Annotated in this window: 54 protein-coding genes, 2 tRNA genes and 1 pseudogene (1 of these 57 cut by a window edge); 45 read left to right on the top strand and 12 right to left on the bottom strand. The window is 71.9% G+C overall.

Annotation, left to right across the window (positions count from 1 at the left end; all coding sequences use genetic code 11):
• On the bottom strand, positions 1–175 hold the beginning of the coding sequence (locus tag GV126_RS05520) for a DsbA family protein (protein WP_185948202.1). 353 nt of this gene lie to the left of the window's left edge; 175 of the gene's 528 nt are visible here — the first part of the coding sequence; it begins with the start codon at positions 173–175; its stop codon lies beyond the left edge, outside the window.
• Between the two features lie 227 nt (positions 176–402).
• Between GV126_RS05520 and GV126_RS05515 the strand changes: the two genes are divergently transcribed.
• On the top strand, positions 403–867 hold the full coding sequence (locus tag GV126_RS05515) for a hypothetical protein (RefSeq protein WP_159663186.1): 465 nt from the start codon (positions 403–405) through the stop codon (positions 865–867).
• 426 nt (positions 868–1,293) lie between these two features.
• Positions 1,294–1,446 carry a hypothetical protein gene (locus GV126_RS35660; protein WP_185948203.1) on the top strand — a complete coding sequence of 51 codons (153 nt, stop codon included), beginning with the start codon at positions 1,294–1,296 and terminating at the stop codon, positions 1,444–1,446.
• 98 nt (positions 1,447–1,544) lie between these two features.
• On the opposite strand, the gene GV126_RS05510 is transcribed toward GV126_RS35660, so the two are convergent.
• Positions 1,545–2,105, bottom strand: a complete 561-nt coding sequence (locus tag GV126_RS05510; RefSeq protein ID WP_159663184.1) for a CGNR zinc finger domain-containing protein — start codon at positions 2,103–2,105, stop codon at positions 1,545–1,547.
• 217 nt (positions 2,106–2,322) lie between these two features.
• Complete coding sequence (locus tag GV126_RS05505; protein ID WP_004002642.1) at positions 2,323–2,736, bottom strand: SsgA family sporulation/cell division regulator; 414 nt, start codon at positions 2,734–2,736, stop codon at positions 2,323–2,325.
• A 191-nt stretch (positions 2,737–2,927) separates the two neighbouring features.
• Between GV126_RS05505 and GV126_RS05500 the strand changes: the two genes are divergently transcribed.
• From GV126_RS05500 to GV126_RS05485, 4 genes are all read left to right on the top strand, one after another.
• On the top strand, positions 2,928–3,410 hold the full coding sequence (locus GV126_RS05500; protein WP_159663182.1) for a TIGR02611 family protein: 483 nt from the start codon (positions 2,928–2,930) through the stop codon (positions 3,408–3,410).
• 72 nt (positions 3,411–3,482) lie between these two features.
• Positions 3,483–3,554 (top strand) — tRNA-Val (locus GV126_RS05495).
• Positions 3,555–3,913: 359 nt separating this feature from the next.
• Entirely contained in the window at positions 3,914–4,360 is a 447-nt protein-coding gene (locus GV126_RS05490) for an SRPBCC family protein (protein WP_159663180.1), read from the top strand.
• Positions 4,361–4,399: 39 nt separating this feature from the next.
• Positions 4,400–4,471, top strand: a tRNA-Val gene (locus GV126_RS05485).
• A 113-nt stretch (positions 4,472–4,584) separates the two neighbouring features.
• Here the strand turns inward: GV126_RS05485 and GV126_RS36265 are convergent.
• From GV126_RS36265 to GV126_RS05475, 3 genes and pseudogenes are all read right to left on the bottom strand, one after another.
• Positions 4,585–4,848: pseudogene (locus GV126_RS36265) on the bottom strand (cellulose binding domain-containing protein); the annotation flags it as partial.
• Entirely contained in the window at positions 4,832–5,512 is a 681-nt protein-coding gene (locus GV126_RS36260) for a fibronectin type III domain-containing protein (protein WP_236570231.1), read from the bottom strand. The gene GV126_RS36260 and the pseudogene GV126_RS36265, both read right to left, overlap by 17 nt.
• A 1,384-nt stretch (positions 5,513–6,896) precedes the next feature.
• The gene (locus tag GV126_RS05475) at positions 6,897–7,625 is read right to left on the bottom strand and encodes a 3'-5' exonuclease (RefSeq protein WP_159663178.1); all 729 of its coding nucleotides are present in this window, start codon (positions 7,623–7,625) and stop codon (positions 6,897–6,899) included.
• Positions 7,626–7,817: 192 nt separating this feature from the next.
• On the opposite strand from GV126_RS05475, the gene GV126_RS05470 reads away from it, so the two are divergent.
• The 4 genes from GV126_RS05470 to GV126_RS05455 all read left to right on the top strand — a co-directional run bounded on the left by GV126_RS05470 (position 7,818) and on the right by GV126_RS05455 (position 12,352).
• Positions 7,818–8,384 carry a DUF4365 domain-containing protein gene (locus tag GV126_RS05470; RefSeq protein WP_159663176.1) on the top strand — a complete coding sequence of 189 codons (567 nt, stop codon included), beginning with the start codon at positions 7,818–7,820 and terminating at the stop codon, positions 8,382–8,384.
• Positions 8,381–9,634 carry a hypothetical protein gene (locus GV126_RS05465; protein WP_159663174.1) on the top strand — a complete coding sequence of 418 codons (1,254 nt, stop codon included), beginning with the start codon at positions 8,381–8,383 and terminating at the stop codon, positions 9,632–9,634. The genes GV126_RS05470 and GV126_RS05465 overlap by 4 nt, the downstream gene beginning before the upstream one ends.
• Before the next feature lie 105 nt (positions 9,635–9,739).
• A complete protein-coding gene (gene thrS, locus GV126_RS05460) occupies positions 9,740–11,719 on the top strand; it encodes a threonine--tRNA ligase (protein WP_159663172.1) in 1,980 nt (659 codons plus the stop codon).
• 84 nt (positions 11,720–11,803) lie between these two features.
• Positions 11,804–12,352 carry an HIT family protein gene (locus tag GV126_RS05455; RefSeq protein WP_159663170.1) on the top strand — a complete coding sequence of 183 codons (549 nt, stop codon included), beginning with the start codon at positions 11,804–11,806 and terminating at the stop codon, positions 12,350–12,352.
• Between the two features lie 58 nt (positions 12,353–12,410).
• Here the strand turns inward: GV126_RS05455 and GV126_RS05450 are convergent, their stop codons facing one another.
• Entirely contained in the window at positions 12,411–14,066 is a 1,656-nt protein-coding gene (locus GV126_RS05450; RefSeq protein ID WP_159663168.1) for an AbeC-like domain-containing protein, read from the bottom strand.
• A gap of 227 nt (positions 14,067–14,293) precedes the next feature.
• Positions 14,294–16,492 (bottom strand): elongation factor G-like protein EF-G2, encoded by a 2,199-nt coding sequence (locus GV126_RS05445; RefSeq protein ID WP_159663166.1) that lies wholly within the window; start codon positions 16,490–16,492, stop codon positions 14,294–14,296.
• A 228-nt stretch (positions 16,493–16,720) separates the two neighbouring features.
• On the opposite strand from GV126_RS05445, the gene pgsA reads away from it, so the two are divergent.
• From pgsA to relA, 16 genes are all read left to right on the top strand, one after another.
• Entirely contained in the window at positions 16,721–17,452 is a 732-nt protein-coding gene (pgsA, locus tag GV126_RS05440; protein ID WP_037753585.1) for a phosphatidylinositol phosphate synthase, read from the top strand.
• Complete coding sequence (locus GV126_RS05435; protein ID WP_159663164.1) at positions 17,449–18,366, top strand: phosphatidylinositol mannoside acyltransferase; 918 nt, start codon at positions 17,449–17,451, stop codon at positions 18,364–18,366. Before pgsA ends, GV126_RS05435 begins: the two co-directional genes overlap by 4 nt.
• Complete coding sequence (locus tag GV126_RS05430) at positions 18,363–19,526, top strand: glycosyltransferase family 4 protein (protein WP_159663162.1); 1,164 nt, start codon at positions 18,363–18,365, stop codon at positions 19,524–19,526. The genes GV126_RS05435 and GV126_RS05430 overlap by 4 nt, the downstream gene beginning before the upstream one ends.
• Before the next feature lie 123 nt (positions 19,527–19,649).
• Entirely contained in the window at positions 19,650–20,189 is a 540-nt protein-coding gene (locus GV126_RS05425) for a LemA family protein (RefSeq protein ID WP_159663160.1), read from the top strand.
• A gap of 67 nt (positions 20,190–20,256) precedes the next feature.
• On the top strand, positions 20,257–20,544 hold the full coding sequence (locus GV126_RS05420; protein ID WP_159663158.1) for a hypothetical protein: 288 nt from the start codon (positions 20,257–20,259) through the stop codon (positions 20,542–20,544).
• 143 nt (positions 20,545–20,687) lie between these two features.
• A complete protein-coding gene (gene pdxS / locus GV126_RS05415; RefSeq protein WP_028423028.1) occupies positions 20,688–21,602 on the top strand; it encodes a pyridoxal 5'-phosphate synthase lyase subunit PdxS in 915 nt (304 codons plus the stop codon).
• Between the two features lie 7 nt (positions 21,603–21,609).
• Positions 21,610–22,221, top strand: a complete 612-nt coding sequence (gene pdxT, locus GV126_RS05410; RefSeq protein ID WP_159663156.1) for a pyridoxal 5'-phosphate synthase glutaminase subunit PdxT — start codon at positions 21,610–21,612, stop codon at positions 22,219–22,221.
• 49 nt (positions 22,222–22,270) lie between these two features.
• On the top strand, positions 22,271–23,023 hold the full coding sequence (locus tag GV126_RS05405; protein ID WP_028423030.1) for a YebC/PmpR family DNA-binding transcriptional regulator: 753 nt from the start codon (positions 22,271–22,273) through the stop codon (positions 23,021–23,023).
• Positions 23,024–23,137: 114 nt separating this feature from the next.
• Positions 23,138–23,677: a crossover junction endodeoxyribonuclease RuvC gene (gene ruvC, locus GV126_RS05400; protein WP_159663154.1), complete on the top strand. Its 540-nt coding sequence runs from the start codon at positions 23,138–23,140 to the stop codon at positions 23,675–23,677.
• Positions 23,674–24,279: a Holliday junction branch migration protein RuvA gene (ruvA, locus tag GV126_RS05395; RefSeq protein ID WP_159663152.1), complete on the top strand. Its 606-nt coding sequence runs from the start codon at positions 23,674–23,676 to the stop codon at positions 24,277–24,279. The genes ruvC and ruvA overlap by 4 nt, the downstream gene beginning before the upstream one ends.
• 25 nt (positions 24,280–24,304) lie before the next feature.
• Positions 24,305–25,375, top strand: coding sequence for a Holliday junction branch migration DNA helicase RuvB (gene ruvB, locus GV126_RS05390; protein WP_159663151.1), 1,071 nt, complete (start codon positions 24,305–24,307; stop codon positions 25,373–25,375).
• A gap of 166 nt (positions 25,376–25,541) precedes the next feature.
• Positions 25,542–26,033, top strand: coding sequence for a preprotein translocase subunit YajC (gene yajC, locus GV126_RS05385; protein WP_268977396.1), 492 nt, complete (start codon positions 25,542–25,544; stop codon positions 26,031–26,033).
• A gap of 131 nt (positions 26,034–26,164) precedes the next feature.
• A complete protein-coding gene (gene secD, locus GV126_RS05380; protein WP_159663150.1) occupies positions 26,165–27,967 on the top strand; it encodes a protein translocase subunit SecD in 1,803 nt (600 codons plus the stop codon).
• 1 nt (position 27,968) lies between these two features.
• Positions 27,969–29,087: a protein translocase subunit SecF gene (gene secF / locus GV126_RS05375; protein ID WP_159663149.1), complete on the top strand. Its 1,119-nt coding sequence runs from the start codon at positions 27,969–27,971 to the stop codon at positions 29,085–29,087.
• 26 nt (positions 29,088–29,113) lie between these two features.
• The gene (locus GV126_RS05370; protein ID WP_159673342.1) at positions 29,114–29,653 is read left to right on the top strand and encodes an adenine phosphoribosyltransferase; all 540 of its coding nucleotides are present in this window, start codon (positions 29,114–29,116) and stop codon (positions 29,651–29,653) included.
• A 194-nt stretch (positions 29,654–29,847) separates the two neighbouring features.
• Positions 29,848–32,361 (top strand): GTP pyrophosphokinase, encoded by a 2,514-nt coding sequence (gene relA / locus GV126_RS05365; RefSeq protein WP_028423038.1) that lies wholly within the window; start codon positions 29,848–29,850, stop codon positions 32,359–32,361.
• A 112-nt stretch (positions 32,362–32,473) separates the two neighbouring features.
• Here the strand turns inward: relA and GV126_RS05360 are convergent, their stop codons facing one another.
• Both GV126_RS05360 and GV126_RS05355 read right to left on the bottom strand, forming a co-directional pair.
• Positions 32,474–33,703, bottom strand: coding sequence for a DUF349 domain-containing protein (locus tag GV126_RS05360; protein WP_159663148.1), 1,230 nt, complete (start codon positions 33,701–33,703; stop codon positions 32,474–32,476).
• A gap of 138 nt (positions 33,704–33,841) precedes the next feature.
• Positions 33,842–34,666: a peptidylprolyl isomerase gene (locus GV126_RS05355; protein WP_159663147.1), complete on the bottom strand. Its 825-nt coding sequence runs from the start codon at positions 34,664–34,666 to the stop codon at positions 33,842–33,844.
• Between the two features lie 168 nt (positions 34,667–34,834).
• Between GV126_RS05355 and GV126_RS05350 the strand changes: the two genes are divergently transcribed.
• The 5 genes from GV126_RS05350 (at position 34,835) to rpsD (ending at position 40,166) form a co-directional block, all read left to right on the top strand.
• Positions 34,835–35,542: an MBL fold metallo-hydrolase gene (locus tag GV126_RS05350; RefSeq protein WP_159663146.1), complete on the top strand. Its 708-nt coding sequence runs from the start codon at positions 34,835–34,837 to the stop codon at positions 35,540–35,542.
• 11 nt (positions 35,543–35,553) lie between these two features.
• Positions 35,554–36,816: a histidine--tRNA ligase gene (gene hisS, locus GV126_RS05345; protein ID WP_159663145.1), complete on the top strand. Its 1,263-nt coding sequence runs from the start codon at positions 35,554–35,556 to the stop codon at positions 36,814–36,816.
• Positions 36,817–37,100: 284 nt separating this feature from the next.
• On the top strand, positions 37,101–37,757 hold the full coding sequence (locus tag GV126_RS05340) for a vitamin K epoxide reductase family protein (protein ID WP_159663144.1): 657 nt from the start codon (positions 37,101–37,103) through the stop codon (positions 37,755–37,757).
• Positions 37,758–37,850: 93 nt separating this feature from the next.
• Positions 37,851–39,206: a replication-associated recombination protein A gene (locus tag GV126_RS05335; RefSeq protein WP_159663143.1), complete on the top strand. Its 1,356-nt coding sequence runs from the start codon at positions 37,851–37,853 to the stop codon at positions 39,204–39,206.
• Positions 39,207–39,551: 345 nt separating this feature from the next.
• Positions 39,552–40,166: a 30S ribosomal protein S4 gene (gene rpsD, locus GV126_RS05330; protein ID WP_028423045.1), complete on the top strand. Its 615-nt coding sequence runs from the start codon at positions 39,552–39,554 to the stop codon at positions 40,164–40,166.
• Positions 40,167–40,214: 48 nt separating this feature from the next.
• Here the strand turns inward: rpsD and GV126_RS05325 are convergent, their stop codons facing one another.
• On the bottom strand, positions 40,215–42,467 hold the full coding sequence (locus GV126_RS05325) for an ATP-binding protein (RefSeq protein WP_236569889.1): 2,253 nt from the start codon (positions 42,465–42,467) through the stop codon (positions 40,215–40,217).
• A 208-nt stretch (positions 42,468–42,675) separates the two neighbouring features.
• Here GV126_RS05325 and GV126_RS05320 point away from each other — a divergent pair, with 208 nt between their 5' ends.
• The 14 genes from GV126_RS05320 (at position 42,676) to nusB (ending at position 55,626) form a co-directional block, all read left to right on the top strand.
• On the top strand, positions 42,676–43,116 hold the full coding sequence (locus GV126_RS05320; protein WP_028423047.1) for a DUF948 domain-containing protein: 441 nt from the start codon (positions 42,676–42,678) through the stop codon (positions 43,114–43,116).
• Between the two features lie 9 nt (positions 43,117–43,125).
• Positions 43,126–43,524, top strand: coding sequence for a hypothetical protein (locus tag GV126_RS05315; protein ID WP_159663142.1), 399 nt, complete (start codon positions 43,126–43,128; stop codon positions 43,522–43,524).
• A complete protein-coding gene (gene alaS, locus GV126_RS05310) occupies positions 43,524–46,196 on the top strand; it encodes an alanine--tRNA ligase (protein ID WP_159663140.1) in 2,673 nt (890 codons plus the stop codon). Before GV126_RS05315 ends, alaS begins: the two co-directional genes overlap by 1 nt.
• Before the next feature lie 46 nt (positions 46,197–46,242).
• Entirely contained in the window at positions 46,243–46,707 is a 465-nt protein-coding gene (ruvX, locus tag GV126_RS05305) for a Holliday junction resolvase RuvX (protein WP_159663138.1), read from the top strand.
• A gap of 121 nt (positions 46,708–46,828) precedes the next feature.
• Positions 46,829–48,607 (top strand): endolytic transglycosylase MltG, encoded by a 1,779-nt coding sequence (mltG, locus tag GV126_RS05300; protein ID WP_159663136.1) that lies wholly within the window; start codon positions 46,829–46,831, stop codon positions 48,605–48,607.
• Positions 48,588–49,427, top strand: coding sequence for a shikimate dehydrogenase (locus GV126_RS05295; RefSeq protein WP_159663134.1), 840 nt, complete (start codon positions 48,588–48,590; stop codon positions 49,425–49,427). The genes mltG and GV126_RS05295 overlap by 20 nt, the downstream gene beginning before the upstream one ends.
• 148 nt (positions 49,428–49,575) lie before the next feature.
• The gene (gene aroC, locus GV126_RS05290; protein ID WP_159663132.1) at positions 49,576–50,760 is read left to right on the top strand and encodes a chorismate synthase; all 1,185 of its coding nucleotides are present in this window, start codon (positions 49,576–49,578) and stop codon (positions 50,758–50,760) included.
• A complete protein-coding gene (locus GV126_RS05285) occupies positions 50,757–51,272 on the top strand; it encodes a shikimate kinase (RefSeq protein WP_159663130.1) in 516 nt (171 codons plus the stop codon). Before aroC ends, GV126_RS05285 begins: the two co-directional genes overlap by 4 nt.
• Positions 51,269–52,360 (top strand): 3-dehydroquinate synthase, encoded by a 1,092-nt coding sequence (gene aroB / locus GV126_RS05280; protein ID WP_159663128.1) that lies wholly within the window; start codon positions 51,269–51,271, stop codon positions 52,358–52,360. Before GV126_RS05285 ends, aroB begins: the two co-directional genes overlap by 4 nt.
• A gap of 54 nt (positions 52,361–52,414) precedes the next feature.
• Positions 52,415–52,801: a Pro-rich N-terminal domain-containing protein gene (locus GV126_RS37435; RefSeq protein ID WP_369123896.1), complete on the top strand. Its 387-nt coding sequence runs from the start codon at positions 52,415–52,417 to the stop codon at positions 52,799–52,801.
• The gene (locus GV126_RS05275) at positions 52,735–53,334 is read left to right on the top strand and encodes an AAA family ATPase (RefSeq protein WP_236569887.1); all 600 of its coding nucleotides are present in this window, start codon (positions 52,735–52,737) and stop codon (positions 53,332–53,334) included. Before GV126_RS37435 ends, GV126_RS05275 begins: the two co-directional genes overlap by 67 nt.
• 124 nt (positions 53,335–53,458) lie before the next feature.
• Positions 53,459–54,565 carry an aminopeptidase P family protein gene (locus GV126_RS05270; RefSeq protein WP_159663124.1) on the top strand — a complete coding sequence of 369 codons (1,107 nt, stop codon included), beginning with the start codon at positions 53,459–53,461 and terminating at the stop codon, positions 54,563–54,565.
• 48 nt (positions 54,566–54,613) lie between these two features.
• Entirely contained in the window at positions 54,614–55,180 is a 567-nt protein-coding gene (gene efp, locus GV126_RS05265) for an elongation factor P (protein ID WP_028423057.1), read from the top strand.
• A gap of 2 nt (positions 55,181–55,182) precedes the next feature.
• A complete protein-coding gene (gene nusB, locus GV126_RS05260) occupies positions 55,183–55,626 on the top strand; it encodes a transcription antitermination factor NusB (protein ID WP_159663122.1) in 444 nt (147 codons plus the stop codon).
• Positions 55,627–55,832: 206 nt separating this feature from the next.
• On the opposite strand, the gene bldD is transcribed toward nusB, so the two are convergent.
• Positions 55,833–56,336, bottom strand: a complete 504-nt coding sequence (bldD, locus tag GV126_RS05255; RefSeq protein WP_018570201.1) for a transcriptional regulator BldD — start codon at positions 56,334–56,336, stop codon at positions 55,833–55,835.
• Positions 56,337–56,565: the final 229 nt, after the last annotated feature.

The raw sequence follows: 56,565 nt of genomic DNA, 5'->3' as shown, positions 1-56,565 counted from the left end.
CGAAGGCGTGCTTGTGCTTCTCCAGCGGGAAGTGGCGCAGCCGCAGCTCCAGCCGGTCGCCGTAGCGGGCGCGCAGGGCGCGCAGGTCGTCCAGCGCGGTGCGGCAGTCCGGGCACTGCAGCTCGCACCAGACGTCGAGAACCGGGACGGCACGTGCGGGGGAGGAGTCGCTCATGGGGCCAGTCTTCCAGGCCCGCCGCGCAGGACCCAACCTGCACCGGCCCACGCCCGGTCCACCGCCCGGCCCCCGCGGATCCGCGCGGCGAGCGCCGCCGGCACCTGTGGAGGAGCCGACCCGGAGATGTCCCTGATCTGCTCCCGGATCGTGGCCCGCCGGCCGGGGGGCGGTGCAGGATGGAAGGGACGAACTGCCCGATCGGCGAGCCCTGCCTGGAGGACCGGATGATTGCCGAGACCGTCTGTTCCGCCGTCTCCGCGGCCGGCCTCGGCATCGCCGCGGTCACCGCGTACCGCAAGCGTTTCCTCGCGGCCGTCCGCATCGCCGCCTACTCCCTCGTCCCGGTCGCCCTGGTGATGACCGGGGCCGTCGGCTGGCTCGCCCGCACCGCGTTCAGCCCGACCGCCTGGGCGGGCTTCGGCCTGCTCGGCTGCGCCTGGGTGCTCTTCGTGACGACCCGAGCGGTCGAGCGCCGCCGCGGCGGCACGCGCAAGGAGCGCAGGGCGGCGGCCCGCGCCGCCGCGGACCAGGGCGCGGTCGCCCCGACGGCGTCGGCGCCCTCCCTGGGGTCCGGCCGCCGTGCACCGGGCGGCGGGGCCGAGCCCCCGGCCGCGCGCCCGGCGGCCGGCTCCCGCGGGGACGAGGACTTCAGCGAGATCGAGGCCATCCTGAAGAAGCACGGCATATGACGTGCGCCTCGCCTGACGCACGGGCCACCGGGCACGAGCGGCCCGTGCCGCGCCGCGCGGCAGCGACCCGCGCCACCGCGCGCCGGTGAGCCGCCCCGCGGGGCGTGAGTGATCCGTGCCGCCGGGTGCCGGTGAGCCCCCCCCCGCCGGGCGGTGGCGCTGTGCCTCCGGGCGCCGGTGGCCCTGCGCCGCCGGGCGGATGCGCCCCGCGACGACTGCCGTGCCGCGGGGGAGAGCCCTTGAGGAGAGAGCCGTCGCGAGGAGAGCCGTCACGCGGTGGCGCGGGTCGCGCCTGACAGTGATCGACATCCGAACGATCAAGTCCCGGGCCGAATCGAAGCGAAGATCGCGCAAACGGCGAACTCCCGAGCATTCCGCGCGTGCTGATCGCGTCGGCGGCCTGACCTGCGCCATCATCGCCGCGAGATGGTGGACACGACACAGAGCGAGGCCGCGCCGCCCGAGGACGAGCCGCGCGGGTGCCTCTTCGCCCTATCCCAGCCACCGCTGATGATCTTCCTTGCGGTGATCGGGTGTCTGCTGCTCATGGCTGCGTTGCACGACCTGCTGTTGCTGTGAGCCGTATCCGTGGGTCCTCGGCGTCACCCGCCGGGGACCACGAGAGCGCGCCATGGCCGGTGAGCGGTTCCGCGGGCCGGGGCTCCCGGGCCCGCGCGTCAGCCCGCCGCCTCCTTGCGCCGCGCCCGGTAGGCGGCCACGTGCAGGCGGTTGCCGCAGGGGCGGCTGTCGCAGTACCGCCGCGACCGGGTGCGGGAGAGATCCACGAAGGCGCGCCGGCAGGCGGGCGCCTCGCACCGCCGCAGCCGCTCCTGCTCCCCGGCCACCACGAAGAACGCGAGCGCCATCCCGCAGTCCGCCGCCAGGTGATCGGCGACCGAGGCACCCGGGGCGAAGTAGTGCACGTGCCAGTCGTAGCCGTCGTGGTCCGTCAGCCGGGGCGTGGTGCCCGCCGCGGCGACCAGCTCGTTGATCATTCCGGCGGCCGTGCGGGAGTCAGGGGCCGCGAAGATCCCCGCGAACCGGCCGCGGATCCTGCGCACCGCCGACAGGTCGAACTCCGACAGCACACCGATGTCGCTGATCTCGTGGCTTCGTACGAATTCCTCGAGTGCCGCGACGTCCGCCAGCCCGTCCGGCGCCGCATCGTCCTCCGGCGCGGTGTTCACCAGATCCACCACGGTGTCCAGCGCGCACCGGGTGTCGTGGGTGATCAGCACGTTTCGCTCCCTGCCCTGGGAATCGGGCACACGCCCGCCGATGCAGGCCGATGGTAGTGGCTCGGCCGCACCCGGAGCAGCGTCGTCACCGACGCACGCCGGCACCGGCCCTCGCGGGGGCCGGTGCCGGGTGTGTCCCGTATGCGATTGTCCTGGCCCCGGCCGTCTCCCCGAGTGGACGGCAAGGGCAGCTCGAAGGGCCTCGACGGGCCCACCGTCAACTTTCCGCGAGGATGTGCGACAGCTCCTGATCCAGATCGAAGTGCCGGTGTTCCGTGCCGGGGGGCACGGCCGCGTCCGTCCGCTTCAGGAAGGACTCCAGGGCCCGCGCCGGGGCCTCGAGCAGGGCCTCGCCCTCCGGGGAGCTGAGGGCGATGCACACGACGCCCTGACCATGACTGCGCGACGGCCAGACTCGGACGTCGCCGGTTCCAGTGGGACGGTGAAGCCCCTCGGCGAGGAGGTCGCGGGCGAACACCCACTCGACGGTCTCCTCGGCTCCGGTGTGGAAGGTGGCGTGCACGGCGTAGGGGTCGGCCGTGTCGTACCGCAGGCCTGCGGGGACAGGCAGGGAGGACTCGCTCGACACAACGAGGCGCAGGTGCAGCTCGCAGCTGACCGTGGTGTTCATAAGCGCCAGGGCCTTTCGCTCAGTGTGCGCTCGGGGATTCGCACGTCGGCGAAATCGACATGCCACCTACGGTGCCGTTGTAAACCCCTCTGAGTGTTTTGCTTTGCTTTACGTAACTCTTCCGGCCGAGAGCCGGTTCGCGTAGTGCGGCCATTCCGGTGACTTGTTTCTCTCCGGTAGGGTTCATGCATATGAATACGGGGAGTGACGAGTCGGGCCGGGTTTCCGGGCCACCGGACGCGGCGACCACGGAGGCGGAGGCGAACGCGGGACAGCGGGGGCCACAGGGACAGGAGCGCCGGGGGCTGGGCTCGCGCGCGCCCGAGTTCGTCCGCTCCCGGCGCGCGCTGCACCTGAGCTGGCAGGTCGGCGTCTTCGTCGTCGGCCTGGCGGTGGTGGCCGCCGGCGTCGTCATGCTCCCGCTGCCCGGACCGGGCTGGGTCGTGATCTTCGCCGGCATGGCGATCTGGGCGACCGAGTTCGTGTGGGCCCAGCTCGTGCTGCGCTGGACCAAGCGCAAGGTCACCGAGGCGGCCCAGCGGGCCCTGGACCCCAGGGTGCGGCGCCGCAACATCGTCCTCACGGTGACCGGCCTCGTGATCGTCGCGGCGCTCGCCGCGCTCTACATCTGGACGTTCGGCCTCGTCCTGCCCTGGAAGATCCGCGATCAGTGACCGCGGCCGCCGACCGAGGCGGGCCCCGGTCGGGAGCACCCCCTCACATGCGGTAATGTTCTTCCTGCGCCCGGGCGATTAGCTCAGCGGGAGAGCGCTTCGTTCACACCGAAGAGGTCACTGGTTCGATCCCAGTATCGCCCACCCCGGCACGGTGGCCCGTCCGCGATCACGCGGACGGGCCACCGGCATGTGCGCGCCGCCCGCACCGCCGCCGTCTGAGTACGCGTACTCATGCCGCACGGGGCGCCCCGGGCCACACTGGCCGGGAGCGCCGTCGCCCGTGCGGCGGCGCTCTTCCACGGAAGGCACCTCACCCGGCTCGGAATTGTCGCGCCCGCCCGCTGGGCGAGAGCCGGAAGAACACCCTTCTTGTCGTACTTCACAAGGAATGTGACGGCCTTTTGGAAAACGGTCCGGGGAATTCTCTGCGCAGAGCCGCACCCCGGAACTTCTGGGGAAAAGCCGGCTGAGCGGTCCGGCACCCGGCACACTGGACGGTCATGGACTGGACCCACTACCGCTTTCACAGCCGGTGGCACCTGGCCGCACCGCCCGCCGCCGTCCACCGGGCGCTGGAGCGGGTGGAGGACTACCCGAGGTGGTGGCGGCAGGTGCGCGAGGTGCGCCGCACCGGTGCGACCACCGGCGTGATCCGCGTCCGCTCCCTGCTGCCGTACGACCTGACCGTCACCGTGCGCGAGGTGCGGCGCGACCGTGCCGCCGGGGTCCTGGAGACCGCGCTGACCGGGGACCTGGACGGCTGGGCGCGCTGGACGCTCACCGCGCACGGGTCCGGCACACTCGCCCGGTACGACCAGGAGGTCCGTGTCCGCAGGCCGCTGCTCAGACGGCTGGCGGTGCCGGGCCGGCCCTTTTTCCGGCTGAACCACCGGCTGATGATGCGGGCCGGACGGCGAGGGCTGGGGGCCTGGCTGCGAGCGGTTTGAACGAAGCCCGCCGGGACCTGTATTGTTCAGTGCGTTCCCGGGCGATTAGCTCAGCGGGAGAGCGCTTCGTTCACACCGAAGAGGTCACTGGTTCGATCCCAGTATCGCCCACCGAGCAGGGGCCGGTCCGCATCGAGCGGACCGGCCCCTTGTGCGTCGCGGCGCGGCGCGGTGCGGGCCCCCCGGATCCGGCGCCACCGGCCGGGGAACCCGCACCGCCGGCCTCAGGTCGTGGTGCAGACCGTGCCGTTCAGCCTGAAGACCGCCGGCGGCGAGTACGCCCCGGACTTGGCCGCGGTGAAGCCGAACGACACCGCGTTGCCGCCGTGCGCGGCCAGCGTGGCGTTGTACGCCTCCGGGGTGGCGATCACGTTCCGGCCCGACTGGACCACCTTCGCGTTCCAGTACCCCGTCACCGTCACCCCGCTGTCCGGGAAGGCGTACGACAGCGTCCAGCCGTCGATGGGGGTGTCACCGGTGTTGGTGACGGTGACCTGCGCGTTGAAGCCGTTGCCCCAGCCGTCGGTGAGCCGGTAACGACACCTGGCAGGTCGAGGAGGCCGGGGACGTGGTGCGCACCGTGACCGGCGCCGAGGCGCGCGAGAGCCGTCCGTCGGCGTCCCGGGCCAGCACGTTGAGCGTGTACGTGGTCCCCGGGGTCAGGTTGCGCACGGTCGCGGTCGTGGCCGTGGTGCCCGTCAGCAGCTCGCTCGTGGCGCCGAACTGCCGGTAGACCTCGTACCGGGCCGGGCTGCCGCCGGTGGACGCGGACCAGGTGAGGGTCGCCGTGGTGTCGGTGACCGAGGTGACCTTCGGGCTGCCCGGGGCGGTCAGCGCGGAGGCGGTGCCGCCCTTGGGGTGGAGGGTGACGGTGGTGATCGAGTACGGCGGCAGGGTCACGCTGCGGCCGTCGCCGGTGGTGGTGTCGATGGACGAGGAACGGTCGCGGAAGACCGCCAGGTCGGCGGGCGAGCCGTCCGTCGTGTAGCCGCTCAGGTGCAGGTTCGCGGTGCGCGACGCCGACGGGTCCTTGTTGACCAGCAGCACGCTCAGGTCGCCGTCGGCCCGGAGCACGGCGTGCGCCGACACCAGGGCGTCGGCCGACTGCGCGGCCACCAGCTGGTCGCCCGGCCGCCCGGTCCGGCTCAGCATCTGCAGGGCGTAGTACGGCGGGAAGGGCGTGTTGACGGGCGGCTCGCAGACCGACCCGGTGCAGCCCCCGCTGGACAGCAGGCCCATGTCGCCGTAGTCGGTGGCCCCGTCGGGCGCGGTGGAGATCGCGCCGACACCGTTGTGGGTGTTCCACCAGTCCACCGTGAACACCCCGCTCTCGAGCGCCGTGAAGTACGTGTCGGCGGCGAACAGCGCGGTGGGCTGGGTGTCCATCAGCACGTTGGAGTTGGTCTCGGTCAGCGCGATCGGCGTGTCCGGCGCGCCCGCCGCGGCCAGTTCGGCCCGCAGCTGCCGCAGTTCGCCCGCGAGCTGGGACGGTGTGGTGAGCATCCCGGCCGCGTCCGAGCCGCCCGGGTACCAGTGCACGATGACGAAGTCGGCCTTGCCCGCGACGATCGGGATGACGGTGTGGTTCCAGTCGGCGCTGTCGCCGCTCCCCAGCACGCCGTCCGGCCAGTTGCCCGGCGTGGTGAGCACCGCGCCGACCTTGATGGTCGGGTCGACCGCCTTCATGGCGGAGATGTAGTCGAGGACCCCGTGGGCGTAGGCGGCCGGCGAGGAGTCGGCGTGCTCGTCGGTCTCCCAGTCGGCGCCGTAATGGCCGTTGCCGTACAGCTCGTTGCCGACCTCCCAGTACTTCGCGCCGTAGTCCTTGGTGACGTTGGCGTACCGCACCCAGCCGGCCGCCTCCTCGGGCGTGCCCGACCCGTAGTTCGCGATGAGCATCGGCTGGGCGCCCACCTTGCGGACGGTGGCCATGAAGGAGTCGAAGTCGGTGCCCGGCGCGACGTAACCGCCGGGCGCGGTGTGGGTCTGCCAGTGGTAGATGTCGCCGTAACTCCCGCCCGGGTAGCGCAGCATGCCGATGCCGGCGGCTTTGACCAGGTCCTGGGTGTCGGCGGTGTTCATGTGCGCGTCCCAGATCGCGCTGTTGAGCCCGTAGGCGGTGTCCGGGACGGTGCCCAGCCCGGCCCCGGCGTCGACGGTGACGTCCACGCCGGAGGGCGTGTCGGCCGCGGTGGCGGGGACCAGGCCGGTGCTCGCCAGCAGCGCGGCGGTCACCGCTCCGGCGGCGACGGCCCGGCGCGCGAGCGCGGGTCCGCGCCGCAGTCTTCGGGCCCGGCGGTCCAGCGGTCGGGGGGCGTGCGGTACGGCAGCGTGCACGGCGGTTCTCACCTTCGTCACGGAGGGTCGAGGCGGGATGTGGTGCGTGCAGGCGCTCCGTGTGCAAGGGCGCGGGGAAGCGAGGGGACGCCCGAGGTGTGGGAGCGCTCCCATATTGATAGGGGCGGCACGGAGAGCTGTCAATAAGCGTGCGGCGGTGGGGCGGGTGACGTGCGACGGGGACCGCGGGACGAGCCGACTATGCCGCCGCGGGCAGCTCCGGGCGCAGCGGCCAGGACGGGTCCACCGTCTCCTCGGTGCCGCTGCGCGCGAACCACGCCTGCAGGCCGCGGGCCTGCGCCGCGTGCCAGTCCACCTGCAGGGCGTGCAGTTCGGCCGGGGTGAGCCGGTCCAGGCGGGCCGCGAAGCGGCGGCCGAGCGCGCGGACCACCTCCAGCGCGGCCAGCGCGTCCGCCCCCGCGTCGTGCGCCTCGGTCAGCGTGACCTCGTAGTGCGCGCACAGGTCGGTGAGCGTGCGCCGGCCCTTGCGGTAGCGGTCCAGGTGCTTGTCCAGGACCAGCGGATCGAGCACCCGCAGCGGCGAGGTGGCGAACCACCGCTCCAGCGAGGAGGCCCGGTGCCGGCGCAACTCCCGGTCCAGCAGCGTCAGATCGAACGGCGCGTTCATCACCACCAGCGGGCGGCCCAGGGTGCTGTGCTCCGCCAGCTGCTCGGCTATCTCGTACATCACCGGCGCCGGCCAGCGTCCGTTGCGCTGCAGATGGTCCTCCGTCAGCCCGTGCACCGCCGTCGCCGCCCGCGGCACCGGCACGCCCGGGTTCACCAGCCAGCGGCTCACCCGGGGCCGGCAACCGGGGGCGTCCTGGACGACGACGGCGGCCGACACGATCCGGTCGGTCTCCACGTCGACGCCCGTGGTCTCCGTGTCGAAGGCGGCCAGCGGCCCCTCGTACCAGCAGCTCGTCATGTCGACCACAACTCCTCGCTCACCCACGGCAGGTGACGTGCCGTCTTCTGCCGGTTCGGTGATACCCGGGCCGTTTGCGCCGTACGCCGGAAGGAGACAACAGGAGTACGGGTCTTTGCAGTTCACGACGACCGCGAGCACAGCTCCCGGGACGCGACCCGGCAACCGATTCGGCGTGGAAGGCTGTTGCTCATGGTGATGGCGCAGCCCGAGCGGGGCGGGCTGCTGCCCGACCGCGCGGGCACCCCGCGCGGCACACTCGCCACCACCGCCTGCATGGAGACACTGCAGGTGGGATATCTGCACGCGGTCGCCGCGGCCGCCGGCTGCTCGCTGTCGCAGCCCTTCCCGGACAACGGCATCGACTGGCACGTCAGCCACAGCGCCCCGGGGCACACCGTCGACGACGAGGTGACCATCAAGGTGCAGCTGAAGTGCACCTACCAGATCCCGCCCCACCCGCCGGGCCCGTTCTTCTCCTTCACCCTCGACAACGACCACCTGGCCAAGCTCGCCCGCACCCCGGTCACGGTGCACAAGATCCTCGTGGTGATGATCGTGCCGCGTTCCCAGGACGAGTGGCTGCGCGCCGGGCACGACCGGCTCGACCTCAGGCACTGCTGCTACTGGGTCAACCTCGCCGGTCATCCCATCACCGGCCGGCACCGCACCACCGTGCGGATACCGACCTCGCGGATCTTCGACGACCGGGCCCTGTGCGAGATCATGACGCGGGTCGGGACGGGAGGCAGACCATGACGCACCGCCCCCTCGGCGAACCGGCGCACCGCCCCCTGGGCGAACCGCCGCGGCCGGTGCGGCCGCACCCCGTCGAGGCCGCCCTCGGCCGCCCGCCCCGGCCCGCCGACGTCGACCCGGCCGTCCTCGGCGCCCTGCTGCACCGGCACGGCTGGCAGCGCCGCGGCGGCGCCGCCGGACGCTACGGGCGCTGGACCCCGCCCGGGCCCGGCGGCGCCGGCACCAGCCTGCTGGTGCCCGTCAGCCGCGCCTTCCCCGACAGCGACGACCTGCTCGCCGAGGCCCTCGACGCCCTGACCCGCTGCGGCACCCCTGCCGCCCGCGAGGTGCTGCTCGCGCTCACCGTGCCCAGCGACGAGGTCCACTGGTGGCGGGACGCGCCCGACGGCCCGGCCGGCGCCGCCCCCGGGAACGCCGAGGAGCACCTGCGCGGCGCCGCCCGGCAGACCCTGCTGGCCGCCGCGCTGGCCACCCGCGCCCGGGCCGGCTACCACGGCGCCCGGCACCGGCGCGCGGCCGCGGCCTGCCTGGAGCACGTCCTGGTCGGCTCCGCCGCCGGCGGACGCAGCCTGCCCGCCCTGGTGCCGGTCGCCTCCGGCCGGGCGCTGACCGTACGCCTGCACCAGGCCCTGTACGCCGTCCGCGAGGCCGTCGACTACCGGCGGGCCACCGGCACCATGGACGCCTTCGACGGCGCCGTGCGGGCCGGCGCCAGCCGGGAGCTGACCGAGGCCCTGATCGCCCTGGTCCGCGGCACCGAGGGCGCCCGCATCGCCGTCGAATGGGCGCCCGCCGCCGGTGTCCCCGCGGACTGCGCCGCCGGAGCGGTGGAGTTCTCCCCGGGCGACCTGCCGGTGCTGCGCGAGGCCGGCGCCCGCTATCTGCGCGCCGAGCCGTCCGTCCCCGTGCGGATCACCGGCGCGGTGGTCCGGCTGCGCAGGGCGCAGCCGCACGGCGAGGGCACGGCCCGGCTGCGGGTGATCGCCGGCGCCGACGTGCCCTACGTCCGGGTGACCCTGCGGGAGGAGGACTACCGCGTCGCCGGGCACGCCCACCTGGTCGGCCTGCCGGTGCGGGTGCTCGGCAGGCTGGAGAGCCGGGGCGGCTTCCGCCGGCTCACGGGCGCCTGCGAGGTCGTACCGGTGCCGGTGGACGACGAGGAGCGCGACCGGCTGATGAAGGCGCTGCGGGAGGAGGGCGCGGAGGCGGATTTCTTCGCGCGGGAGCGAGCGGAGGACGACGGACGGTAACCGTTTCGCGGTCGGCACCCGCGTCTCGGTACCATCCCCTTCAACGCATCGCATTGCCCTGCCTTGCCGGGCACGGCGGAAACTTCCTTCAGTCAGGAGAGACCGGTGTCAGACGTCCGTGTGATCATCCAACGCGATTCCGAGCGGGAAGAGCGCGTGGTGACGACGGGCACTACGGCCGCCGACCTCTTCGCCGGCGAGCGCTCGATCGTCGCCGCGCGCGTGAACGGCGAGCTGAAGGACCTCGCCCACGAGCTCGGGGACGGCGAGACCGTCGAGGGCGTCGAGATCTCCTCCGAGGACGGCCTCAACATCCTGCGCCACTCCACCGCGCACGTCATGGCGCAGGCCGTGCAGGAGATCTTCCCCGAGGCCAAGCTCGGCATCGGCCCGCCCATCCGGGACGGCTTCTACTACGACTTCGACGTCGCCGAGCCGTTCACGCCCGAGGATCTCAAGCGCATCGAGAAGAAGATGCAGGAGATCGTCAAGCGCGGCCAGCGCTTCTCCCGCCGCGTCACCACCGACGACGACGCCCGCGAGGAGCTGGCCGGCGAGCCCTACAAGCTGGAGCTGATCGGCCTGAAGGGCAACGCCGCCCAGGCCGCCGAGGGCGCGGACGCCGAGGTCGGCGGCGGCGAGCTGACGATCTACGACAACCTCGACGCCAAGACCGGCGAGCTGTGCTGGAAGGACCTGTGCCGCGGTCCGCACCTGCCCACCACCCGGAACATCCCGGCGTTCAAGCTGATGCGCTCGGCCGCCGCCTACTGGCGCGGCAGCGAGAAGAACCCGCAGCTGCAGCGCATCTACGGCACCGCCTGGCCGTCCAAGGACGAGCTGAAGGCGTACCTGGACTTCCTCGCCGAGGCCGAGAAGCGCGACCACCGCAAGCTCGGCGCCGAGCTGGACCTGTTCTCCTTCCCGGACGAGCTGGGCCCCGGCCTCGCGGTGTTCCACCCCAAGGGCGGAGTGATCCGCAAGGAGATGGAGACCTACTCGCGCAAGCGGCACGAGGTCTCCGGCTACGAGTTCGTCAACACCCCGCACATCTCGAAGGAGCACCTCTTCGAGATCTCCGGGCACCTGCCGCACTACGCGGAGGGCATGTTCCCGCCCATCCAGTTCGACGAGCAGAACTACCGCCTGAAGGCGATGAACTGCCCGATGCACAACCTGATCTTCAAGTCGCGCGGCCGGTCCTACCGTGAACTGCCGCTGCGCCTCTTCGAGTTCGGGACCGTGTACCGGTACGAGAAGTCGGGCGTCGTGCACGGCCTGACCCGCTCGCGCGGCTTCACCCAGGACGACTCGCACATCTACTGCACCAAGGAGCAGATGCCGCAGGAGCTGGACACGCTCCTGACGTTCGTCCTGGACCTGCTGCGCGACTACGGCCTGACCGAGTTCGAGCTGGAGCTGTCCACCCGCGACGACTCCGACAAGTTCATCGGCACCGACGAGGACTGGGAGGAGGCCACCGAGGCGCTCCGCCAGGCGGCCGAGAAGCAGAACCTCCCGCTCGTGCCCGACCCGGGCGGCGCCGCCTACTACGGCCCGAAGATCTCCGTGCAGGCCAAGGACGCCATCGGCCGCTCCTGGCAGATGTCGACCATCCAGGTCGACTTCAACCAGCCCAAGCGCTTCAACCTGGAGTACACCGCGGCGGACGGCTCCCGCCAGCAGCCCGTCATGATCCACCGGGCGCTGTTCGGCTCCATCGAGCGGTTCTTCGGCGTGCTCCTGGAGCACTACGCGGGCGCCTTCCCGGCGTGGCTGGCCCCCGTGCAGGCGGTCGGCATCCCGGTGGGCGACGCGCACGTGGGCTACCTGGAGAAGTGGGCCGCGCAGGCCAGGGAGAAGGGTCTGCGGGTGGAGGTCGACTCCTCCTCGGACCGCATGCAGAAGAAGATCCGCAACGCCCAGAAGCAGAAGGTGCCGTTCATGGTCATCGTCGGCGACGACGACATGAACGCGGGGACGGTGTCGTTCCGCTACCGCGACGGCTCCCAGGAGAACGGCATCCCCTCCGACGAGGCCATCGCGAAGATCGTGAAGGTCGTCGAGGAGCGCGCGCAGGTCTGACGCGCGCCGGCGACCTGGGCGAGGCCCCCGGAGGATTCCGGGGGCCTTTCCCGGTGCCCCGGCCGGACGCCATATGCTGCACGCATGACGAGTGAGCCGGAGCAGCAGATCGGAGTGGGCACGCAGGACGCGTTCCAGCGGCTGTGGACGCCCCACCGGATGGCCTACATCCAGGGCGAGAACAAGCCGACCGGCCCAGGGGCCGGGGACGGCTGCCCTTTCTGTGCCATTCCGGCCAAGTCCGACGAGGACGGGCTCGTCGTCCAGCGGGGCGAGCAGGTCTACGCCGTGCTCAACCTGTACCCGTACAACGGCGGCCACCTCATGGTCGTGCCCTACCGCCACGTCGCCGACTACACCGACCTGACCGCGGCGGAGACCGCCGAGCTGGCGGAGCTGACCAAGCAGGCCATGCGGGCGCTGCGCACCGCCTCCGGCGCCCACGGGTTCAACATCGGCATGAACCAGGGCTCGGTCGCCGGCGCCGGGATCGCCGCGCACCTGCACCAGCACATCGTGCCCCGCTGGGGCGGCGACACGAACTTCATGCCGGTCGTGGGCCACACCAAGGTGCTGCCGCAGCTCCTCGCCGACACCCGCAAGATGCTGGCGGACGCCTGGCCGACGGCGTGAGCCGGCGTCCCTGAGCGGCCGTGGGGGGCCTGTCCGGCGGACAGGCCCCCCACACCGGTCACGCGTCGTACACGTCGGCCTTCTTCGGGCTCACGTCCTGCACCGCCCCGCTCAGGACGGAGGAGCGGGCGCCGAACTTCTCCACGTCCACGCCGTTCTCCTTCAGCGTCTTCAGCGCCGCCGCGTGCACCACGCGCAGCACCGGGGTGGCCGCGCGCAGCGCGTCGTCGGCCATGAAGCGGTGGCGCCAGGGCTGGTCGGCCCAGGCATGGCGCAGGCCGAACGGCTCGGGCAGGGTGATCTTGCCGCCCAGCCAGTTCAGCAGCGGCGGGTACCAGGTCAGGGGAGCCCGGGCGGCCAGGCGCACCACCTCGTCGGCGTCCACCAGCGGCAGCTTCACCTTGCGGGTCTCCCAGAACTTGACCGCCTTGGCCACCTCCTTCTCCTTGGCCGCGGGTTTCTCGTTGAACAGGGCGTTGACCGGGCCCAGGGCGTGGCCGGTGACCTCGATGCGCAGGGTGTGGTGCAGGACCGTGACGGTGATCATCATGGTGATCACCAGGTGGCCGTCCCACAGCGTCCACTGCACGCCCAGGTAGTGCCGGTCGCCGCCGCCGAACTGCTGCTTGTTGCAGATGTCCTGGACGGCGTGCGTCTTGACCGTGTACGCGTCCACGTCGGTGCCGCTGGGGCGGGAGACCTCCTTGGCGTTCTCCCCGATCGGGGTGACGATCCAGTGCGTGATGGTCGGCTTGGTGAAGCCGCCGGTGTTGATGGGCGTACGCTCCAGCAGGCCCAGGCCGCCCTGGATGGCGGTGATCACGTCCCAGCTGCGGAAGGGGTGGAACTCCTTGCCCGGCTCGGCCGAGACCAGCTCCTCGGCGAGCTGCCAGCTGCCCCAGCGGGTGCCCATGCCGAGGATGCCCTTGGGGCCGGCGTAGAAGACCGAGTTGGAGCGTTGTTCGGCGCTGAGCCGGGCCAGTTCCTTGCGGATCTGCTCGGCCGCGTCGCCGGGGTTGCCGGGGACCGCCTCGGGGATCTTGGCGCCGACGCCGCCGCCGGAGAGCAGGCCGTCCCAGCGCTCGCGCAGGTCGCGTGCCGTCCGCTCGCAGATCTGCTTGGCCCAGAACCAGCCGACCACCGGCAGGACGACCGCCGCCCGCGCGTACCAGGCCCAGAAGCCGTGGAACGGCATCTTGATCAGGAACAGCACGGCGAGGACGCCCATGGCGACCAGCAGCACCGTGGCGAGGACGCCGGCGCGCTTGTCCTCGCGCCGGCTGACGTTGCTGCGCAGGACGAAGACCATCAGCCACAGCAGGAAGCCGGGCAGGAACAGCACCCCGCACAGCACCGTCACCGCGGTGAGCCGGTTGTCGCGCTGGCGGCGGATGCGGTGGGCGGCCAGGCAGTGCTCCACGACGACCTGCGGTTCCAGGCCGAAGGACTGGATGAGCGGTTTGCGGCCGACGCCGAGCATGCGGTCGATCACCGCCCGGGAGAACGCCTCACCGAGCCTCGGGCGGAAGATCTTCGCCCAGGGGCGCGGTGGCGTGACCGTGGTCTGGTGCCACTCGTTGTCGGCTTCCTTGATCCTGGTGACCTCGTCGTCCCGGTACGCGGCGGCCGCCAGCGCAAAGGTCGCCGCCGTCTGTCCCGCCGCGCCCGACAGGGGCACCTGAGCCCCGGGACCGAAATCGAATCCGTCCGTCACTGCCGCCCCCACTGCCGCCACGTCCGCCTCGGGGCCTGTCCTGGGACAGGCTCTTGCGGCCTTCCCGACTTCCTTGCCCCGCACACCTGTTGATCAGGTCATCAGCGTATCCGTACCCACCGACGCGCGGAGGCGGACGGCCCAAGCCGCCCGCCTGACACGGGTGGTGCGGAGCGAAGCGTTCCGCTGCTGTGTGCCCGCGCCCTGTTGTGCGCGGGGCGCGTCGACTACGAGGCCGCGCGCTCCTGTTGGCGTACCCGCTCGGCCACCTGCGGCGGCATCGGCTCGTGCCCGGCGTAGCGGCGGTCGAAGCGGGCCGTGCCGTGCGACAGGGAGCGCAGGTCGACCGCGTACCGGCTGATCTCGATCTCCGGTACCTCGGCCCGCACCAGCGTGCGCCCGCCCGCGACCTGCTCGGTGCCCAGCACCCGGCCGCGCCGCCCGGACAGGTCGCTCATCACGGCGCCCACGTAGTCGTCGCCGACCAGGACGCTCACCTCGGCCACCGGCTCCAGCAGATGGATCTTCGCGTCCGCCGCGGCCTCCCGCAGCGCCAGCGCGGCCGCCGTCTGGAAGGCGGCGTCGGAGGAGTCCACCGAGTGCGCCTTGCCGTCCAGCAGCGTCACCCGCACGTCGACCAGCGGGTATCCGGCGGCCACGCCCTTGGCGGCCTGGGCCCGTACGCCCTTCTCCACGGACGGGATGAACTGCCGGGGCACGGCGCCGCCGACGACCTTGTCGACGAACTCGATGCCCGATCCGCCCGGCAGCGGCTCCACCTCGATCTCGCAGATGGCGTCCTGCCCGTGCCCGCCGGACTGCTTGACGTGCCGACCGCGCCCGGCGGCCTTGGTCGCGAACGTCTCCCGCAGCGAGACCCGGTGCGGTACGACGTCGACCTGGACGCCGTAGCGGGTGCGCAGCCGCTCCAGGGCGACGTCGGCGTGCGCCTCGCCCAGGCACCACAGCACCACCTGGTGGGTGTCCTGGTTCTGCTCCAGGCGCATCGTGGGGTCCTCCGCCACCAGCCGGGCCAGGCCCTGGGACAGCTTGTCCTCGTCGGCCTTGCTGTGCGCCTGGATGGCCAGCGGCAGCAGCGGGTCGGGCATCTCCCACGGCGCCATCAGCAGCGGCTCGTCCTTGGCGGAGAGCGTGTCGCCGGTCTCGGCGCGGTTCAGCTTGGCCACGGACACCAGGTCGCCCGCGACGGCCTGCGGCACCGGGCGCTGCTGCTTGCCGAACGGCATCGACAGGGCGCCGACGCGTTCGTCGACGTCGTGGTCCTCGTGGCCCCGGTCGGCCAGGCCGTGCCCGGAGACGTGCACCGTCTCGTCCGGGCGCAGGGTGCCGGAGAAGACACGGACCAGGGAGACGCGGCCGACGTAGGGGTCGGAGGCGGTCTTGACGACCTCGGCGACCAGCGGCCCGTCCGGGTCGCACGGCTTCAGCTCGCGCGGTGTGCCGTCGAGGGTGGTCACGGTGGGCGCCTCGCGCTCCAGCGGCGTCGGGAAGCCCCGGGTGATCAGCTCCAGCACCTCCACGGTGCCCAGCCCCTGCCGGGCGCCCTCGGCCGCGGGCGCGGCGGGCAGCACGGGGAAGAACGCCGCGCGGGCCACGGCCCGTTCCAGGTCCTTGATCAGGGTTTCGACGTCGACCCGCTCGCCGCCGAGGTAGCGGTCCATGAGGGTCTCGTCCTCACTCTCGGAGATGATCCCCTCGATGAGGCGGTTGCGGGCCTCGTCCATCCGCGGCAGCTGGTCCTCGCCCGGCTCGGACTCCTTGCGCTCCCCGGTCGAGTAGTCGAACAGCTTCTGCGTCAGCAGCCCGACCAGGCCGGTCACCGGCGCGTGCCCGTCGGGGCCCTCGGGCCCGTGCAGCGGCAGGGACAGCGGCCGCACCGCGTCGGGGTCCTCCGCGCCGAACGCCTCGGCGCACACCCGGGTCATCTCCTCGAAGTCCGCCCGGGCGGCCTCCAGGTGGGTGACCACGATGGCCCGGGGCATGCCGACGGCCGCGCACTCCTCCCACACCATGCGGGTCGAGCCGTCCACGCCGTCGGCGGCGGAGACGACGAACAGGGCGGCGTCCGCCGCGCGCAGTCCGGCCCGCAGTTCCCCGACGAAGTCCGCGTAGCCGGGCGTGTCCAGCAGGTTGATCTTGATGCCGTCCCAGGTGACGGGCACCACGGACAGCTGCACCGAGCGCTGCTGCCGGTGCTCGATGTCGTCGTAGTCCGAGACGCAGCCGCCGTCCTCGACGCGGCCGGCCCGGTTCAGTGCTCCCGCCGTCAGCGCGAGAGCCTCCACCAGAGTCGTCTTGCCCGCTCCGGAGTGGCCGACCAGCACCACATTCCGAATGGACGCGGGTTGATCGGCCGCCACTGCCCTGCCGGCGGCTCCGGGGTGTGTGTGCGCCTTGTCGCCCATGATCCTGCCTCCCGTTGACGGTGAGGTCACTGTGGGCGCGGACACGCGGCACCGCGTGCACTGGCGGCTCCTGCGACGCCCGCGGTCCTTCGAGCTTTCCACTCCCGTCACGCTGCGTCCATACGAACGACCCGAACCCGTTCCCCACCTGCGCTCACGGGCCGCGCGGCGGCGGCCCCGGGGCCCCTGTGGACTCCCGGACGTCACGCACGCGCGCGCGTGGCTACGATGGGCCAGCCGGCGGCCAGCAGGGGCCGTGCGGCGACACCGACCCTCGGGAAGGCCATGCTGAACAAGTACGCGCGTGCATTCTTCACGCGTGTCCTCACACCGTTCGCCGCGTTTTTGATCCGCCGGGGCGTGAGCCCCGACACGGTCACGCTCATCGGGACCGCCGGAGTCGTCGCGGGCGCGCTGGTCTTCTACCCCCGCGGGGAGTTCTTCTGGGGCACGGTCGTGATCACGCTGTTCGTGTTCTCCGACCTCGTCGACGGCAACATGGCCCGCCAGCTGGGCCGCTCCAGCCGCTGGGGCGCCTTCCTGGACTCCACCCTGGACCGGGTGGCCGACGGCGCCATCTTCGGCGGCTTCGCCCTGTGGTACGCCGGACGCGGCGACGACAACCTGCTGTGCGCGGTGTCGATCTTCTGCCTGGCCAGCGGCCAGGTGGTGTCGTACACCAAGGCGCGCGGGGAGTCGATCGGCCTGCCGGTCGCCGTCAACGGCCTCGTCGAGCGCGCCGAGCGCCTGGTGATCTCCCTGGTCGCGGCCGGTTTCGCGGGCCTGCACAAGTTCGGCGTGCCCGGCATCCAGTACCTGCTGCCGATCGCGCTGTGGATCGTCGCCGCCGGCAGCCTGGTCACGCTGATCCAGCGCGTCGTCACCGTCCGCAGGGAGTCGGCCGAGGCCGAGGCGGCGGCCGCCCGCCAGGAGGAGCAGGGGAGCGGAGCGGCGACATGAGCCTGCCCGAGCGCCTGAGCGACACCCTGTACGGCCTGGGCTGGAGCACGGTCAAGAAGCTGCCCGAGCCGGTCGCCGTGCGACTCGGCCGCAGCATCGCGGACCTCGCCTGGAAGCAGCGCGGCAAGGGCGTCGAGCGGCTGGAGCGCAACTACGCGCGCGTGGTGCCCGACGCGAGCCCCGCGCGCCTGGCGGAGCTGTCCCGCGCGGGCATGCGCTCCTACCTGCGCTACTGGATGGAGTCGTTCCGGCTGCCCGCCTGGAGCCCCGAGCGCATCCGCGCCGGCTTCGCGCCCAAGGACGTGCACCACCTCACCGACGGCCTGGCCGCCGGCCGGGGCGTCGTCCTCGCCCTGCCGCACCTGGCCAACTGGGACCTGGCCGGCGCCTGGGTCACCACCGAGCTGAAGACGCCGTTCACCACCGTCGCCGAGCGCCTGAAGCCCGAGACGCTCTACGACCGCTTCGTCGCCTACCGCGAGGGCCTGGGCATGGAGGTCCTGCCGCACAGCGGCGGCTCCGCGTTCGGCACGCTGGCCCGGCGGCTGCGCGACGGCGGCCTGGTCTGCCTGGTCGCCGACCGCGACCTGTCCGCCTCCGGCGTGGAGGTGTCGTTCTTCGGCGAGGCGGCCCGCATGCCCGCGGGCCCCGCCCTGCTCGCCCAGCACACCGGCGCCCTGCTGCTCCCCGTCACTCTCTGGTACGACGAGACGCCCGTCATGAAGGGCCGCGTGCATCCCCCGATCGAGGTACCCGAGTCAGGTACGCGGGCCGAGAAGACGTCTGTCATGACACAGGCGCTGGCCGACGCCTTCGCCTCGGGAATCGCCGACCACCCGGAGGACTGGCACATGCTGCAGCGGCTGTGGCTCGCCGACCTGGAACCCCGACCCGCCGACGGGGAGCGACCGTGAGGATCGGCATCGTCTGCCCGTACTCCTGGGACGTGCCCGGCGGCGTCCAGTTCCACATCCGCGACCTGGCCGAGTACTTCATCGGCCTGGGCCACGAGGTGTCCGTGCTGGCCCCCGCCGACGACGACACCCCGCTGCCGCCGTACGTCGTCTCGGCCGGGCGCGCGGTGCCGGTGCCCTACAACGGCTCGGTGGCCCGCCTGAACTTCGGTTTCCTCTCCGCGGCCCGGGTCAGGCGGTGGCTGCACGAGGGCCGCTTCGACGTCATCCACATCCACGAGCCGACCTCGCCGTCGCTGGGCCTGCTGACCTGCTGGGCCGCCCAGGGCCCCATCGTCGCCACCTTCCACACCTCCAACCCGCGCTCACGGGCCATGATCGCCGCCTACTCCATCCTGCAGGCCGCCCTGGAGAAGATCAGCGCCCGCATCGCGGTCAGCGAGTACGCCCGGCGCACCCTGGTCGAGCACCTGGGCGGGGACGCGGTGGTCATCCCCAACGGCGTCGACGTGGACTTCTTCGCCCGCGCCGAACCCCGCCCCGAGTGGCAGGGGGAGACGATCGGCTTCATAGGCCGCATCGACGAGCCCCGCAAGGGCCTGCCCGTGCTGATGCGGGCCCTGCCGAAGATCCTCGCCGCCCGCCCCGGCGCCCGGCTGCTGGTCGCGGGGCGCGGCGACGAGGAGGAGGCGGTGGCGTCGCTGCCCGCGGAGGTGCGCTCGCGCGTGGAGTTCCTCGGCATGATCAGCGACGAGGACAAGGCGCGCTTCCTGCGCAGCATCGACCTGTACGTGGCCCCCAACACCGGCGGGGAGAGCTTCGGCATCATCCTGGTCGAGGCGATGTCCGCCGGCGCCCCCGTGCTCGCCTCCGACCTCGACGCCTTCGTCCAGGTGCTGGACCAGGGCAAGGCGGGGGAGCTGTTCGCGAACGAGGACGCCGACGCCCTCGCCGACGCCGCCGTACGGCTGCTCGCGGACCCGGCCCGCCGGGCCGAGCTGCGCGAGCGCGGCAGCGCGCACGTACGGCGCTTCGACTGGGCCACGGTCGGCGCGGACATCCTGTCGGTGTACGAGACGGTCACGGCCGGCGCGGCCGCGGTCGCGGCGGACGACCGGACGACGGGCCTGCGGGCCCGGCTGGGGCTGGTGCGGGACTGAGGTCTCGCATGTGCTTCCGGGCCGCCCCGCCCCGCACGTCAGGGCCCTGACCGGTGCTGCGCGGCGTCCGGCTGACCGCACACCCGGCCGGGCCCGCGCGACGCCCCGGTAGCCTTGCCGCCCGTGACCGCAACGCTCATCTGGATCCTCGTCGCGCTCGTCGTCATCGGCCTGTACCTGAGCTGGACCGCGGGCCGGCTGGACCGGCTGCACGCCCGGATCGACGCCGCACGGGCCGCGCTCGACGCGCAGCTGCTGCGCCGCGCCTCGGTGGCCCAGGAACTGGCCACCTCCGGGGTGCTCGACCCGGCGGCCTCGATCGTGCTCTACGAGGCCGCGCACGCCGCCCGGCAGGCCGAGGAGGACCAGCGGGAGGTCGCCGAGAGCGAGCTGAGCCAGGCGTTGCGCGCGGTGTTCGCCGACCCCCGGCAGGTGGAGGAGGTCCGCGGGGCGCCCGGTGGCGAGGAGGCCGCCCGCGAGCTGTCCGAGGCGGTGCGCCGGGTGCCGATGGCCCGCCGCTTCCACAACGACGCGGTGGGCGCGGCCCGCAGGCTCCGCGAGCACCGCAAGGTCCGCTGGTTCCGCCTGGCCGGCCACGCCCCGTTCCCGCTGTCCTTCGAAATGGACGACGAACCACCGCAGGCCCTGGTGGACCGGACCTGAGGCCAGGCCACCGATCGGTTCCGGTCACAGCCTGACCGGCGGCGTCCTGTCCCGTCGCGGGGACGCCGTGAGGCCCGCCCGGCAGCCCTTCCGCCTACTGTGGACGGCCGCCCGGATCGCCCCGGCCCTCCTCTTCGCGGCCGTCGTCGTGGGGACGGTGCCGGGCCGCGGCGGGGACGTGCTGTGCACCGTCGCCGGGGCCGCGGACCTCGCGGTGGCCCTGCGCGAGCCGGTCGAGCCGCGGCTGCGCGACGGCTCCACCCTCACCGCCCGCCGACTGCTGATCTCCGCCGACGCGCCGCGCACCGCGCGCACCGCGCTGACCAGGCCCGTTCAGGAGGCAGGAGACCGGTAGCCGGTCGTGCGCGCCACGCCCCGAACCGACCCTCGGTTCGACAAAAGGATCCACCGGATCGCCATTGGCCCTTGTTGTGGACTGGTCCAATCCCGTTTGCTCTGTGGCGCACCACTTCCGCTTTTCACCGAGTGAGGTCACCCGTGTCCACCACGATTCCCGACTCCGCCCCGACCCCCGAGACCGGCACCGCGCGGGTGAAGCGCGGCATGGCCGAGCAGCTCAAGGGCGGCGTCATCATGGACGTCGTCACGCCGGAGCAGGCGAAGATCGCCGAGGACGCGGGCGCCGTCGCCGTCATGGCCCTGGAGCGGGTCCCGGCCGACATCCGCAAGGACGGCGGCGTGGCGCGCATGTCCGACCCGGACATGATTGAGGGCATCATCGACGCCGTCTCCATCCCGGTCATGGCCAAGTCCCGCATCGGCCACTTCGTCGAGGCGCAGGTGCTGCAGTCCCTCGGCGTGGACTACATCGACGAGTCCGAGGTCCTCACCCCGGCCGACGAGGTCAACCACTCCGACAAGTGGGCCTTCACCACCCCCTTCGTGTGCGGCGCCACCAACCTCGGCGAGGCCCTGCGCCGCATCGCCGAGGGCGCGGCGATGATCCGCTCCAAGGGCGAGGCCGGCACCGGCAACGTCGTCGAGGCCGTCCGCCACCTGCGCCAGATCAAGGGCGACATCGCCCGCCTGCGCGGCCTGGACAACCACGAGCTGTACGCCGCCGCCAAGGAGCTGCGCGCCCCGTACGAGCTGGTCAAGGAGGTCGCCGAGCTGGGCAAGCTCCCCGTGGTGCTCTTCTCCGCCGGCGGCGTGGCCACCCCGGCCGACGCCGCCCTGATGCGCCAGCTCGGCGCCGAGGGCGTCTTCGTCGGCTCCGGCATCTTCAAGTCCGGCGACCCGGCCAAGCGCGCCGCCGCCATCGTGAAGGCCACCACCTTCTACGACGACCCGAAGATCATCGCGGATGCCTCCCGCAACCTCGGCGAGGCCATGGTCGGCATCAACTGCGACGTCCTTCCCGAGTCCGAGCGCTACGCCAACCGCGGCTGGTAATCACCTCATGTCCAACGAAGCCCCTGTCATCGGCGTCCTGGCCCTCCAGGGCGACGTACGGGAGCACCTCATCGCCCTGGCCGCGGCCGACGCCGTGGCCAGGCCGGTGCGGCGCCCCGAGGAACTCGCCGAGGTCGACGGCCTCATCGTCCCCGGCGGCGAGTCCACCACCATCTCCAAGCTGGCCGTCCTCTTCGGAGTGATGGACCCCCTTCGCGCGCGGGTGCGTGGCGGCATGCCCGTCTACGGCACCTGCGCCGGCATGATCATGCTCGCCGACAAGATCCTCGACCCGCGCTCGGGCCAGGAGACGATCGGCGGCATCGACATGATCGTGCGGCGCAACGCCTTCGGGCGGCAGAACGAGTCCTTCGAGGCCGCGGTCGACGTCAAGGGCATCGCGGGCGATCCTGTGGAGGGCGTCTTCATCCGCGCCCCCTGGGTGGAGTCCGTCGGCGCCGGGGCCGAGGTGCTCGCCGAGCACGACGGCCACATCGTCGCCGTCCGCCAGGGCAACGCGCTGGCCACGTCGTTCCACCCGGAACTGACCGGCGACCACCGCGTGCACTCCCTGTTCGTGGACATGGTGCGCGCCAACCGGACAGCGGAGTCCTTGTAGGATCTCAGGCAGTTCGTACGCAGACGGGTTACGCGAAGGAGACAGGCAGATGTCCGGCCACTCTAAATGGGCCACGACGAAGCACAAGAAGGCCGTCATCGATGCCAAGCGCGGCAAGCTCTTCGCGAAGCTGATCAAGAACATCGAGGTCGCCTCGCGCATGGGCGGCCCCGACCCGGACGGCAACCCGACGCTGTACGACGCCGTGCAGAAGGCGAAGAAGCAGTCGGTCCCGAACAAGAACATCGACTCGGCGATCAAGCGCGGTGCGGGCCTGGAGGCCGGCGGCGCCGACTACGAGACGATCATGTACGAGGGCTACGGGCCGAACGGCGTCGCGGTGCTCATCGAGTGCCTCACCGACAACCGCAACCGCGCCGCCTCCGAGGTCCGCGTCGCCATGACGCGCAACGGCGGCTCCATGGCCGACCCGGGCTCGGTGTCGTACCTGTTCAACCGCAAGGGCGTGGTGATCGTCCCCAAGGGCGAGCTGAGCGAGGACGACGTCCTGGCCGCCGTCCTGGACGCGGGCGCCGAGGAGGTCAACGACCTCGGCGAGACCTTCGAGGTCCTCAGCGAGCCGACCGACCTGGTCGCGGTCCGCACCGCCCTGCAGGAGGCCGGCATCGACTACGAGTCGGCCGAGGCCAACTTCGTCCCCTCCGTCCAGGTCGAGCTGGACGAGGAGGGCGCCAAGAAGATCTTCAAGCTGATCGACGCGCTGGAGGACAGCGACGACGTGCAGAACGTCTTCGCCAACTTCGACGTCAGCGACGAGATCATGGAGAAGGTCGGCGCCTGACGCACGCGACGCGCCCCACGGGCCGACGGGACACGCCCGTCGGCCCGTCGCTTTGTCAGTGTCACCCGATAGCCTGCACAAACAGGTGATCGAGGTGATCCGAGGGAGGGGCGCGTGCGGGTACTGGGTGTGGACCCCGGACTGACCCGGTGCGGAGTCGGCGTCGTCGAGGGGGTCGCGGGCCGACCGCTGACCATGATCGGCGTCGGGGTCGTACGGACCCCCGTGGACGCCGACCTCAGCCACCGCCTGCTCGCCGTCGAGCAGGGCATAGAGCAGTGGCTGGACGAGCACCGCCCCGAGTGCGTCGCCGTCGAGCGCGTCTTCAGCCAGCACAACGTGCGCACCGTCATGGGCACCGCCCAGGCCAGCGCCGTGGCCATGCTGTGCGCCGCCCGGCGCGGCCTGCCGGTCGCCCTGCACACCCCCAGCGAGGTCAAGGCCGCCGTCACCGGCAGCGGGCGCGCCGACAAGGCGCAGGTCGGCGCCATGGTCACCCGCCTGCTGCGGCTGAGCGCGCCACCGAAGCCCGCCGACGCCGCCGACGCCCTCGCGCTCGCCGTCTGCCACATCCGGCGCGCCCCCGCGCAGAGCCGGCTCCAGCAGGCCGTCGCCCGGCACACCTCCCACGCAACGAAAGGCCGTACGGCATGATCGCCTTCGTCAGCGGCACGATCGCCGCGCTCGCCCCCGACGCCGCGGTGGTGGAGGTCGGCGGTGTCGGCATGGCCGTGCAGTGCACGCCGAACACGCTGTCCACGCTGCGGATCGGGCAGCCCGCCCGGCTGCACACCTCCCTCGTCGTCCGCGAGGACTCCCTGACCCTGTACGGCTTCGCCGACGACGACGAACGCCAGGTCTTCGAGCTGCTGCAGACCGCCAACGGCGTCGGCCCGCGCCTGGCCCAGGCGATGCTCGCCGTGCACACGCCCGACGCCCTGCGCCGGGCCGTGGCGAGCGGCGACGAGAAGGCCCTGACCGCCGTGCCCGGCATCGGCAAGAAGGGCGCGCAAAAGCTCCTGCTGGAGCTGAAGGACCGGCTCGGCGAGCCCGTCGGCGCGCCCGCCGTCGGGACCCCGGTCACCCAGGGCTGGCGCGACCAGTTGCACGCCGCGCTGATCGGCCTCGGCTACGCCACCCGGGAGGCCGACGAGGCGGTCGCGGCGGTGGCCCCGCAGGCCGAGGCCGCCGGCTCCACCCCGCAGGTCGGGCAGTTGCTCAAGGCGGCCCTGCAGACCCTGAACCGCGCCCGCTGACCCCACGACGATCGAGGCACTCCACATGAACTGGGACGACACGACCGACACCCCCGCCCCCGAGCGGCTGGTCGGTGCGTCCGCCGACCGTGAGGACCAGGCCGTCGAGGCCGCCCTGCGCCCCAAGGAGCTGGGCGAGTTCATCGGCCAGGAGAAGGTCCGCGAACAGCTCGACCTGGTGCTGCGCGCCGCCCGCGCGCGCGGCGCCACGGCCGACCACGTGCTGCTCTCCGGCGCCCCGGGCCTCGGCAAGACCACCCTGTCCATGATCATCGCCGCCGAGATGGGCGCCCCCATCCGCATCACCTCCGGCCCCGCCATCCAGCACGCCGGCGACCTCGCGGCGATCCTGTCCTCGCTGCAGGAGGGCGAAGTCCTCTTCCTCGACGAGATCCACCGCATGTCGCGGCCCGCCGAGGAGATGCTCTACATGGCGATGGAGGACTTCCGCGTCGACGTCGTCGTCGGCAAGGGCCCCGGCGCCACCGCGATCCCGCTGGAACTGCCGCCGTTCACCCTGGTGGGCGCCACCACCCGGGCGGGTCTGCTGCCGCCGCCGCTGCGCGACCGCTTCGGCTTCACCGCGCACATGGAGTTCTACGAGCCGCACGAGCTGGAGCGGGTCGTCCACCGTTCGGCGCATCTGCTGGACGTCCGGATCGAGCCGGACGGCGCCGCGGAGATCGCCGGCCGCTCCCGCGGGACGCCCCGCATCGCCAACCGCCTGCTGCGCCGCGTCCGCGACTACGCGCAGGTCAAGGCCGACGGCGTCATCACCCGGGAGGTCGCCGCCGCCGCGCTCGCCGTCTACGAGGTCGACACGCGCGGCCTGGACCGGCTCGACCGGGCCGTCCTCCAGGCACTGCTGAAGCTGTTCGGCGGCGGACCGGTGGGCCTGTCCACGCTCGCCGTCGCGGTGGGGGAGGAGCGTGAGACAGTGGAAGAGGTCGCCGAACCCTTCCTCGTCCGCGAGGGGCTCCTCGCCCGTACGCCACGCGGGCGTGTCGCCACGCCGGCGGCCTGGGCGCATCTCGGCCTCACCCCGCCCCGCTCATCAGCTGCGGGAAACGGACAACAGGACCTGTTCGGGACGTGAGGGCGTCGGCATTGGCACGGGGAGGAACCCAGGTGCCATGCTGAGCGTTGTTCCCTGCGCGCGGACTCGCTTAGACTCCGCCGATGCCGCCTTTCCAGGCGGTGCGACCACCCCCATCCACACCAGGCCGCTCACCGTCGCGGTCGTGCGAAGGAAAATTCGTCCCGTGAATAGCCTCGTGACCCTCCTCCCGTTCATTGTGCTCATCGGGGCCATGTTCCTGATGACCCGGTCGGCCAAGCGCAAGCAGCAGCAGGCCGCCCAGATGCGCAACCAGATGCAGCCAGGAAGCGGTATCCGCACCATCGGCGGCATGTACGCGACGGTCAAGGAGGTCAACGACGACACGGTCCTCCTGGACGCCGGCCCCGGCGTGGAACTGCTGTTCGCCAAGAACGCCATCGCGACCGTCCTGTCCGACGACGAGTACAACCGCATCGTCCACGGCGTCGAGCACGACCTGAAGTCCGACGCCGACCTCGTGCCCGACGACGCCTCCTCCCTCACCGAGACCGACGAGCCCGCCGCCGACGCTTCCGACGACAAGCCCGTGGACCTCGGCAAGAAGGACGCGGCCGAGGAGCCGGCCGACGCCCCCGCCGAGGCGAAGACGGACGCAGAGCCGAAGAAGACCGACGGCGACACCGAGGCGAAGTAGTCCCCCTCCAGGGCGCGCGGCACGGCCCGCGCGCCCTGGGACGTGTGTACTTCGCGCGGGATCGCGACACCATGCCATGGCCGCCCCCGGGCCCACCCGGCGCCCAGCGGCCCGAGAGGGAGTACGAGAAGGTGGCAGCACCTAAGAAGGGCCGGAGCGCGGGCGCCCAGAGCAAGCCATGGCGCTCGCTGGCCCTGATCCTGATCGCCATCGTGGCGCTCACCGGAGGCATGTTCGCCTCCGGCAACACCACTCCGCGTCTCGGCATCGACCTGGCCGGCGGTACGAGCATCACACTGCGGGCGGTCCCCGAGCGCGGCCAGGAGTCCGCGATCAACAAGGCCAACATGGACACGGCCGTCAGCATCATGGAGCGCCGGGTCAACGGCCTCGGTGTCTCGGAGGCCGAGGTCCAGACCCAGGGCAACGACAACATCATCGTCAACATCCCCAAGGGCACGAACTCCAAGCAGGCCCGGGAACAGGTCGGCACCACCGCGAAGCTGTACTTCCGCCCGGTCCTCGCCACCGAGGTCTCCGGTGCCGCCGCCAGCCCCTCGCCGAGCACGTCCTCCAGCCCCTCGGCCGGCGCCTCCGGCGGCACGGGTGACAAGGCCGGGGACAAGACGGGTGAGAAGGCCACCTCCACCGGCTCCGCGACCCCCTCGGCGACCGCGTCCCCGCAGGGCCGCGCCGTCACCGACGGCCTGAAGGCCGACGCCACCCCCTCGGCGGGAAGCACGGCGTCCTCCTCCCCGAAGACCTCCGCCAGCCCTTCCCCGTCGGCGAGCAGCGGCTCCGGCGGTGACGCCACGGCCAAGCTCCAGGCCCAGTACGCCGCGCTCGACTGCACCAAAAAGGACGTGCGCGCCACCGCCGGCAAGGGCGTCAAGCCCACCGACCCGACCGTGGCCTGCGGCCAGAACTCCCAGGGCCAGTGGCAGAAGTACCTCCTCGGCCCGGCCGGCGTGGACGGCACGGACGTGAAGAAGGCCCAGGCCGTCTTCAACACCCAGACCGCCGCAGGCTGGACCGTCACCATGGAGTTCACCTCCAAGGGCGCCAAGAAGTTCGCCGACATCACCGGCAAGCTGGCGCAGAACCAGTCGCCGCAGAACCAGTTCGCCATCGTCCTGGACGGCAACGTCGTCTCCGACCCGTACGTCAGCCAGGCGCTGACCGGCGGCAACGCGGAGATCACCGGCCGCTTCTCCCAGGAGGAGGCGCAGAGCCTGGCCAACATGCTCTCCTACGGCGCGCTGCCGCTGACCTTCAAGGAGGACAGCGTCACCACCGTGACCGCCGCGCTCGGCGGCGACCAGCTGCACGCGGGCCTGATCGCCGGTGCCATCGGCCTCGCCCTGGTCGTCATCTACCTGCTGGTCTTCTACCGCGGCCTGTCGGTCATCGCCATCCCCTCGCTGCTGGTCTCCGCGATCCTCACCTACACGATCATGGCGCTGCTCGGCCCGGCCATCGGCTTCGCGCTGAACCTGCCGGCCGTGTGCGGCGCGATCGTCGCCATCGGTATCACCGCGGACTCCTTCATCGTGTTCTTCGAGCGCATCCGGGACGAGATCCGGGAGGGCCGCAGCCTCCGGCCGGCCGTGGAGCGCGCCTGGCCGCGGGCCCGGCGCACCATCCTGGTCTCCGACTTCGTGTCGTTCCTGGCCGCCGCGGTGCTCTTCATCGTCACCGTCGGCAAGGTGCAGGGCTTCGCGTTCACCCTCGGCCTGACCACCGTGCTCGACGTGGTCGTGGTCTTCCTGTTCACCAAGCCGCTGATGACGATCCTGGCCCGCAGGAAGTTCTTCGCGAACGGCCACAAGTGGTCCGGCCTGGATCCCAAGGCCCTGGGCGCCAAGCCGCCGCTGCGCCGCACCCGCCGTCCCTCCGGTCCTGCCGCCGGCCCCGTCGAGACGAAGGAGGCGTGAGATGTCCAAACTCGGCACGCTCGGCGCCCGACTGCACCGTGGCGAGGTCGGCTACGACTTCGTCAAGAACCGCAAGATCTGGTACGGCATCTCCATCCTGATCACCATCACGGCCATCCTCGGCCTGGCGGTGCGCGGCCTGAACATGGGCATCGAGTTCCAGGGCGGAGCGGTCTTCACCACGCCGAAGCACATGAGCGCCTCCGTCGCGCAGGCCGAGACCTACGCCGAGGAGGCCTCCGACCACGACGCGATCGTGCAGAAGCTCGGTGACGGCAGCCTGCGCATCCAGATCGCCGGCATCGACACCGGCAAGTCCGACCAGATCAAGGACGCGCTCTCCAAGGACCTCAAGGTCGACCCCGAGCAGATCAACGCCGACCTCGTCGGCCCCAGCTGGGGCGAGCAGATCGCCAACAAGGCCTGGGAGGGCCTGGGGATCTTCATGATCCTCGTCGTGATCTACCTGGCGATCGCCTTCGAGTGGCGCATGGCGCTGGCCGCACTGGTCGCCCTGATCCACGACATCACCATCACCACCGGCATCTACGCCCTCGTCGGTTTCGAGGTCACCCCGGGCACGGTGATCGGTCTGCTGACGATCCTCGGTTACTCGCTCTACGACACGGTCGTCGTCTTCGACAGCCTCAAGGAGCAGACGAAGGGCATCACCAAGCAGACCCGCTGGACCTACAGCGACATCGCCAACCAGTCGATCAACGGCACGCTGATGCGCTCCATCAACACCACCGTGGTCGCGCTGCTGCCGGTGGCGGGCCTGCTGTTCATCGGCGGTGGCGTGCTCGGCGCGGGCATGCTCAACGACATCTCGCTGTCGCTGTTCGTCGGCCTCGCGGCCGGCGCCTACTCCTCGATCTTCATCGCCACCCCGCTCGTCGCCGACCTCAAGGAGCGCGAGCCGCAGATGAAGGCCCTGCGCAAGCGGGTGCTGGCCAAGCGGGCCCAGGCGGCCTCCCAGGGCACGCCCGAGGACGCCGAGGACGCCGCCCCCGCGGTGGACGACGAGCCCGAGGACGCCGCCCCCGCGGTGGTGGGCCCGCGCAACCAGCCCGCCTCCCGCAACCGAGGCCGCGGCCGGCCCTCCGGCAAGCGCCGGTGACCGCGATGACCGACCTCAAGGACACGATGACCGACCTCAAGGAACTGCTGCTCAGCCGCATCCGGGACGTGGAGGACTACCCGGAGCAGGGCGTGGTGTTCAAGGACATCACCCCGCTCCTGGCGGACCCGGCGGCGTTCACCGCCCTGACCGACGCGCTGGCGGAGATCGCCCGGCGCACGGGCGCCACGAAGATCGTCGGCCTGGAGGCCCGCGGCTTCATCCTCGGCGCCCCGGTCGCCGTCCGCGCCGGACTCGGCTTCGTCCCCGTCCGCAAGGCGGGCAAGCTCCCCGGAGCCACCCTGCGCCAGGCCTACGACCTGGAGTACGGCTCGGCGGAGATCGAGGTGCACGCCGAGGACCTGACCGCCGCCGACCGCATCCTGGTCGTCGACGACGTCCTGGCCACCGGCGGCACCGCCGAGGCGTCCCTGCAGCTCATCCGCCGGGCCGGCGCACAGGTCGCCGGTGTCGCGGTGCTCATGGAACTGGGCTTCCTCGCCGGCCGCACCCGCCTGGCACCCGCCCTGGACGGTGCCCCGCTGGAGGCGCTGCTGCAGGTCTGAGAGGTGCCCGGCACACCGGTCCGACACCTCACCCACCCCCGAAGACGGGCCCGGAGGAATCCGGCGCCCGTCTTCTGCGTTTCCACCAGTGAACGCCCTGTTGACGGGCTGGAGGCGATCCTGGAGCCCAGGATCGCTACCATGGGTGCTCCGGAGCCTGACCGGGGGACCCGGATCACGCACGAGGAGCCCTCTTGCCAGACGAGGCCCAGCCACTGACCGCCGCCAAGCCCGAGTCCGCCTCGGCATCCGCGGCGAAACCCGCGCCGAACGCGTCGAAGGCCAAGAACGACGCCCGCGGGACGGTCGAGCGCGCCCCGTCCGCACCCGTGGAGAAGACCGCGGAAGCCGCCCGTCCCAAGCCGGCCCCGCCCGTGCGCGCCGCCTCCGGCCAGCCCGCCCGCTCCGGCTCCTCCAACCGCGTCCGCGCCCGCCTGGCCCGCCTCGGCGTGCAGCGCGCCAACCCCTACAACCCGGTCCTGGAGCCGCTGCTGCGGATAGTGCGCAGCAACGACCCGAAGATCGAGACGTCCACACTGCGCCAGATCGAGCGCGCCTACCAGGTCGCCGAGCGCTGGCACCGCGGCCAGAAGCGCAAGAGCGGCGACCCGTACATCACGCACCCGCTCGCGGTGACCACCATCCTCGCCGAGCTGGGCATGGACCCGGCCACCCTCATGGCCGGCCTGCTGCACGACACCGTCGAGGACACCGAGTACGGCCTGGACCAGCTGCGCCGCGACTTCGGCGACACCGTCGCCCTGCTCGTGGACGGCGTCACCAAGCTGGACAAGGTCAAGTTCGGCGAGGCCGCCCAGGCCGAGACCGTGCGCAAGATGGTCGTCGCCATGGCCAAGGACCCCCGCGTCCTGGTCATCAAGCTCGCCGACCGCCTGCACAACATGCGCACCATGCGCTACCTCAAGCGCGAGAAGCAGGAGAAGAAGGCGCGCGAGACCCTGGAGATCTACGCGCCGCTCGCCCACCGCCTGGGCATGAACACCATCAAGTGGGAGCTGGAGGACCTCGCCTTCGCGATCCTCTACCCCAAGATGTACGACGAGATCGTCCGCCTGGTCGCCGAGCGCGCCCCCAAGCGCGACGAGTACCTGGCGATCGTCACCGACGAGGTCCAGCAGGACCTGCGCGCCGCCCGTATCAAGGCGACCGTCACCGGCCGCCCCAAGCACTACTACAGCGTCTACCAGAAGATGATCGTCCGCGGCCGTGACTTCGCGGAGATCTACGACCTGGTGGGCATCCGTGTCCTGGTCGACACGGTCCGCGACTGCTACGCCGCCCTCGGCACCGTGCACGCGCGATGGAACCCGGTCCCCGGCCGGTTCAAGGACTACATCGCGATGCCGAAGTTCAACATGTACCAGTCGCTGCACACGACGGTCATCGGCCCCAACGGCAAGCCGGTCGAGCTGCAGATCCGCACCTTCGACATGCACCGCCGCGCCGAGTACGGCATCGCCGCGCACTGGAAGTACAAGCAGGAGGCCGTCGCCGGCGCCTCCAAGGTGCGCACCGACGCGCCGAAGACGTCGGCGAAGGACAAGGACGCCATCAACGACATGGCGTGGCTCAGGCAGCTGCTGGACTGGCAGAAGGAGACCGAGGACCCCAGCGAGTTCCTGGAGTCGCTGCGCTTCGACCTCTCCCGCAACGAGGTCTTCGTCTTCACGCCCAAGGGCGACGTCATAGCGCTCCCGGCCGGCGCCACCCCCGTCGACTTCGCCTACGCCGTCCACACCGAGGTCGGCCACCGCACCATAGGGGCCCGTGTCAACGGCCGCCTGGTGCCGCTGGAGTCCACCCTGGACAACGGCGACCTGGTGGAGGTCTTCACCTCCAAGGCCACCGGCGCCGGCCCCTCCCGCGACTGGCTCGGCTTCGTCAAGTCGCCGCGCGCCCGCAACAAGATCCGCGCCTGGTTCTCCAAGGAGCGCCGCGACGAGGCCATCGAGCAGGGCAAGGACGCCATCGTCCGCGCCATGCGCAAGCAGAACCTGCCGATCCAGCGCATCCTGACCGGCGACTCCCTGGTCACCCTCGCGCACGAGATGCGCTACTCGGACATCTCCGCGCTGTACGCGGCGATCGGTGAGGGCCACGTCTCGGCGCAGAACATCGTGCAGAAGCTCGTCCAGGCCCTCGGCGGCGAGGAGGCCGCCACCGAGGAGATCGACGAGTCCATGCCGCCCGCGCGCGGGCGTGGCCGCAAGCGCCGCGCCAGCGCCGACCCGGGCGTCGTCGTCAAGGGCGTCGAGGACGTGTGGGTGAAACTGGCCCGCTGCTGCACGCCCGTGCCCGGCGACCCGATCATCGGCTTCGTCACCCGGGGCAGCGGCGTCTCGGTGCACCGCAGCGACTGCGTCAACGTCGAGTCGCTGTCGAGGGAGCCGGAGCGGATCCTGGACGTCGAGTGGGCGCCCACCCAGTCCTCGGTGTTCCTGGTCGCCATCCAGGTCGAGGCGCTGGACCGCTCCCGGCTGCTGTCGGACGTCACGCGCGTGCTGTCCGACCAGCACGTCAACATCCTCTCCGCGGCCGTCCAGACCTCCCGCGACCGCGTCGCCACCTCCCGCTTCACCTTCGAGATGGGCGACCCCAAGCACCTGGGCCACGTCCTGCGCGCGGTTCGCGGCGTGGAGGGCGTCTACGACGTGTACCGGGTGACGTCGGCCCGCACCCGGGCCTGATCCGCGCCCGATCGCCGGAGTTCCGCGGGACGGCGACAGAAGGCACCGCACACGGCGAGAGGGCCCCGTACGCACCGTACGGGGCCCTCTGGCCGCATCCGGCCGGCGGCGCTCAGCCGCCGAACTCCTGCAGGCCCTTCAGCGCCTGGTCCAGCAGCGCCTGACGGCCCTGAAGCTCCTTCTCCAGCTTCTCCGCCTTGGCGGTGTTGCCCTGCGCCCGCGCCTGCTCGATCTGGCCCTTGAGCTTGTCCACGGCGGCCTGCAGCTGGCCCGTCAGACCCTCGGCACGCGCGCGTGCCTCCGGATTCGTCCGGCGCCACTCGGCCTCCTCGGCCTCCTGAAGCGCCCGCTCGACCGCGTGCATCCGGCCCTCGACCCGGGGACGGGCGTCCCGCGGCACATGACCGATGGCCTCCCAGCGCTCGTTGAGCGAGCGGAAGGCGGCCCGCGCGGCCTTCAGATCCGTGATCGGCAGCAGCTTCTCGGCCTCCTCGGCCAGCTCCTCCTTCAGCTTCAGGTTCTCCGCCTGCTCCGCGTCCCGCTCGGCGAACACCGCGCCGCGGGCGGCGAAGAAGACGTCCTGGGCGCCGCGGAACCGGTTCCACAGGTCGTCCTCGTGCTCCCGCTGGGCGCGGCCCGCGGCCTTCCACTCCGCCATCAGCTCGCGGTAACGGGCCGCCGTGGGACCCCAGTCCGTCGAGTCCGACAGCGCCTCGGCCTCGGCGACCAGCCGCTCCTTGGTCTTGCGGGCCTCCTCGCGCTGCGCGTCCAGCTGAGCGAAGTGCGCCTTGCGCCGCTTGGAGAACGCCGAGCGCGCGTGCGAGAAGCGGTGCCACAGCTCGTCGTCGGACTTGCGGTCCAGGCGCGGCAGCCCCTTCCAGGTGTCCACCAGCGCCCGCAGCCGCTCGCCGGCCGCGCGCCACTGGTCGGAGCGGGCCAGCTCCTCCGCCTCGGCGACCAGGGCCTCCTTGGCGTGCCGGGCCTCGTCCGCCTGCCGGGCGCGCTGCGCGCGGCGCTCCTCGCGCCGCGCCTCGACGGTCTCGACCAGCTTGTCCAGACGGGCCCGCAGCGCGTCCAGGTCACCGACCGCGTGGTGGGCGTCCACCTGCTCGCGCAGATGGTCGATGGCGGCCTGCGCGTCCTTCGCCGACAGATCGGTGGTGCGTACTCGCTTCTCGAGGAGGCCGATCTCGACCACCAGGCCCTCGTACTTGCGCTCGAAGTAGGCCAGCGCCTCCTCGGGGGAGCCGGCCTGCCAGGAACCGACGACCTTCTCGCCGTCGGCCGTCCGCACGTACACGGTCCCCGTCTCGTCGACGCGGCCCCACGGGTCGCTGCTCACAGCGCCTCCTCCACATGATGCCCGCGAGGGCGCCTCGAAGCTCCCCCGGGCATCGTCCACAGTTTCGTCACGGCCAACATAGGCGACCGGCGGGTTGCCTGTCCGCATCCAGCGCGACCGAAATTACGCAGTTGACGGTCAGGATTTCACGACCGTGGCCTTGTCGATCACGACGGTCGCGTTGGGCGCCCCGTCACCGGCTCCGGTGCTCTCACCCGCGGCGGCGATCTTCTTGAGCACCTTCATCCCGGCCTCGGAGACCGTACCGAACGGCGTGTAGCTGGGCGGCAGCGGACTGTCCTGGTAGACGAGGAAGAACTGGCTGCCGCCGCTGTGCTTCTGCCCGGTGTTCGCCATCGCCACGGTGCCCGCCGGATACACGTTGCCCTTCAGGCTCTTGTCCTTCAGATTCTCGTCCGGGATCGTGTAGCCGGGTCCGCCGGTGCCGGTGCCCGTCGGGTCGCCGCACTGCAGCACGTAGATGCCGTTCGTGGTCAGCCGGTGGCACTTGCTGTGGTCGAAGTAGCCCTTGCCGGCCAGGAAGTCGAAGGAATTCACCGTGTGCGGCGCGGCCTTCGCCTTCATCGCCACGTCTATCTCGCCGCACGTCGTCGCCAGCTTCAGCGTGTACTGCGCCGAGGTGTCGATCGTCATCGCCGGCTCCTTCTTCCAGCTCAGCTTCTTCACCGAGCCGGCGGCCGGCTTCGCGCACGGATCCGGCGCCTTGCTGGTGGCCGACGCGCTCGGGGTGACCTCCGCGCTCGCGTTGGCCTTGTCGTCCTGGTCGTTCTTCAGGACCCCGGTCGTGTACAGCGCCGCACTGCCGATGACGACCACGCCGAGCACCGACGCGATCACCGAGTTGCGCACGCGGGCCCTGCGCCGTGCGGCGGTGCGCCGCTGCTGCTGCCGCAAGAACTTCTCCCGGGCGAGCTGACGCCGCCGCTGCTCCTGGCTGACCACCGGGTTCTCTCCTCATGCGTCTCGTGTGCCGACCGGCGGCTCGTGCGTCCGATGAGCCCACCGCCTGCGTGTGCCCCGTACCGTATATGGGTTCGCTGAGGATCCGGCAGCGCCGGTAGGCTCGGACCACAGCGAACAGGCCCTGATCGACACGAACGAAGGACGAACGTGCTCATTGCCGGGTTCCCTGCCGGTGCCTGGGGGACGAACTGCTATCTCGTCGCCCCCGCCGCCGGTGAGGAGTGCGTGATCATCGACCCCGGCCACCAGGCCGCCGACGGCGTCGAGGAAGCACTCGAGAAGCATCGGCTCAAGCCCGTCGCCGTCGTCCTCACCCACGGCCACATCGACCACGTGGCCTCGGTCGTCCCCGTGTGCGGCGCGCACGACGTGCCGGCCTGGATCCATCCGGCCGACCGCTACATGATGAGCGACCCCGAGAAGGGCATCGGCCGGTCCATCGGGATGCCGCTGATGGGCGAGCTGACCGTGGGGGAGCCGGACGACGTCAGGGAACTGGCCGACGGCACGAAGCTCCAGCTGGCGGGGCTGGAGTTCGCCGTCGCGCACGCCCCTGGCCATACCAAGGGGTCGGTGACCTTCCAGATGCCCGAGGCCGCGGACGTCCCGTCGGTCTTCTTCTCCGGGGATCTGCTCTTCGCCGGCTCCATCGGACGCACCGACCTGCCGGGTGGCTCCATGGAGGACATGCTCGACTCGCTGGCCCGTGTGTGCCTGCCGCTCGACGACTCCACCGTGGTGCTGTCCGGCCACGGCCCCCAGACGACCATCGGCCAGGAGCGCGCCACCAATCCCTATCTGCGGCAGGTGGCCGCCGGCCCGGGAGCCCAGGAGGCTCCCCGACGAGGAATGTGACGAGAGGCTTCGTGAGCACCTTCAAGGCCCCCAAGGGCACGTACGACCTGATCCCGCCGGACTCCGCCCAGTACCTCGCGGTCCGCGAGGCGATCGCCGCCCCGCTGCGCAACTCCGGCTACGGCTACATCGAGACGCCCGGCTTCGAGAACGTCGAGCTGTTCGCGCGCGGTGTCGGTGAGTCCACCGACATCGTGACCAAGGAGATGTACGCCTTCGAGACCAAGGGCGGCGACAAGCTGGCGCTGCGCCCCGAGGGCACCGCCTCCGTGCTGCGCGCCGCCCTGGAGGCCAACCTCCACAAGGCGGGCAACCTGCCGGTCAAGCTGTGGTACTCCGGCTCGTACTACCGCTACGAGCGCCCGCAGAAGGGCCGCTACCGCCACTTCTCCCAGGTCGGCGCCGAGGCGATCGGCGCGGAGGACCCGGCGCTGGACGCCGAGCTGATCATCCTCGCCGACCAGGCGTACCGCTCGCTGGGCCTGCGCACCTTCCGCATCCTGCTCAACAGCCTGGGCGACAAGGAGTGCCGTCCGGTCTACCGGTCCGCCCTGCAGGACTTCCTGCGCGGCCTGGACCTGGACGACGACACCCGCCGCCGGATCGAGATCAACCCGCTGCGGGTCCTCGACGACAAGCGCGAGTCGGTCCAGAAGCAGCTGACCGGCGCCCCGCTGCTGCGTGACTACCTGTGCGACGCCTGCAAGGCGTACCACGAGGAGGTCCGCGAGCTGATCACCGCGGCCGGCGTCTCCTTCGAGGACGACCCCAAGCTGGTGCGGGGCCTGGACTACTACACCCGCACCACCTTCGAGTTCGTCCACGACGGCCTCGGCTCGCAGTCCGCGGTGGGCGGCGGCGGCCGCTACGACGGGCTGTCGGAGATGATCGGCGGCCCCGCGCTGCCCTCGGTGGGCTGGGCCCTGGGCGTGGACCGCACCGTGCTGGCCCTGCAGGCGGAGGGCGTCGAACTCGAACTGCCCGCCACCACCAGCGTGTTCGCCGTCCCGCTCGGCGAGGAGGCGCGCCGGGTGCTGTTCGCCAAGGTCACCGAACTGCGCAAGGTCGGTATCGCGGCGGACTTCTCCTACGGCCACAAGGGCCTCAAGGGCGCCATGAAGAACGCCAACCGCAGCGGCGCCCGCTACACCCTGGTCGCCGGCGAGCGCGACCTGGCCGACGGCGTCGTCCAGCTCAAGGACATGGAGTCCGGCGAGCAGGTGGCCATCGGCGTCAACGAGATCGTGGCCGAGCTGGAGTCGAGGCTGGGCTGAGGCGGTGCCGGGGCGGGGCCGTGCGGCGTGCAGCGCCCGGCCCCCGCCCCGGCCCGTGGATCACCCCATGGGCTGGTCGGCCGCGTACCGGCTTGACGGCCGCGCGGCCCGGTCCGCCCCACACCGTCCGTCCGCTGTCCTGGTGCGAACGCTGTCCGGAACCGAGCGCCCGGCGCCCGCTGCGCGTACGTCCTTATGACGATCGAACGGTGCACCCGCGCGCGCGTGCGGCACAATGGCCCTGCCCGAAGCAGGTCCGACCCCCAACCGACGGAATCGGCGTGATGAGCAAGACGACAGTCAAGGACGTCTCCACGGAACCCGAACCGGAGCGCGCGGTGGCCGGGCCGCGCACCGCGGGCGGCAGCCGCGCCTTCGCCCTGCTGCTGGTGATCACCGGTGCGGCCGGACTGCTCGCCGCCTGGGTCATCACGATCGACAAGCAGAAGATCCTCGAGGCCAAGGTCGCCGGCAAGACCTTCACCCCGGCCTGCAGCCTCAATCCGATCGTCTCCTGCGGCAGCGTCATGGAGAGCAAGCAGGCCGCCGTCTTCGGGTTCCCCAACCCCATGCTCGGCCTGGTCTGCTACGGCATCGTCATCTGCGTCGGCATGAGCCTGCTCGCCCGCGCCCGCTTCCCGCGCTGGTACTGGCTGACGTTCAACTTCGGCACGCTCTTCGGCGTCTGCTTCGTCACCTGGCTGCAGTTCCAGTCGCTGTACCGGATCAACGCGCTGTGCCTGTGGTGCTCGCTGGCCTGGGTCGCCACGCTCACCATGTTCTGGTATGTGACCTCGTTCAACATCCGCAACGACTTCCTGCCCGCGCCGCGCGCGGTGAAGAACTTCCTCGAGGAGTTCACCTGGGTCATCCCGGTCACGCACACCGGTGTCATCGCCATGCTCGTCCTGACCCGCTGGGGCAGCAGCCTCTGGGCCTGACAGCCCGACCGCCCGAGGCGGCTCGGGGCACCTGACGGGCGAGAGGCACCCGGCCCCGGCCGGGTTGTCGGTGCGGTGCCATAGGGTTTCAGCGTGGAGCCCGACCTGTTCACCGCCGCAGCAGAAGAACGCCAGGAGAAGGACCCCGCCGCGAGCCCCCTGGCGGTCCGTATGCGCCCGCGCACCCTCGACGAGGTGGTGGGCCAGCAGCACCTGCTCAAGCCCGGCTCGCCGCTGCGCCGGCTGGTCGGCGAGGGCGCCGGGGGACCGGCGGGACCCTCCTCGGTGATCCTGTGGGGCCCGCCCGGCACCGGCAAGACGACCCTGGCGTACGTCGTCTCCAAGGCCACCAACAAGCGTTTCGTGGAGCTGTCGGCGATCACCGCGGGCGTGAAGGAGGTCCGTACGGTCATCGACGGCGCCCGCCGCGCCTCCGGCGGGTACGGCCAGGAGACCGTGCTGTTCCTCGACGAGATCCACCGCTTCAGCAAGGCCCAGCAGGACTCCCTGCTCCCGGCGGTGGAGAACCGCTGGGTGACCCTGATCGCCGCCACCACGGAGAACCCGTACTTCTCGGTCATCTCCCCGCTGCTGTCCCGCTCCCTGCTGCTCACCCTGGAGCCGCTCACGGACGAGGACATCCGCGGCCTGCTGCGCCGGGCGCTGACCGACGAGCGCGGCCTGAAGTCCGCCGTCACCCTCCCCGAGGACACCGAGGACCACCTGCTGCGCATCGCCGGCGGTGACGCCCGCCGCGCCCTGACGGCCCTGGAGGCCGCCGCGGGCGCCGCCCTGGACAAGGGCGAGAGCGAGATCGCCCTGACCACGCTGGAGGAGACCGTCGACCGGGCCGCGGTGAAGTACGACCGCGACGGCGACCAGCACTACGACGTGGCCAGCGCCCTGATCAAATCCATCCGCGGCTCCGACGTCGACGCGGCCCTGCACTACCTGGCCCGCATGATCGAGGCCGGCGAGGACCCCCGGTTCATCGCCCGCCGGCTGATGATCTCCGCCAGTGAGGACATCGGCCTCGCCGATCCCCACGCGCTGCCGATCGCGGTGGCCGCCGCCCAGGCCGTCGCCATGATCGGCTTCCCGGAGGCCGCGCCCCCCCTCAGCCACGCCCCCATCCCCCTCGCGCTGGCCCCGAAGTCGACCCCCGCGACGCCCGCCATCGGCGCCGCCCGGGAGGACGTGCGCAAGGGCCGGGCCGGCCCCGTCCCGCCGCACCTGCGCGACAGCCACTACAAGGGCGCCACGAAACTCGGGCACGGGCAGGGCTACGTCTCCCCGCACGACCTGCCCGAGGGCATCGCGGCCCAGCAGTACGCCCCGGACGCGCTGAAGAACCGCGAGTACTACACCCCGACCAGGCACGGCGCCGAGGCGCGGTACGCGGACGCGGTGGAGTGGACCCGCCGGCACCTCGGTCGAAAGCGGTCCTGAGGACCCTGTAGACTGCGGCAAAGCGCTGCGTCCCGTGTCCGGGACCCCGCAAGGGGAACCGGCACCACCAGAGCGGGACATCCAGCCGGAACCCCACCGCCGCAGGGCAGCGGGGATCCAGGAGCGTCGCGCACCGTCGAACGGTGTCGCGGGCAGCCCACCACCACCCCCGTCAGCCGGGGAGCGGTCGGTGGGCCACTCGCGTGCTGCACGTATGTGCCCAGACCAGGGGAGCGGCTGCCCGGCAGGTCCGAAGCGGACCCGCGGGTTTCCCCGGCTGCGGATGCGACCTCCCCTAACCCTGGTGAAGCCGTATTCACACAGAAACACGAGGTGTTCGGTTCCATGGCGAACCAGTCCCGCCCCAAGGTCAAGAAGTCGCGTGCCCTCGGCATCGCGCTGACCCCGAAGGCCGTCAAGTACTTCGAGGCCCGCCCCTACCCGCCGGGTGAGCACGGCCGCGGCCGCAAGCAGAACTCGGACTACAAGGTCCGTCTGCTGGAGAAGCAGCGCCTGCGCGCTCAGTACGACATCTCCGAGCGCCAGCTGGTGCGCGCCTACGAGCGCGCCTCCAAGGTCCAGGGCAAGACCGGTGAGGCTCTGATCGTGGAGCTGGAGCGCCGTCTCGACGCGCTGGTCCTGCGTTCGGGCATCGCCCGCACGATCTACCAGGCCCGCCAGATGGTCGTCCACGGCCACATCCAGGTCAACGGCCAGAAGGTCGACAAGCCGTCCTTCCGCGTCCGCCCCGACGACGTGGTCCAGGTCCGCGACCGCTCCAAGGACAAGACGCTCTTCCAGATCGCCCGTGAGGGCGGTTTCGCCCCCGAGGGCGAGACCCCCCGCTACCTGCAGGTGAACCTCAAGGCCCTGGCGTTCCGCCTGGACCGCGAGCCGAACCGCAAGGAGATCCCGGTGATCTGCGACGAGCAGCTCGTCGTCGAGTACTACGCCCGCTGATCCAGCGGCGGCACCACGCCTGCCGACCGGTGTCGGCGGGCCACCGCCTCAGCCCGTCGTCTCCCCGCCCCCGTGGGCGGGCGAGGCGGCGGGCTCGCGCGTGTCCGCCCCCTGCCGCGGTCCGGGCCGGCGCGGGGCCGGCAGCGGTGCCGGGGCCGAGGCCCGCGTCCGGCCCAGCGCCCGGTCCACCGCCGCCTCCCGGTCCAGCTCCGCGCCCGCCCGTACGCACCGCTCGTACCGCTCGTCGCCCAGCTGCTCCCGCGCCCGCGCCTCGCACAGCTCGTGCGGGGCGTTGTAGTACACGGAACCGAACAGCCGCAGCCCCACCGACGGCCACAGGGCGCCCGCCGCGCCCTGCAGCAGCGCCGCCTCCGCCGCGTCCCCCTCGGACACGGTGACCAGGGCCAGCAGCTCCAGCGCCAGCACCGACCCCAGCAGGTCGTTGAAGCCGTGCGCGCTGCCCAGGCACTCCACGAGCAGCGCCCGCGCGGCGGCCGGATCGTCCTCGCTCCAGGCCGCGTACGCCAGCACGTACAGCGCGTACGCGCGACTCCAGCGCTCCCCGTGGTCCTCGCAGACCCGGCGGACGTCCTCGCACAGCCGCACCGCCTCCGGCAGATCGCCCTGGAAGGCGCGGGCCATCGCCAGCTCGACCTGCCCCATGAGCACGGCGCTGTTGAGTTCGCCCAGCTCCCCGTAGCGCCGCAGCGCCGAGCGCAGCAGCGTCTCCGCGCGCTCCAGGTCGTCCGTGACCAGGGCCAGACAGCCGGTGCGGTGCTCGGTGTAGGCCAGCGCCCGCGCGCTTGCGGCGTCCTCGGCGGTGCGGCGGCACTCCTCCAGCGTGGCCAGGGCCGGCACCGTGTCGCCCTGCAGGATCGCCACATAGGCGAGCCCCGTCAGCGCCTTCAGCCGGGACGGCGCGTGGCCGCCGTCGAGGTTCGCCGCGCGGGTCAGCCAGTGCCGGCCTTCCGCGAGCCGCCCGCACCCGGTCCAGCAGAACCACAGGCAGCCCGCGAGGTACTGGCCCAGATGCGCCTCCTCGGGCCGGGTCACGCAGTACTCCAGGGCGCCGCGCAGATTCGGCAGCTCGACCTCGATCCGGGTGGCCACCTCCGTCTGCCGGGGCGAGAACCACTCCAGCTCGCACCAGGTGGCCAGGCCCAGGTACCAGTCGCGGTGCCGGCGCCGCAGCCGGTCGGTGTCCCCCGTCGCGGCCAGCCAGCCGGCGCCGTAGGCGCGGACGGTGTCCAGCATCCGGTAGCGCACGCCCGCCGGGGTGTCCTCGCGGCACACCACGGACTGCGCGAGCAGTTCCCCGAGCCCGTCCAGCACGTCGTCGGCGGGCAGCCCGTCGCCGCTGCACACGTATTCGGCGGCCTCCAGGTCGAACGGACCGGTGAACACCGAAAGGCGCGCCCACAGCAGCCGTTCGGCGGGCGTGCACAGCTCGTGGCTCCAGCCGATCGCGGTGCGCAGCGTGCGGTGCCGGGGCAGAGTGCCGGGGCCGCCGCCGGTCAGCAGTCGGAACCGGTCGTCGAGCCGTTCCAGCAGCCGGTCGGGGGAGAGCGCCCGCAGCCGGGCCGCGGCCAGTTCCAGTGCCAGCGGAATGCCGTCCAGGCGCCGGCACAGCTCGCGTACCGCCCGGTCCCCGCGCGCGACGCTCACCCCCTGCTGGGCGGCCCGCTCGGCCAGCAGGCGGACCGCGTCCTGTTCGGTCAGCGGCCCCAGCGGGAACAGCCGCTCGCCGGCCACCCCCAGCGGTCTGCGGCCCACGGCGAGCACCGACACGCCCGGCGCCCGCCGCAGCACCTCGGCCACCAGTTCGGCGCACGCCTCGGCCAGGTGCTCGAACCCGTCGAGCACCAGCAGCAGCCGCCGGCCGGACAGGTGCTCCAGCAGCGTGCGGCGCGGCGGCCGCATCGTGTGGTCGGTCAGGCCCAGCGCCCCCAGCAGGGCGTGGTCGACGAGCCCGGGATCCCGCAGCGCCGCCAGCTCCACCCACGCCCAGGGGCGCGGCCGCCCCCGCGCCGGACCGACCCCGCCGCTCGCCCCCTGGGCCGACGACGCGCACCGTGCCGCCGCGCGCAGCGCCAGCCGCGTCTTGCCGACCCCGCCCATGCCCGTCACCGTGACCAGCCGGGCGGAGCGCAGCGCCCGTGTCAGCGCGCCGAGTTCGGCGGTCCGGCCGACGAACGCGTCGAGCTCCGCGGGGAGGTCGCCCACCGTGCCCGCCGCGGAGGGGTCCAGGCCGTGCTCCGGACGCGGCGAGTCGGGCGTGGGATCGTGCATGGCGTCTCGCATGGGACACGGAGGGTACTGAAGCGTATGCGGTCCGTACAATCGCTCCCCGGATCCGCCCGCCCGCCGGTCCGGAATCCGGTACGGAGTCCCAGCCGTGGCGCGATAGGCTCGGTGCACGACTTTCTCGATGTTCTCGATGTCTCGCGACGCCGCGTGGGCGTTCGGGCACGGGACAGTTCAGGCACGTATCAGGGAGCGGGTGCGCACAGTGTCCGGTGGTGAGGTGGCCGGGATCCTGGTGGCCGTGTTCTGGGCGATCCTGGTCTCCTTCCTCGCGGTCGCGCTGGCGAGGCTGGCCCAGACGCTCAAGGCCACCACCAAGCTCGTGGCGGAGGTGACGGAGCAGGCCGTTCCGCTGCTGGCCGACGCCTCCCAGGCGGTGCGCTCGGCGCAGACCCAGATCGACCGCGTGGACGCGATCGCCTCGGACGTGCAGGAGGTCACCTCCAACGCCTCGGCGCTGTCGACCACCGTCGCCTCCACCTTCGGTGGCCCGCTGGTCAAGGTGGCCGCCTTCGGCTACGGCGTGCGCCGCGCGCTGGGCGCCCGCAAGGAGGACGTGCCCGCCCGGGCGTCGAGGCGTACCGTGATCGTGGGCCGCACCGTCCCGGCCGCGCGGCGGGGGAAGCGGAACAACCGGGAGAAGTAAGGACTAGCGATGTTCCGCCGTACGTTCTGGTTCACCACAGGTGTCGCCGCCGGTGTGTGGGCCACCACCAAGGTCAACCGCAAGCTGAGGCAGCTGACCCCCGACAGCGTCGCCGCCACCGCGGCGAACAAGGCGCTGGAGACCGGTCAGTGGCTCAAGGACCGGGCGGTCGGCTTCGCGCTCGACGTCCGCGACAACATGGCCCAGCGGGAGGCCGAACTCGGCGAGGCGCTCGGCATCGACGCCCCCGTCGACCCCGAACTCCCCGCCCCCAGGCGCTCGGCCGCGCTCGGGCAGGGCGCGGCCCCGTCGCGGCGGTACGCCGCCATCGAGAACCACAACAGCCCGAAGTACGTCGACGGCTCGACGTACCCGACGTACTCGTACAACCGGAATGAGGACCACTGATGGAGTCGGCTGAGATCCGCCGTCGCTGGCTGAGCTTCTTCGAGGAGCGCGGGCACACCGTCGTCCCTTCGGCGTCGCTCATCGCGGACGACCCGACTCTGCTCCTCGTCCCGGCCGGCATGGTGCCCTTCAAGCCCTACTTCCTGGGTGAGGTCAAGCCGCCGTTCCCGCGCGCCACCAGCGTGCAGAAGTGCGTGCGCACGCCCGACATCGAAGAGGTCGGCAAGACCACGCGGCACGGCACGTTCTTCCAGATGTGCGGCAACTTCTCCTTCGGCGACTACTTCAAGGAAGGCGCCATCAAGCTCGCCTGGGAGCTGCTCACCACCCCCCAGGACAAGGGCGGTTACGGCCTGGAGCCGGAGAAGCTCTGGATCACCGTCTACCAGGACGACGACGAGGCCGAGCAGATCTGGCGCGACGTCGTGGGCGTGCCCGCCGAGCGCATCCAGCGCCTGGGCATGAAGGACAACTTCTGGTCCATGGGCGTGCCCGGCCCGTGCGGCCCCTGCTCCGAGATCAACTACGACCGCGGCCCGGAGTTCGGCGTCGAGGGCGGCCCCGCCGTCAACGACGAGCGGTACGTGGAGATCTGGAACCTGGTCTTCATGCAGTACGAGCGCGGCGAGGGCACCGGCAAGGACAACTTCGAGATCCTCGGGGACCTGCCGAGCAAGAACATCGACACCGGCCTCGGCTTGGAGCGGCTCGCCATGATTCTGCAGGGCGTGCAGAACATGTACGAGATCGACACCTCCATGGCCGTGATCAAGAAGGCCACCGAGCTGACCGGCGTGGCCTACGGCGACGCCCACGACTCGGACGTGTCCCTGCGCGTGGTCACCGACCACATGCGCACCGCCACGATGCTCATCGGCGACGGCGTCACCCCCGGCAACGAGGGCCGCGGCTACGTGCTGCGCCGCATCATGCGCCGCGCCATCCGCAACATGCGGCTGCTCGGCGCCACCGGCCCGGTCGTCAAGGACCTCATCGACACCGTGATCGGCATGATGGGCCAGCAGTACCCGGAGCTGATCACCGACCGCGAGCGCATCGAGAAGGTCGCCCTCGCCGAGGAGAACGCCTTCCTGAAGACGCTGAAGGCCGGCACCAACATCCTCGACACCGCCGTCACCGAGACCAAGGCCTCCGGTGGCACGGTGCTGTCCGGCGAGAAGGCGTTCCTGCTCCACGACACCTGGGGCTTCCCGATCGACCTCACCCTGGAGATGGCCGCCGAGCAGGGCCTCGCCGTGGACGAGGAGGGCTTCCGCCGCCTGATGAAGGAGCAGCGGGAGCGCGCCAAGGCCGACGCCCAGGCCAAGAAGACCGGCCACGCCGACCTCGGTGCCTACCGCGAGATCGCGGACACCGCCGGCGAGACCGACTTCATCGGCTACACCGACACCGAGGGCGAGTCCACCATCGTCGGTCTGCTGGTCGACGGCGTGTCCTCGCCGGCCGCCACCGAGGGCGACGAGGTCGAGGTCGTCCTGGACCGCACCCCGTTCTACGCCGAGGGCGGCGGCCAGATCGGTGACACCGGCCGCATCAAGGTCGACTCCGGCGCCGTCATCGAGGTCCGCGACTGCCAGAAGCCGGTGCCGGGCGTGTACGTCCACAAGGGCGTCGTCCAGGTCGGCGAGGTGACGGTCGGTGCCAAGGCCCACGCCTCGATCGACGCCCGCCGCCGCAAGGCCATCGCCCGCGCCCACTCGGCCACGCACCTCACCCACCAGGCCCTGCGCGACGCGCTCGGCCCGACGGCCGCCCAGGCCGGTTCGGAGAACCAGCCCGGCCGCTTCCGCTTCGACTTCGGCTCCCCCTCCGCCGTGCCGCAGACGGTGATGACCGACGTCGAGCAGAAGATCAACGAGGTGCTCGCCCGCGACCTCGACGTGCACGCCGAGATCATGGGCATCGACGAGGCCAAGAAGCAGGGCGCCATCGCCGAGTTCGGCGAGAAGTACGGCGAGCGGGTCCGCGTGGTGACCATCGGCGACTTCTCCAAGGAGCTGTGCGGCGGCACCCACGTGCACAACACCGCCCAGCTGGGCCTGGTGAAGCTGCTCGGCGAGTCCTCCATCGGCTCGGGTGTGCGCCGGATCGAGGCCCTGGTCGGAGTGGACGCCTACAACTTCCTCGCCCGCGAGCACACGGTCGTCAACCAGCTCACCGAGCTGCTCAAGGGCCGCCCGGAGGAGCTGCCGGAGAAGGTCTCCTCGATGCTCGGCAAGCTGAAGGACGCCGAGAAGGAGATCGAGAAGTTCCGCGCCGAGAAGGTGCTGCAGGCCGCCGCGGGTCTCGCCGAGTCCGCCAAGGACGTCCGGGGCGTCGCCCTGGTCACCGGCCGGGTTCCGGACGGCACGACCGCCGACGACCTGCGCAAGCTGGTCCTCGACGTGCGCGGCCGCATCCAGGGCGGCCGGGCCGCCGTCGTCGCCCTGTTCACGGTGAACAACGGCAAGCCGCTGACGGTCATCGCCACCAACGAGGCCGCCCGCGAGCGCGGCCTGAAGGCCGGTGACCTGGTCCGTACCGCCGCCAAGACCCTCGGCGGCGGCGGTGGCGGCAAGCCGGACGTCGCCCAGGGCGGCGGCCAGAACCCGGCCGCCGTCGGCGAGGCCGTGGACGCCGTCGAGCGCCTCGTCGCCGAGACCGCGAAGTAAGGAAACGGAAAGCAAGGAAACCGGGAAAGCAAGGAAACGGTCGGACATGCGCAGAGGACGGCGACTCGCGATCGACGTCGGGGATGCCCGGATCGGAGTCGCCTCCTGCGACCCCGACGGGATCGTCGCCACCCCGGTGGAGACGGTGCCCGGCCGGGACGTCCCGGCCGCGCACCGCCGCCTGCGGCAGCTCGTCGATGAGTACGAGCCGATCGAGGTCGTCGTCGGCCTGCCCCGCTCCCTCAAGGGGGGCGAGGGCCCGGCCGCGGTCAAGGTCCGGGGCTTCGCCACGGAGCTGGCCCGGGGCATCGCACCGGTGCCGGTGCGCCTGGTGGACGAGCGGATGACCACGGTGAGCGCGAGCCAGGGGCTGCGTGCCTCGGGGGTGAGGTCCAAGAAGGGACGCTCCGTGATCGACCAGGCCGCCGCCGTGATCATCCTGCAACAGGCCCTCGAATCCGAACGGGTGTCAGGCACAGCACCCGGCGAGGGCGTCGAAGTGGTCATCTGATCGCGATACGGTAACGTTCCGCGCGATGCGCCGGTGTTCGAACAGCCGGCGCACAGCAAGAGGCGGAACGGCAGCTGGACGTAAGGCCGCGTGAACGCCGCCTCGCGGCTCTAGGGGATCGATGACTGAGTATGGCCGGGGTCCTGGCCCCGAACCGTGGCATCCGGAGGACCCGTTGTACGGGGACGTCGGGTGGACAGGACAGCAGGGTCACACCGACCCGCAGTCCCCCTACGGCGGCCACGCGCAGCAGCCGCACCAGCCGCAGTACGGCGACTGGAGCCAGGCCCAGCAGCCCGGCTACGGCGGGCAGCACCAGCACTACGACGTCCAGGGCAACCACCAGCCGTCCCCCTACGACGGACAGGGCGCCCAGCAGCCCGCGCCCTACGACCCGCAGGGCCGGCCGCAGCCCGTCCACCAGGGCGGGCCGGACCACCAGCAGTACCCGGACCAGTCCCAGGAGCAGTACCGGCAGGACGGCTGGGACGGCACCGGCACCCACGCGCACCTGCCGTACCCCGGCGACCCGGCCGACCCCTACGGGCAGCAGCAGGCGATGGCCTACGGCCCCGAGCAGCCCGACCCGTACGGCGGCGCCCCCGAGGCCTACCCGCCGCCGCAGCCGCCGAACCGCCGGCACACCGAACCCGAGACGCACCCGGACCGGGATGCGGAGCCCGGCTCCGACGAGCAGGACCACGCCTTCTTCTCCGGTGCCGGCCACGACGACGAGGACGCTCCCGCCGCCGACGACCCGGCCGGACGCCGAAGCCGCGGCGAGCGCCGGGGCAGGGGCGGCAAGAGCAAGGGCGGCAGGAAGCGCCGCAACGGACTGGCCTGCCTCGTCGTGGCCGTGGTGCTCGGCGGCGGCGCGGCCGGCGTCGCCTACTACGGCTACCACTTCTACCAAAATCGTTTCGGCCCGGCGCCGGACTACGCGGGCGACGGCACCGGCGAGACGGTCACCGTCGAGATCCCCGAGGGCGCCGGCGGCTACGACATCGGCCGCGCCCTGAAGAAGGCGGGCGTCGTCAAGAGCGTCGACGCGTTCGTCGCCGCCCAGTCGCAGAACCCCAAGGGCAAGCAGATCCAGGCCGGCGCCTACCTGCTGAACAAGCAGATGTCCGCCGCCAGCGCCGTCGCGCTCATGCTCGACCCGCGCAGCCAGAGCAACGTCCTGGTCAAACCCGGCGAGCGCAACGCCCAGGTGTACGCGGCGATCGACAAGCGGCTCGACCTGGCCGACGGCACCACCAAGAAGATCGCCGCCAAGGAGTACAAGAACCTCGGGCTGCCCAGCTGGGCGAACTCCAACAGCCAGATCATGGACCCGCTGGAGGGCTTCCTCCACCCGGGCACCTATCCCGCGGCCAAGGGCATGAAGCCCGAAACGATCCTGAAGAGCATGGTCCAGCAGGCCGGCCAGGCCTACAACCGCTACGACCTGGCCGCCAAGGCCAAGGACTTCGGCCTGTCCAGCCCGCTGGAGCTGGTCACGGTCGCCAGCCTCGTCCAGGCCGAGGGCAAGACGCACGACGACTTCCGCATGATGGCCGAGGTGGTCTACAACCGCCTCAAGCCGACGAACACGGAGACCAACCAGAAGCTCCAGTTCGACTCGACCTTCAACTACCTGAAGGGCGAGAGCAACATCCACATCAGCGAAAAAGAGATCAACAGCAACCAGAGCCCGTACAACACCTACACCCACAAGGGCCTGCCGCCCGGACCGATCGGAAACCCCGGCGACGACGCACTGAAGGCGGCGCTGAACCCGACCGACGAGGGCTGGATCTACTTCGTGGCGACCGATGGTATGAACAAGACCGAGTTCGCCAAGACGTACGCCGACTTCCTGAAGCTCAAGGACAAGTTCGATGCCAGCTCGGGCACCTGACGCTCACCGGGCCGCCGTGCTCGGCTCGCCCATCGCCCACTCCCTCTCCCCGGTGCTGCACCGCGCGGCCTACGCGGAACTGGGCCTCGCCACGTGGTCGTACGACCGGTTCGAGGTGGACGAGGCCGGCCTGCCCGGCTTCTTCGAGGAGCTGGGCCCCGAGTGGGCGGGGCTGTCGCTGACCATGCCGCTGAAGCGGGCCGTCATCCCGCTGCTGGACGAGATCAGCGACACCGCGGCCTCGGTCGAGGCGGTCAACACCGTCGTCTTCACCGAGGACGGCCGGCGCACCGGCGACAACACCGACATCCCCGGCATGATCGCCGCGCTGCGCGAACACGGCATCGAGCAGGTCGACTCGGCGGCGATCCTCGGCGCCGGCGCCACCGCCTCCTCCGCGCTGGCCGCCCTGGCCCGCATCTGCACCGGAGAGGTCGTCGCCTACGTCCGCAGCGAGGCCCGCGCCGCCGAGATGCGCCAGTGGGGCGAGCGGCTGCGGGTGGAGGTCCGCACGGCCGACTGGTCCGACGCGGAGCAGGCCCTGCGCGCCCCGCTGGTGATCGCCACCACCCCGGCCGGCACCACCGACGCCCTCGCCGCCGCCGTGCCCGAGCGGCCCGCCACCCTCTTCGACGTCCTCTACGACCCGTGGCCCACCGACCTCGCCGCCCGCTGGTCGCTGGCCGGCGGCGCCGTCGTCAGCGGCCTGGACCTGCTGGTGCACCAGGCCGTTCTGCAGGTGGAACAGATGACGGGCCGCGCCCCGGCCCCGCTGCAGGCCATGCGCCGCGCGGGCGAGAAGGCGCTGGCGGACCGCTGAGTCCCGCCGGGGCCGCAGGGCCCCGCGTCCGCCTGCTGGACCGGCAGCGGATCCGCCGATCCGGACATGGGAGGATCGGAGGTGGCGGGCCAGGGCCGCGCACCCGGTCGCGCCGTCGCAGTTCCAGGCGCGAGGATGAGGAGCACCGTTGAGCAGGTTGCGTTGGCTGACCGCGGGGGAGTCCCACGGACCCGCACTCGTCGCCACGCTGGAGGGTCTTCCCGCCGGCGTGCCCGTCACCACGGACATGGTGGCCGACCATCTGGCCCGGCGGCGGCTGGGCTACGGCCGTGGCGCGCGCATGAAGTTCGAACGGGACGAGGTCACCTTCCTGGGCGGGGTGCGCCACGGGCTGACCCTGGGTTCCCCGGTGGCGGTCATGGTGGGCAACACCGAGTGGCCCAAGTGGGAGAAGGTCATGGCCGCGGATCCGGTGGATCCCGCCGAGCTGGCCGAGCTGGCGCGCAACGCGCCGCTGACCCGGCCGCGGCCCGGTCACGCCGACCTCGCGGGCATGCAGAAGTACGGGTTCGACGAGGCCCGTCCGGTGCTGGAGCGGGCCTCGGCGCGGGAGACGGCGGCCCGGGTGGCGCTGGGCGCGGTGGCCCGCTCGTACCTGAAGGAGACGGCCGGGATCGAGATCGTCTCGCACGTGGTGGAGCTGGCGGGCGCGAAGGCGCCCTACGGGGTGTACCCGGTGCCGGCGGATGTGGAGAAGCTGGACGCGGACCCGGTGCGCTGCCTGGACGCGGAGGCGTCCAAGGCGATGGTCGAGGAGATCGACCGGGCGCACAAGGACGGCGACACCCTCGGTGGTGTGGTGGAGGTGCTGGCCTACGGGGTGCCCGTGGGGCTGGGTTCGCACGTGCACTGGGACCGGCGGCTGGACGCGCGGCTGGCGGGTGCGCTGATGGGCATCCAGGCGATCAAGGGCGTCGAGGTCGGGGACGGCTTCGAGCTGGCGCGGGTGCCCGGTTCGCAGGCGCACGACGAGATCGTGACCACCGAGGACGGGATCCGGCGGGCGACGGGCCGCTCGGGCGGTACCGAGGGCGGTCTGTCGACGGGTGAGCTGCTGCGGGTGCGGGCGGCGATGAAGCCGATCGCGACGGTGCCGCGGGCGCTGAAGACGGTGGACGTCTCCACGGGCGAGCCGGCGCAGGCCCATCACCAGCGCTCGGACGTGTGCGCCGTGCCGGCGGCCGGCATCGTGGCCGAGGCGATGGTGGCGCTGGTGCTGGCGGACGCGGTGGCGGAGAAGTTCGGCGGCGACAGCGTCGCCGAGACCCGCCGCAACGTCCGCTCGTACCTCGACCACCTGCACATCCGATGAGCGGCCCGCTGGTCGTCCTGGTCGGCCCGATGGGCGTGGGCAAGTCCACCGTCGGGCAGCTGCTGGCCGCCCGGCTCGGCACCGCCTACCGGGACACGGACGAGGACATCGTCGCCGCGCAGGGCCGCACGATCGCCGACATCTTCGTCGAGGACGGCGAGCCGGCCTTCCGCGCGCTGGAGAAGGACGCCGTCGCACGGGCGCTGGCCGAGCACGACGGGGTGCTGGCACTGGGCGGCGGCGCGATCCTCGACGCGGACACCCGCCGGCTGCTGGCCGGGCGGTGTGTGGTGTACCTGTCCATGGACGTCGAGGAGGCCGCCCGGCGCACCGGGCTGAACGCCGCCCGCCCGCTGCTCGCGGTCAACCCGCGCAAGCAGTGGCGCGAGCTGATGGAAGCCCGCCGGCACCTGTACGAGGGGGTCGCCACCGCGGTGGTGGCCACCGACGACCGCACCCCCGAGGAAGTCACCGAAGCCGTCCTGGACGCAGTGGAGTTGAAGCAGGCATGAGCGAGGCAGTCACCCGGATCCACGTCGGTGGCACCGCGGGTACCGACCCCTACGACGTCCTGGTGGGACGTCAGCTCCTCGGCGAACTGCCGGGTCTGATCGGCGAGAAGGCCAAGCGGGTCGCCGTGATCCACCCCGAGGCGCTGACGGAGACCGGCGAGGCGCTGCGCGCCGACCTGGCCGAGCAGGGCTACGAGGCGATCGCCATCCAGGTGCCCAACGCCGAGGAGGCCAAGACCGCCGAGGTCGCCGCCTACTGCTGGAAGGCGCTCGGCCAGTCCGGCTTCACCCGCTCCGACGTCATCGTCGGCGTCGGCGGCGGCGCGACCACGGACCTGGCCGGCTTCGTGGCCGCCACCTGGCTGCGCGGAGTGCGCTGGGTCGCCGTCCCCACGACCGTGCTGGCGATGGTGGACGCGGCCGTCGGCGGCAAGACCGGCATCAACACCGCCGAGGGCAAGAACCTGGTGGGCGCCTTCCATCCGCCCGCGGGCGTCCTGTGCGACCTGGCCGCGCTGGACTCCCTGCCGGTCAACGACTACGTCTCCGGCCTCGCGGAGGTCATCAAGGCCGGCTTCATCGCCGACCCGGTGATCCTGGACCTGATCGAGTCCGACCCCGAGGCCGCGCGCACCCCGGCCGGCCCGCACACCGCCGAGCTGATCGAGCGGTCGATCCGGGTGAAGGCCGACGTGGTCTCCGCGGACCTGAAGGAGTCGGGCCTGCGGGAGATCCTCAACTACGGCCACACGCTGGGCCACGCCATCGAGAAGAACGAGCGCTACCAGTGGCGGCACGGCGCGGCGGTCGCGGTCGGCATGCACTTCGCCGCCGAACTCGGCCGTCTGGCGGGCCGTTTGGACGACGCCACGGCGGACCGCCACCGCACGATCCTCGAAGCGGTCGGCCTGCCGCTGCACTACCGCTACGACCAGTGGCCCAAGCTGGTGGAGACCATGAAGGTCGACAAGAAGTCCCGCGGCGACCTGCTGCGCTTCATCGTCCTGGACGGCCTGGCCAAGCCCACCGTCCTGGAGGGCCCGGACCCGGCCGTGCTGCTCGCCGCCTACGGCGAGGTGGGCCAGTAGGACCCGCGAGCCGTCGGCCCTCGACGCGTGCGGCTTCCCGCGCGGGTGCGCGCGATGAGGCCGACGCGCTTGCGCAGGCGGGCACTTCGGACCGCCCCCGGCCGTTTCCCCATCGGACGGCCGGGAACGGTACCGTTCGGTAGGCAGCGGGGTTCGGGCCCGCTGCCCGCGCCCATTGCCTTGTACGAGACGGAGTGGCACCGGATGCAGCACGCAGTGGGTTCTCCGCTGCCGCCGCCCCACCAGCCGGGGCACGGACCAGCCGCCGGCTGGTCACCGGCCGCACACCACCCGGGTCCGCACTTCGCCGGTGCGCCGCACCCGGCCCCGCACCACGGCCCGGGCCCCGTGCCCCGCCGGGTGCCCCGGTCGCCGTGCCCAGCGCGCCGGCCGCCCAGGCCGCGCCCGATCCGGCCACCACCACCCTCGCCGTGCTGCTGATCGGTCCGGCGGGCGCCGGCAAGACCAGCGTCGCCAAGCACTGGGCCGAGCACCGTCCGGTCCCCACGGCGCACATCAGCCTCGACGACGTCCGCGAGTGGGTCCGCTCGGGCTTCGCCGACCCGCAGTCCGGGTGGAACGACCACTCCGAGGCGCAGTACCGCCTCGCCCGCCGCACCTGCGGGTTCGCCGCGCGCAACTTCCTCGCCAACGGCATCTCGTGCATCCTCGACGACGCCGTGTTCCCCGACCGCCCGGTGGTGGGCCTCGGTGGCTGGAAACGGCATGTGGGCCCCGGGCTGCTGCCGGTGGTCCTGCTGCCCGGCCTGGACGTCGTCCTGGAGCGCAACGCCGAGCGCACCGGCAACCGCAGACTGACCGACGAGGAGGTCGCCCGCATCCACGGCCGCATGGCCGGCTGGTACGGCTCCGGCCTGCCCATCATCGACAACTCCCAGCTGGACATCCCGACCACGGCCCGCCTCCTCGACGAGGTCCTGGCCCGCGCGATCGCGAGCCCGCCGAGCTGGTGACCGGGCCCGCGCGGCCGCTCACGCTCCGACCGAGGCGCGCGCGGGGGGACCACCCGCCGCCGCGGGCCGACCCACTCGGCTCTCCCGAACGGCGATATTCGGCCACCGCTCGTACGCTCGGTTCATGTCAGAGGTCTACGCGGCCCGCCGCACCCGGCTCAGGGAGCGCTGCAACGCGGGAGGCAGCGCGGCGGCGCTGGTGACTCGTCCCGCCAACGTGCGGTACCTCGCGGGGGCGGCCCCGCGCGGTGCCGTCCTGCTCCTCGGTAAGCGCGAGGACCTGCTGGTGTGCCAGAGCCCACCGGACGACCGGCCCCACGAAGGCCGTCCCGACGAGGCCCTGCGGGTGCGGGTCCTGCCCCAGCCCGCCGGCGACCCGGCCGTCGCCGCCGCGGGCCTCGCCCACGCCCAGGGCGCCGACTCGCTCGCCGTCGAGGAGCCCCACCTCACCGTGGCCCGCCCCCGCGCCCTCGCCTCGGTGGCGCCCCGGCTCCGCCTGGCCGACCTGGGCACCGCCGTCGAGCAGCTGCGCCTCGTCAAGGACGAGGAGGAGATCTCCTGCCTGAGGATCGGCGCCGAGATCGCCGACCAGGCCCTCGGCGAACTGCTGGAGTCCATCCTGGTGGGCCGCACCGAGCGGCACCTCGCCCTGGAGCTGGAGCGGCGGCTCGTCGACCACGGCGCCGACGGCCCCGCCTTCCCGACCTCGGTCGCCACCGGCCCGAACTCCGGCCGCCGCGGCCACCGGCCCACCGACCGCCGCGTGGAGGAGGGCGACTTCCTCTCCGTCTGCCTGGGCGCCGCCTACCGCGGCTACCGCTGCGAGATCGGCCGTACGTTCGTGATCGGCACGTCCCCCGCGGACTGGGAGATCCAGCTCTACGACCTGGTCTTCGCCGCCCAGCGGGCCGGGCGGGAGGCGCTGATGCCGGGCGCCGCCTACCGGGACGTGGACCGCGCCGCGCGGCAGGTGCTGGACTCCGCGGGATTCTCCGAGGGACTGCAGCCGCTCACCGGGCACGGGGTCGGACTCGAAATCGACGAGGACCCTCAGCTGGCCCCTGCGGCCATGGGTAAACTGGACGCTTGCGTGCCGGTCACCGTAGAACCGGGAGTCCACCTCCCGGGACGGGGCGGTGTCCGGATCGATGACACGCTCGTCGTACGCCCCGAGGCGGACGGCGGACCCGAGCTACTCACCATCACGACCAAGGAGCTGCTCGCGTTGTAGGCGCGTGCCCCGGGGTCGTCCACGTAAGTCCAGGAGATTGAAGCAACCGTGGCTTCCACGAACGACCTCAAGAACGGCATGGTGCTCAAGCTCGAAGGCGGCCAGCTGTGGTCCGTCGTCGAGTTCCAGCACGTCAAGCCCGGCAAGGGCCCGGCCTTCGTGCGCACCAAGCTCAAGAACGTGCTCTCCGGCAAGGTCGTCGACAAGACCTTCAACGCCGGCGTCAAGGTCGAAACGGCCACCGTCGACAAGCGCGACATGCAGTTCTCCTACATGGACGGCGACTACTTCGTGTTCATGGACATGGAGACCTACGACCAGCTGCACATCGACCGCAAGGTCGTCGGTGACGCCGCCAACTTCCTGATCGAGGGCTTCGAGGCGACCGTCGCCCAGCACGAGGGCGAGGTGCTCTTCGTCGAGCTGCCCGCCGCCGTCGAGCTGACCGTCGCCGAGACCGAGCCGGGCGTCCAGGGCGACCGCTCCACCGGCGGCACCAAGCCCGCCACGCTGGAGACCGGCCACCAGATCCAGGTCCCGCTCTTCATCACCACCGGTGAGAAGATCAAGGTCGACACCCGCACCAGCGACTACCTCGGCCGGGTGAACAGCTAACCGTGGCTGCCCGCAACACGGCCCGCAAGCGCGCCTTCCAGATCCTCTTCGAGGGTGACCAGCGCGGCGCCGACGTCCTGACCGTACTGGCGGACTGGATCCGGCTCTCCCGCAGCGACACCCGACAGCCGCCGGTGAGCGAGTACACGATGCAGCTGGTCGAGGGCTACGCCGAGCACGCGAGGCGGATCGACGAGCTGATCGCCCAGTACGCCGTCGGCTGGACCCTGGACCGCATGCCGGTCGTCGACCGCAACATCCTGCGGCTCGGCGCCTACGAGCTGATCTGGGTCGACGAGACCCCGGACGCCGTCGTGCTGGACGAGATGGTGCAGCTGGCCAAGGAGTTCTCCACGGACGAGTCGCCCTCGTTCGTCAACGGCCTGCTCGGCCGGCTGAAGGAGCTCAAGCCCTCCCTGCGCCGGGACACCGGCGCCGAGGCGTGAGACGCCGCAGTAACGGCACCCGCATCCCTCAGGGGCCCGCAGCGACACCGCTGCGGGCCCCTGAGGCGTTGTTCCGGCGCGCCCTCGGGACGCGAGGGCGCGCAAAGGCCGCCGGGGTGGCCGGAACCGTCGCGTTCCGGCCACCCCGGCGGCACGTTTCTGCTGGTGGTTGTGGGACCTGTCGGAACCCCTGGGGGTCCGGGTGCTCAGGCCTCCTCGTGGGACGCCACCGCGCGGCGCGCGTCCGCGTCCAGCACACCCCAGCTGATCAGCTGCTCGGTCAGCACGGAGGGCGACTGGTCGTAGATGACGGCGAGTGTGCGCAGGTCGTCCTGGCGGATCGAGAGGACCTTGCCGTTGTAGTCACCGCGCTGGGACTGGATCGTCGCGGCGTACCGCTGCAGCGGGCCCGCCTTCTCGGCCGGCACCGTGGCCAGCCGCTCCAGGTCCAGGACCAGCTTCGGCGGCGGCTCGGCGGCGCCGCCCGGGGTGGTGCCCGGCAGCAGCTCCTGCACGGGGACCCCGTAGAAATCGGCCAGCTCGGCGAGGCGCTGCACGGTCACGGCCCGGTCGCCACGCTCGTAGGAACCGACCACCACCGCCTTCCAGCGTCCCTGGCTCTTCTCCTCGACACCGTGGAGGGAAAGGCCCTGCTGGGTGCGGATCGCCCGGAGCTTGGCCCCGAGCTGTTTGGCGTATTCGCTGGACATATAGCTCCCCGGCACTGTGTCGACGCGACTGGCTTTGGGTTCCAGGCCGCGCGGCTGGTAACTCACTGTGAGGTTACGCAGCGTTACACTGCCGCGTCAAGCCGGATGGTCCGGACCGCCTCTTCCGTGGTATCGGCACCTGGACGGTCTCTGATACACATCTGACGCTGCCGACGACCCCTTACGGGGTAATTGGGGGGGGGGGGCGGCCACGGGGCGGGCGTGGGGG

The organism is Streptomyces mexicanus, assembly GCF_902506575.1.
GTDB classification, from domain to species: Bacteria; Actinomycetota; Actinomycetes; order Streptomycetales; family Streptomycetaceae; genus Streptomyces; species Streptomyces mexicanus.
This window is presented reverse-complemented; position numbering and strand designations above follow the sequence as displayed.

What these genes read in the sequence shown, in the direction of transcription:
- GV126_RS05515 (WP_159663186.1), top strand. Translation starts at nt 403, where the DNA reads ATGATTGCCGAGACCGTCTGTTCCGCCGTCTCCGCGGCCGGCCTCGGC.
- GV126_RS35660 (WP_185948203.1), top strand. Translation starts at nt 1,294, where the DNA reads ATGGTGGACACGACACAGAGCGAGGCCGCGCCGCCCGAGGACGAGCCG.
- GV126_RS05505 (WP_004002642.1), bottom strand. Translation starts at nt 2,736, where the DNA reads ATGAACACCACGGTCAGCTGCGAGCTGCACCTGCGCCTCGTTGTGTCG.
- GV126_RS05500 (WP_159663182.1), top strand. Translation starts at nt 2,928, where the DNA reads ATGAATACGGGGAGTGACGAGTCGGGCCGGGTTTCCGGGCCACCGGAC.
- GV126_RS05490 (WP_159663180.1), top strand. Translation starts at nt 3,914, where the DNA reads ATGGACTGGACCCACTACCGCTTTCACAGCCGGTGGCACCTGGCCGCA.
- GV126_RS36260 (WP_236570231.1), bottom strand. Translation starts at nt 5,512, where the DNA reads ATGCTGAGCCGGACCGGGCGGCCGGGCGACCAGCTGGTGGCCGCGCAG.
- GV126_RS05475 (WP_159663178.1), bottom strand. Translation starts at nt 7,625, where the DNA reads ATGACGAGCTGCTGGTACGAGGGGCCGCTGGCCGCCTTCGACACGGAG.
- GV126_RS05470 (WP_159663176.1), top strand. Translation starts at nt 7,818, where the DNA reads ATGGTGATGGCGCAGCCCGAGCGGGGCGGGCTGCTGCCCGACCGCGCG.
- GV126_RS05465 (WP_159663174.1), top strand. Translation starts at nt 8,381, where the DNA reads ATGACGCACCGCCCCCTCGGCGAACCGGCGCACCGCCCCCTGGGCGAA.
- GV126_RS05455 (WP_159663170.1), top strand. Translation starts at nt 11,804, where the DNA reads ATGACGAGTGAGCCGGAGCAGCAGATCGGAGTGGGCACGCAGGACGCG.
- GV126_RS05445 (WP_159663166.1), bottom strand. Translation starts at nt 16,492, where the DNA reads ATGGGCGACAAGGCGCACACACACCCCGGAGCCGCCGGCAGGGCAGTG.
- pgsA (WP_037753585.1), top strand. Translation starts at nt 16,721, where the DNA reads ATGGGCCAGCCGGCGGCCAGCAGGGGCCGTGCGGCGACACCGACCCTC.
- GV126_RS05435 (WP_159663164.1), top strand. Translation starts at nt 17,449, where the DNA reads ATGAGCCTGCCCGAGCGCCTGAGCGACACCCTGTACGGCCTGGGCTGG.
- pdxT (WP_159663156.1), top strand. Translation starts at nt 21,610, where the DNA reads ATGTCCAACGAAGCCCCTGTCATCGGCGTCCTGGCCCTCCAGGGCGAC.
- GV126_RS05405 (WP_028423030.1), top strand. Translation starts at nt 22,271, where the DNA reads ATGTCCGGCCACTCTAAATGGGCCACGACGAAGCACAAGAAGGCCGTC.
- ruvA (WP_159663152.1), top strand. Translation starts at nt 23,674, where the DNA reads ATGATCGCCTTCGTCAGCGGCACGATCGCCGCGCTCGCCCCCGACGCC.
- ruvB (WP_159663151.1), top strand. Translation starts at nt 24,305, where the DNA reads ATGAACTGGGACGACACGACCGACACCCCCGCCCCCGAGCGGCTGGTC.
- secF (WP_159663149.1), top strand. Translation starts at nt 27,969, where the DNA reads ATGTCCAAACTCGGCACGCTCGGCGCCCGACTGCACCGTGGCGAGGTC.
- GV126_RS05370 (WP_159673342.1), top strand. Translation starts at nt 29,114, where the DNA reads ATGACCGACCTCAAGGAACTGCTGCTCAGCCGCATCCGGGACGTGGAG.
- GV126_RS05340 (WP_159663144.1), top strand. Translation starts at nt 37,101, where the DNA reads ATGAGCAAGACGACAGTCAAGGACGTCTCCACGGAACCCGAACCGGAG.
- rpsD (WP_028423045.1), top strand. Translation starts at nt 39,552, where the DNA reads ATGGCGAACCAGTCCCGCCCCAAGGTCAAGAAGTCGCGTGCCCTCGGC.
- GV126_RS05325 (WP_236569889.1), bottom strand. Translation starts at nt 42,467, where the DNA reads ATGCGAGACGCCATGCACGATCCCACGCCCGACTCGCCGCGTCCGGAG.
- GV126_RS05315 (WP_159663142.1), top strand. Translation starts at nt 43,126, where the DNA reads ATGTTCCGCCGTACGTTCTGGTTCACCACAGGTGTCGCCGCCGGTGTG.
- alaS (WP_159663140.1), top strand. Translation starts at nt 43,524, where the DNA reads ATGGAGTCGGCTGAGATCCGCCGTCGCTGGCTGAGCTTCTTCGAGGAG.
- ruvX (WP_159663138.1), top strand. Translation starts at nt 46,243, where the DNA reads ATGCGCAGAGGACGGCGACTCGCGATCGACGTCGGGGATGCCCGGATC.
- mltG (WP_159663136.1), top strand. Translation starts at nt 46,829, where the DNA reads ATGACTGAGTATGGCCGGGGTCCTGGCCCCGAACCGTGGCATCCGGAG.
- GV126_RS05295 (WP_159663134.1), top strand. Translation starts at nt 48,588, where the DNA reads ATGCCAGCTCGGGCACCTGACGCTCACCGGGCCGCCGTGCTCGGCTCG.
- GV126_RS05285 (WP_159663130.1), top strand. Translation starts at nt 50,757, where the DNA reads ATGAGCGGCCCGCTGGTCGTCCTGGTCGGCCCGATGGGCGTGGGCAAG.
- aroB (WP_159663128.1), top strand. Translation starts at nt 51,269, where the DNA reads ATGAGCGAGGCAGTCACCCGGATCCACGTCGGTGGCACCGCGGGTACC.
- GV126_RS37435 (WP_369123896.1), top strand. Translation starts at nt 52,415, where the DNA reads ATGAGGCCGACGCGCTTGCGCAGGCGGGCACTTCGGACCGCCCCCGGC.
- GV126_RS05270 (WP_159663124.1), top strand. Translation starts at nt 53,459, where the DNA reads ATGTCAGAGGTCTACGCGGCCCGCCGCACCCGGCTCAGGGAGCGCTGC.
- bldD (WP_018570201.1), bottom strand. Translation starts at nt 56,336, where the DNA reads ATGTCCAGCGAATACGCCAAACAGCTCGGGGCCAAGCTCCGGGCGATC.